The organism is Chryseobacterium sp. S0630 (genome assembly GCF_024158915.1).
Classification (GTDB): domain Bacteria; phylum Bacteroidota; class Bacteroidia; order Flavobacteriales; family Weeksellaceae; genus Chryseobacterium.
The window spans coordinates 57,672-100,448 of the sequence record NZ_JAMZGF010000013.1; the positions used below are offsets into that span (position 1 = coordinate 57,672).

Sequence of the window (42,777 nt, forward strand, 5' to 3'; positions counted from 1 at the left end):
TCTCGTGTTTTATACCTTTTGGAAAACTTTTCGAAGCTTTATCCATTGCTTCTTTTATGGCAATCTGTGTCTCGTTTGAATTGGCTCCCGACAATTGTAAAATACCAAGAACAACTCCTTTTTTACCACTTAATCGTGTTAAACTATTATAGGAAAAAGAGCCCAACTCTACTTTCGCTACATCTTTCAAACGAAGGACAGACCCATCGGAATTTGATCTTATGACAATATTCTCATATTGGTCAGGTTTTGTCAATTTTCCTTTATATTTAATCACATATTCGAAAACCTCTTTACTGTGCTGTCCAAATTTTCCCGGTGCAGCCTCAAGACTTTTATCCTGAATCGCCTTCATCACTTCGCTCGTCGATACTTTGTAACTACTCATTTTGGAAGGATTTAACCAGACTCTCATTGAGTAATCTTTTTGTCCACCATATAAACTTGCAGAACCGACACCCGGAATACGTTTAAGTTCTGGAAGAATATTAATTTCAGCGTAATTTCCTACGAAAGTCTGGTCGTATTTAGATTCATCTTCAGTATATAAACCAATCCCCATCATAAAGGTCACGTGTTGTTTTGAAGTGGTGATTCCCTGTTGAACCACTTCAGCCGGCAAACGACTCAACGCCTGTGAGACACGATTTTGTACATTGATCGCGGCTTGATCGGGATCTGTTCCGAGTTTAAAATAAACAGAGATTGATAGCGTCCCGTCATTACTTGCCGTAGAGCTCATATAAGTCATATCCTCTACACCATTAATCGATTCTTCCAATGAAGGAGCAACTGAACGGAGAACGGTTTCCGCGTTGGCTCCAGGATATAGGGCACTGACCATTACAGAAGGAGGTGCAATATCCGGAAATTGCTGTACCGGTAGTTTTATAAGACTTATGACTCCCATTATCACCATTATGACGGAAATAACAGTTGCCAAAACAGGTCTTTTTATAAATATTTTGAACATTTTTAAAACTTATTTTTTATTATTTAATTGAGCAATACGTGTTGTTTTCTGTGGATTAATGACTTGGCCTTCCTGTAATCTGTCGAGACCGCTCAATACAATTTGGTCACCCTGATTTAAGCCTTGTTTAATAAGATAATTTGTCCCGCTTTTTCCGACAACATCAAGAGGTGTTTTGGTAACTTTGTTACTTTTATCGACCAAAAAAACAAAGACTTTATCCTGCATTTCCACAGTTGCAGATTGCGGAACCAGAATGGCATTATTATGATTCAATCCTAAACGAAGTTTACCCGTATTTCCTGAGCGTAAGTTTCCGTTCGGATTCGGAAAACTTGCTCTGAAAGTAATGGCACCGGTGTTTTTATCAAACTGACCGTTTATCATATCAACTTTACCTTTGATAGGATAGACTGAATTATCACTTAATACCAATTCAACAAACGGTAGGTTTTTGATTCTTTCAGCGGGAGTTTTTCCTTCGTAATTCGTATTGAAAACAGTAAAATCTTTTTCAGCCAAAGCAAAGTAAACATGCACATCTCTGATATCTGAAAGCTGCGTTAAAGCTTCCTGGTCTGCTGGAGAAACCAGACTTCCCTGTTTTTTAGGAATCAAACCGATATATCCACTCACCGGCGCCTTTACATTCGTATATCCTAAATTAATCTGTGCTGAAGCAACGCTTGCTCTGGCCTGTTCTGCGTTAGCCTGTGCAATTTTGTAAGCTGTTTTGGCTGTTTTCAATTGAAAATCTGCAACCACTTTATTTTGAACCAATGGTGTTAATTTGTCGATTTCCAATTTGGCATTTAAAATAGCTGCCTCAGATGCGTGAAGATTAGCTTTGGCATTATTTAAAGCTTCAATAAAGGGCTGGGAATTAATTTGAAACAAAGTCTGACCCGCAGAAACGTAAGCCCCTTCGTTGACTAAAACTCTCTGGATATATCCGCTTACCTGTGGACGGATTTCTACATCAACCGAACCCTGGACTGAAGCCGGATATTCTACAAAGGTAGTTTCTGAGCTCTCTGAAACGCTTCCCACCGGAACATTTGGTGGTGCATCTGCTGTTGTTTTCTCTGATTTATTTTCACAGCTTACAAGAATTGCAGCCGTAAAAACTACAATCAAAAAATGTCTCGCACTATTAAATTTCTTAATAATGTCTGATGGACTAAAATGATGAATTGCATTCATAAAATTTAAATTTGTAATGTTTTTTATTGTGGTTTAATTACCTAACAGTGTTAAGTTTTCGGACAAAATTTTTTATTTTTTAATCGATTTTGTAATACTTTGAATAGCATCTCGTAGAATCTGCCTGTTGAGGTCATAACTGATTCTTCCGTTCAGATGAATTAAATTAATAGAGATTAAGCCATGAATCATAGACCAATAGGTGTAATATTTTATGCGGACCCGTTCTTCTGAAACATCTTTCTCATTAAAATAAAGTTTAATGATATCACTCAAAATATCGTACAAATTTTCAACCTCCGGCATTGCACATTCGCTTGTGAAACAGACCATATCAACACCGTACATCAACCGATACAATTCCTTATGCGTAAAAGCGAAATCCCAATAGGCGATCCACATTGCCTCGAGTTTATCCTCTGCATTTTCATTTTTATTTCGAGCTTCAATGATTACTTTTGTTAGGATGGCATATCCTCTTTTGGTTAATGCAAACAAAATAGCTTCTTTGTTGACAAAATATTCGTAAATAAAAGGTGCTGTGTATTCAATCTGATCTGCAATTTTCCGCATACTTAATGCTTGCCAGCCTTCATTTTTGGCAATATTTAAAGCTGCTGCCAGAATCTTTTCTCTGGAATCATCTTTAAAGCGCTGAATTCTTTCTTTACTTCCCATTTTTATTGATATTTAAATAGAACCTCTGGTTACGAAAGTCTGCCATCCCCGCAAATGATTAATAAAACGCTCACTCAATCCCCGTTGACGAAGATATTCAGCTGGAACAGGTGTTTTGGGACTCTCATAAAATGGATTGGCTTTTACCTGAAGCGGAAAATCCCGCTGAAGAATTCCTGCCCTTGCAATCAGAACAAAATCGCTACCTTCATCCAATAATTCTACGGCTCTTTGAGCGGTCATTATTTTTCCGGCAACACCAAGACGAACACCTTTTCGGGGAAGTTCCGTAAAGACACTCAGCATTGTTTTTCCTCTGAACTTTCCTTCCTGAACGATCTGTGCAGAATCCCATAACGCCAAATCCAGATAGTCAATCATTTCTTTATCCAGAATCTCAGCAGTGATTTCACGCAATTCTTCCAGAACCAAGCCGTAACGTTCAATCGACAAACGCCAACCGATTTGAAAATCAGGACCGCAGGCTTTTCGAATTCCTTCAATCACTTCAATCGTTAATCGGGCGCGGTTTTCTAAGCTTCCGCCATACTTATCGGTTCGGTCGTTTAAATAAGGCGACATAAATTCCGACAGAATCCAACCGAAAGCCCCGTGAACAGCAACACCATTAAATCCTGCCCGTTCAGCTCTTTTTGCAGCGGCGATAAAACTATCTCGGATTCTTTCGACTTCTTCGGTAGAAATGGCATTAACACCCGGAATAGTAAAACTTGAGGCAGGAGAAGGAATTCCTCCCAATAAAGGATTGGCGCGATGTCCTGCGTGATGCAGTTGTACTGCGGATAAAGCTCCGCCCTCACGAATCGTTGCTGCCATTTGACTCAGACCCGGCAAATGGTCATCGCTAAAAATTCCCAATTGACGTGCAAAAGCGATACCTTCAGCTTCTACGTGGGTGGCACAGGTCTGGATTAATGAATAACCTCCCTGCGAAAGTTGCTGCATCCAAAACTGGTCGTATTCAGATGCTTTACCATTAAATTCACTTTGTTGATTGGTTAACGGAGCCAGCATAAAACGGTTTCTCATCGCAGGACCGTGCAACAAAGTGAGTGGTTTAAATAAATCAGAAACAGACATATCTAATTTTTTTTATTAATATTATTGAGTTAAAAACAGAGCAAAATTAGCTTTGAGCGGTGAGAATTAATTTCATCAGAAGTTCAAAAAACATTCTGTAAAGTTCAATTTTCAAATCACTTAATATCTGTTACAGAATGTTTTAAAGCCTAATTTTAAGCATAAGAAATCTTCACTCTGCAATTTTGCAAAGCTGATTTTTATTGAAAGAGTTTGGAAAAAGGATTATATTAATCTTCTTTAATTGATAGATTATTATTCAGAATAAATAACAGTTCAAGAATTATTTTGGCGGTTGCTCCCCAAACTTTATAACCACTCACTTCATAATAAGGTGTTGTCACCAAATCGCCGGGAATACTGATTTCACTGCAGCCGACAATACTTGGGTCTGAAAAATAATCCAGTTTTAATTCAAAAATTTGCTGAACTTCACGGCAATCCTGAATAAAATCCGGTCGATACGGAAGATATCCGACCACAGGTAAAACATTGAAATCACTCGGACCAATATAAATTTCCGTTAATAATCCTAAAATCTTGACCTCATCAGGATTAATTCCGATTTCTTCTTGCGCTTCACGAAGTGCGGTTTGCACAAGATTTTCATCTGAAATTTCAAATCTTCCTCCCGGAAAACCAATCTCATTGGAATGAAAACCATCGTAAGAATTTCTTAGAATCAAAGGAAAATAAACTTCATTATCGATTGGATATAAAAGAATCAGTACAGCACTTTTCCGAGTTTTCTCTGTAGGCTTTAAAGTCAGATATTTTGCAGAAAGAGCTTCCATTATTTGATGTGCTTTCTCTCCTGGAAGTTCTTTTCTAAGTTTTTTCTGAATCTTTCCAATTGATAGAGAAAAATTTTGCTTTTTCATAATTTCAATTTTAACCGATTAAAAAAGTCGGCTAAATCCACTATTAGTAGATAATAGCCGGCTCGTCATCTCAGAATCCACAGGAAACATCCGAACAGGATTCTCCGTTGGCAGATTTAGGGATGAACATTGTTGTCAAACTTTCCTCAACAATTTCTTTTAAACTTTCAAAAGGCTGAAAACCGTGGGTAAGAATTTTAACTGCTCCATTTTCCAAAGTCAGTAAAGTTGGAAATCCTTTTACACCTAACTGTTTGCTGAATTGAAAGCCTTGGTTAGTTTTCAATTTCATCTCTTCCGAATGGTAACTTTCCAGAAAAACGTTCTTTTGAACTCCTATTTCTTGTGCTAGTTGTGCTAAAACCTCATCATTCGTAATGTCTTTTCCTTCCACATAGAATGCTTTCTGCATCAAACTCAAAAATTCGAAATCTTTCTTCGGTAAAAATCCTTGAACGACAAGTAATGCTCTGCTTGAAGGCTCTGTATCATAATGAAAGCTGTCAGAGACAAATTTCATCGAATGGTCGAAATACTGACCGCTGCGAAGGTTTACATTTCTCCAGTGATATTCAAGGAAATCTTTATACTCCTTAGTCACTTTTTGTTTGCTTCCAGGTGCAAAACCACCTGAAATAATTTGTAAATCAATATTTGGATAACTTTCTTTCAGTTTTTTCATCACCGGACTAAAACCGTAACACCACGAACACATCGGGTCTGTAAAATAATACAATTTCATAATTTTAAATTTTAATTGTTTTAAATTTCTTAGACAAAGTTCGCTTTGTTTCGAATGAATTGATTTCTCAAAAAGTTCAAAAACTATCGTGAAAAGTTTAGTGTTATTTTGTGCTAAAGTTGTTGCTGCAACTGTTTCGGTGTATTTCTGTATTTCTGTTTGAAAGATGCTATAAAATGGGCAGGAGTTTCAAAGCCAACTTCGTACGCTATTTCGGTAACGTTCTTTTCTGAGTTCTTTAATAATTCATAAGACTCTTCCAATCGGCGTTGCATAATCCATTTTCCGGGATTTGTTTTGAAGGTCTGCACAAATTTTCGTTTAAACGTTGATAAACTACAGTTTGCAAGAAAAGCATATTGCTCCAAGGAAATATTTTCTTTGTAATTGTTCTGCATCAAAACCACCAAATCAGGATTTTGATGGGTATCAAGACTACGCAATCTTTTTTCAAAATGATATCCATTGGGAGCCGAAATCAGAACTTGAAATAATTCTCTGATTTTAAATGGTAATAGAACCTGTAACCGTTCTTTATCCTCATTTGATTCAAAATAAGATTTAAATTGAGTAATGACAGAATTCATTAATACATCTTCCTCCAGCAATGCAATATCTCCGTTTAGACAGTCTTCAACTTGTATCTCAGCAGTATTTTTACAATCAAAAATTGTATCGATTTGAGATTGGAGCCAAGTATCAGAAAAGAAAATAATAATCGATTCATACCCTTTTTCTTCATCTTCAATTTTGTCGGAAACCAGATAAGAACCTTTTTTCATAAAAAATCCGGAACCTGCCGGAACAATTCTCTTCATTCCACAACCCAAAATCTCTTTTGTACCGTGCAGAACAATGCTGATCATATTCATATGAACGCACATATTAGCTCTGATGATTTCCTGACGTGTCTGATAATGCATCATCTGAATATCGTCATTCCACGATAAAACCTTGGGATTTTCTTTGATAATCTTACTGCAATTGAGATTGTTCATTGTTCAATAATTTTCTTGCTGTGACCGGTAAAATTGATAAATTTAAAACTGATATAAAATGGACAATTTTTACTTCGTAATGGACAAATTTTTATTAAACTTGAAAAGAGATGCATTGATATACATCTCTTTTTTATTAATTTTAATTACCGCTTATTTCAATTCAGTGCTTAATTGGGCAACATTTGAATCTTCTTTCTCAGCATTAAAACGATCCAGAAAATCAAGATATAAGGGTACACTTCTTTCTACCCATTCTTCTGATGGCTCGAATGTCATTCCGTAGTAAGCAAAATGTGGTTGGTAATCTGCTTTTATCCAATCAAACATTGCTTCAAAAGGATGGGTAAGATCCTCAAGATTAAATTTCAAGGGTGTTCCGCGTTGTAAATGTTCTTCTTTTAAACCTAATGAAATCGCCAAAGCCACTTTCTTCCCTCCAAATTTAAAACCGCTTGAGCTTCCGTATGCCCAACCGTGTGTAAGAACTTCGTCAAGCCACTTTTTTAATAATGCAGGAGCGTAATACCAATAGTATGGGAATTGGAAGATAATATGGTCGTGTTCTTCAATTAGTTTTTGTTCTGCAGCAATATCAAGCTTCTGATCAGGATAAACTTTGTGTAATTGGTGTATGTGGAATTTCTCTGGATATTTTTCCAGTTCTGTAAGCCATCGTTTGTTAATTACTGAATTATCCATATTTGGATGCGTGATGATAATCAATGTCTTTTTCATTTTAAAATTAAGTATTTAATTAAGTTTTGATGAGACAAAATTAGGTCAGGATTTGATGCTACTATTTCATCAGAAGTTCAAAAACTATCGTGAAAAGTTCAGAGTTATTGATTATTGAAATCTATAACTGCTATTGTAAAAAATTCTCTTGCAACCTTTAAAATTCAGAAATTTTAATTTGACCTAAAATGGACAATTTTCACATTAGAATGGATGAAATTTCATTGAGTTTGAACCGATTTTCATTAAAAATATTAACTAAGTTTACTACTCACAATAATGCTATGCGACTACGTTTTATAATACTTATATTTCTCTGTCTGATTTTTAAAACTTCAGCTCAAACTCATACCAATCTTTATCAAAAAATTATCGATTCGGTTTATGAAAAGAATCCTGAAATGATTGGTGTTTTGGTACACATTGAATCTCCTAAAATTTCCTGGAGCTATGCTAAAGGCTTCGACGGGAAAAACTTAAAACAAAATTTGAATGTACGACAGCCGTTACTGATTGCGAGTACCACCAAAACATTTATGGCGGCAACGATACTTCGATTGGCAGAAAAAGGTAAGTTAAATATTAATCAAAATATAAAAAACCTAATTACTGAAACATCAAGAATGCAATTGACGAAGGCAGGATACAATTTAGATTCTATAACCATCCGTCATTTGCTTTCTCATACTTCTGGAATCAGAGATTATGTTGATGAGGGTTATTTCACTTATATCAATGAAAATAAACAACATCAATGGACAAGAGAAGAACAGATTGAAAGAGCAGCAAAATTGGGACATCCTTTAGGAAAACCTGGAACAATATTTCATTATGCAGACATCAATTATGTTTTGCTTTCTAAAATTATTGAGCATTTTACGAATGAACCGTTTTACACATCAGTTCGGAAATTATTAATGTTCAAAAAGAATCATTTAAACAATACCTGGTTTATCCAGCTGGAAAAACAGCATAAAAATACTTTACCATTAGTTAATCAATACTGGAGTCATTTTAACTGGAATATTAAAGATCTGAATCCTTCGTGGGATTTGTATGGCGGTGGCGGATTGGCTTCTAATGTAGAAGATATGGCTCGGTTTTATCAATTACTTTTTACCGAAAAAATTATTAAAAACAAAGATATTTTAAAGCTAATGTCTACGAATGTTCCGCCAGATTTTACAACTAATTATTGTTTGGGAATTCGTAAAATTAAAGTCGGGAATATTATGGGATACAATCACGGAGGTGGTTTGGGCACCGATGCAACTTATTTTCCTGAACTGAATACAACTATTTCGATTGCTTCTGTTGAAGCTGATAAAAGAAATGTTGCTTTGCAGATGAGGGATGTTTTGGTTAAGAGGCTAAAGAAAGAAATGTAAATAAACTATAAAAACTTGACACAAAAAAACTAAGACAGTTATACATTTAAATATATAGAATCAATTAAATACAAATTAAGGATGTTGTTTCTTAGCTTACTCTATTTAAAATATAGATTTATTTTTCAGGTAAAATATAGTCTAATACATTAGTGTTTGTTACGAAAGAGAAAAAACTGGACCCCAAACGTACAGTTTTCGAACACTTTTATAGAAGATTTAATAAAACTTGCAGAACTTGAGCACCTATAATTATTAGGTATATTCAGAGTTTATCTTTCTAACAAAATCTTGTAAATAATGCTCGTTTTCACAAGCTATGATTTGTCTGCTGTAATCATAATTTGCTTTATTAAGGAAGTAAACGTGATTACTGGTAACGCGATGAATTCCGGGAGGTCTTGGCAGGGATTTCAGTTTAGAAGAACTAAAATGGAGGTATAACTTACTGGTTAATGGCAAACCAATATAGACTCTATCTAGTGCATCAGGGTTGAAATAATTATTGATGCGGCCGCGCATGGTGGCCGCTCCAAAGTCCGGTAAAATGAAATAATCATTTTCATTTTCTGGTATATCAACAGAAAGAATGAGATCACCCATTGCATTGATTACATCGTGAGCAAATTTAATATAGTCAAGGTTGTTGCTATATTTTACCTCATCATTGAAATCAAAGTGTCTTTTATATGCCGATTTTAATTCCTCGGTTCCCATCTCCATTATAATCTTCATTCCATTTTTGAGTGCATTATCTGTTTCTCGCTTGCGGTCAGGAGTTCTTAATTCTGCAATAAGGCCATAGCCTGCCAGATAAAGAAGAGCTTCATGGGAATCATCATCCAGCTTATCCGTTTCTACCAATTTCTTTACAATTTCTACACAACTCGGAAAATCCTTTTCAAAATTTTGATTCAACTCTTCTTCAATTGTGGAGTAATCATATTCATCACTTATTGTACGTTTTGTGTTCAGATTCTTTTCACTAAAAATACTTTTTGTAGTGTTCTTTTTAAAGTGACGGTTTTGGTTTTTATCAAAAAGATAAATCTCCTTCTTTTCTTTATTGAAGAAATTTTTTATGTGCGCTTGCGAAATATAATGGTGGTTCTTTGGTATACTCATAAATAGTTTAGTCTTTTCTTTACACCGATTTTTATTAGGTTGTTATGTTTTGGGAGACTTCCCTTTTATAGGAGTTAATAATTATCTCACTTACATCTTCTTCTCCTTCTAATCAATAAATTATACTGCTTTGTTGTTCAATAATAAGTAGAATTGCCAACCAAAAATATACTTATTTTTCGTAATATAGTGGCACAAACTAATAAATGATGAGCACATCAGAGCAACATGTACTTAATTTTTGGAGAAATGTAGAGGTTTTCGATCTTCCTCAATTTAATAAAGATAGTTACCCACTAATAGAAAATAGCCCTTTGCCTTGGCTACAAGGAGAACGACCTGCAAAGAAAAATTACGTTTGGCAATACACTTTACTTTTTGGAAAATTAGAGAAGAAAAAAGTGATAGAAAAGATTGATGCCTTATTAGAGGTGAAAAATGTTCAGGCAGATTGGGAGCAACAGGTAAGCGGGGATACTTGTCTTGCTGCGATTCTTCTTGATGCCGAAGGCAGACCTGATGAAAGAAGCTATGTGCTTGCATCCTATATCGCCGGGATGCAAGCGCTGGCACAAAACAAAAATTGCGAGCTGGTTTCATCATTGCTTAACACAGTGCAAGCAGATTTTGAACTCCGTTACAACATTCCTCCTATTCCTGAAAAGATAACTGATGAAGATGAAAAGGCTGCAAGAAAAGGAAAGGTTGTAACAAGGGAACTGTTGCATCATGAACTGGATTACTTGCAAAAACAAATACGGACTTGGAATGAGGAACCTATTAAAATATTTTTATTAGCAAAAGAAGTTCACAAGAAAAGTAAACCGGAAGTCAATTTTCTAAACAGTTTTTATTTAGATGATCTTAATTACTTGTGTTCTTTAGACCCAGAAAATTACAATGGATCATTACAGGAATACCTGAATTCCCAAAATAACGAAAGCCAAAGAAAAGATGTTTTAGCTGATCGCAAATATTTTTTCGATTGTATTCATCCTAAAAATATGTCTGCCGGGAAATGGCCTTCCTCACCGTCTTATAGTCTTTACACTGCGCAAGTTGCTGCGGTAAACAATTTGTTTTCTTCTATTGAAGAACATGGCGGAATAAAAGGTATCAATGGCCCTCCAGGAACAGGAAAAACAACTTTATTGCTTGATGTTGTGGCCGAAGTGATTGTCAAAAGAGCCAGACAAATGATGAAATTAGGATGTGATAATATTTTTCATAAGAAGTATGAGAAAATAGAAAAAGATGAGGGCTTTGCCGGCTATTTTCATCTTCACAAGAGCCTGCTTAATAGGTATGGTATTGTAGTAGTCAGTAATAATAATGCGGCAGTGGAAAATATTACCAAAGAACTACCTTCTCTGAAGAAGATAGACAGCGAGGCTTTTCCCCAAGCAGCATATTTTACGGAGCAGGCACAGAATTTAACAGAAAACCCTAATTGGGGAACGTTAAGCGCTGCGTTGGGAAATGCAGAAAACAGAAAGAATTTCAGAGATGCTTTCTGGAAATCTGACGCAAACAAAAACTTTATTGGCTTTCATGATTTACTTTACAACGTTTATCAAAATAAAGAAGATAATCAGAGCGGAATACATCTTGCAAATTTTGAAGCAACCAAAGAGAAGTTGACTGTTCTTTTGAAAGACTTTGCGGTATTTCAACAAAGAGCAACAGCATTTCATGATGGTTTGATGAAGTATCAAAAAGATGTAAAAGAAAAAACCGGCCTGGAACGGGAAGTAATTTCATTGGATGCTCAAAAAAAAGTGTTGTCAGAAAAAAGCACTGCATTTGGACAACAAATAACGGAGCGAGAATCGGCTATCCAGAATTTGCAAACCAACCTTCAATTATTGCAAAACACAAAACCTTCATTATTCTTTTTCCAAAAATTATTTAAAACGTCATCTTATCAGCAATGGAATATGAAGGTTGAACAGTATCTTGATCAGTATGACCAGTTGCAATCACAATACAAAACCCTTCGCATAGAACAGCAAGAATGTGAGACAGAATTATCAATAGTGCAAAACAAACTACAACAAATCTCAAAACAATTAGATTCGTTAAAACATACTATCCAACTCTATCTTAATAAGCGGAAAGAGCTTCATACTTTTTACCGTATTGAATACAAAAATCTAGTAGATACTGATTTTAGTTTTCTGCCAATGAGTGAGCTGCAAAAAAGGATGCCCTATCACTCTGCGCAAATTGCACAATTGAGAAGCAAAATATTTCTATTAAGCATAGAGCTTCATCAACATGCAATTATGGCAAATGCCAAATATGTACGCAATAATCTAAATCTCTTTTTTGAAATGCTTTCTGGCTACACAAGTGTTCAAGAGAATATTGTTAGCAATTTATGGAGTACTTTCTTTTTATGCGTACCCGTTGTATCCACTACTCTCGCTTCAGTTAGCCGTTTATTCCCGAATAAAGAAAAAGATCAAATCGGATGGTTATTGATTGATGAAGCCGGACAGGCAACTCCACAATCGGCAGCAGGCATCATTTATCGTTCTAAGCGATGCGTGATTGTTGGTGATCCTTTACAGGTTGAACCGGTCGTAACCATTCCGAAAAACTTGGTCTATAAACTCATGCAACAAGAGAAGGTAGATCAAATATGGTCGCCCGTGCACACTTCTGTGCAACAATTAGCAGATCGAATCTCGGAAAAAGGAACCTATATGCCGCTTGCGAATTCGGATGAAAAAATATGGACAGGCTTTCCACTTCGTACCCACCGAAGATGCGATAACCCGATGTTTGATATTGCGAACAAAATAGCTTATGACGGGCAAATGGTAAAAGATACCGAAGATGATACCATAAATAAATTTATTGGAAACTCTACTTGGTTTCATGTGGAGGATACAACCTTGGTCAACAAACATACACTCAAAGGTGAGATTGAATTGCTGAAAATAAAAATACAGGAATTAAGAGGTGAAAAATACCAGGGTGAAATTTTTATTATTTCTCCTTTTGCTTTGGTCGCCGGCTTTTGTGAATGGGAGTTTAAAAATGATCCAAAAATATCTTGCGGAACCATTCATAGATTTCAGGGCAAGGAAGCGGATGTTGTATTCCTTGTTTTGGGTAGTGATCCAAAATCTCCGGGAGCCAGAAACTGGGCTTCCCAAAAACCCAATATGCTCAATGTGGCCCTCACCCGTGCAAAGAAACGAATCTATGTCATCGGCAATAAAAACTTATGGGGACAATGTGACTTCTATAAAGATATGCATAATGCCTTGTAAATTTGGAAAATACACTTTAAAGAAATTAATAAAACTAACCATAAATGTTAGGTAGTAACTTTAATCAATAACAATCCAAATTAATTACGGAAAACCACAACCTTAATAGCATTAACTTTTATAAATTGGTTTGAAGTATAATGTTAAAGAGACTTCTATCGATACTAAAAATGTGATAGATAAGAACAGAAAATAATCTAATAACTCGAAATATCATTATGAGAATATCATCAGTTACAATAAGGGGCTATAAATCATATGGTTCTAAAGGAGTAACCATTCCTTTACAGGATAAGCTGGCCGGCTTTATTGGTTTAAACAGTGCCGGAAAGACTTCCGCATTAGAAGCACTTAGAAAGCTTTTTGGATCATCTTTGATGGAACGGGAAATATTCGCATCAGACTTTCACATAGGAAAAGATGAAATGCCTAAAGATATTACAGAAAGAGAACTTTCTATTGAAGTAAGAATTGATTTTCCACCAGATGGAGATGATTCAGTTCCTCATTTCTTTTCAGATATGGTAGTGGACGATACGGATGAAGATCCTTATTTACGGATACGACTTGAATCAAGCTGGAGAAAATCAGAATTGATACCGCAAGGAGAAATAGATGTAAAGACTTATTTCATCAACGTAGCACAAGGCGAGCCGGAAGAGGCAGACACAAAGAAAATTTTTCCAAGTCGTCTCAGAGGTCTTATTCAAATACATTATGTCCCTGCAATCCGAAAGCCAGGTGAACAACTAAAGTACGCCTCCGGTAGTATACTGCACCGGCTATTAAAAAAAATCAATTGGAAGGATGATTTCAAAGAAAAATTTGACACCAAAATAAGCGAGATAAATGATGCCTTCAAGGGATTATCAGAGTTTAATACTATTCAAACTTCCATTGCTTCCTTTTGGCAAAAATTTCACAAAGATGAACGTTATAGCGAAACAACACTAAGCTTTGGAGGAAGTGACCTTGACTCCATTCTAAAAAAACTGGAAATATCCTTTAGTCCTACAGGTACGCACAAACCATTTGGTATTGATGAATTGGGTGAAGGTTACCGTTCCCTATTTTATCTGACTCTGGTATGTTCGTTACTGGATGTAGAAGAAGCGTTGTCCAAAGAAAAAGATGAAGAAACGATCGGAACAACAAGACCATTACTTACTATTTTAGCTATTGAAGAACCGGAAAACCACATTGCCCCACAGTTGTTAGGAAGGGTAATTAAAATTCTTAAATCGATTTCAGAAAAAGAAAATTCACAGGTATTACTATCATCTCATACGCCTGCAATAATAAAACGGCTTAAACCCGAACAAATCCTTCATTTCAGAATCACAGATGTTTATGAGACAGAAGTGAATCAAATCAAGCTTCCGGAAAAGACGGACGAAGCATACAAATATGTAAAAGAAGCCGTTCGTAACTATCCTGAAATTTATTTTGCCCGATTGGTCGTTATTGGTGAAGGTGATAGCGAAGAAGTGATATTCAACAGATTGATGAACGTTATGGATGTAGACTTCGACGACAATATCATCACTTTTGCACCATTAGGCCATCGGTTTGTGAATCATATTTGGAGATTGTTGGATGCTTTACGTATTCCTTATATAACGCTTCTGGATTTAGATAGTGAAAGAGAAGGCGGCGGCTGGGGACGAGTAAAATATGCACTTCAACAACTTTTACAAATTGGAGTTAAGAAGGAGAAGTTATTAAGTATAGAAGGGGGTGCCATAATGACGATACAGAAACTTAAACAAATGCACACTTGGGATTTAGTGCATGCTAAAGCTTTACAAGGATGGATCAGACGACTAAAAAAGTATAATGTTTTTTATTCTGCCCCGCTCGATTTAGATTTTTTAATGCTTATGCATTACCCTGAATTTTATAAAAAGGCTATTCCAAAAGGAGGTGGCCCTCAAATCCCTGATAAAGATGAAAAACCAGAAGAATTTGAAGAAAAATTAACAGGGTCAATACAAGCCACATTGAAATCAAAAAAAGCAACTGGTTACACCTATTCCGAAGAAGAAAAAGAATTAATGATTTGGTATAACTATCATTTTTTAGGAAGAGGAAAACCAACAACACATATTCAAGTACTATCATCAATGAGTAATGAGGAAATTGAAGAATGCTTACCGCCTGTATTTACTGAAATTTTTGAACGTATAGCTTCTATTCTAAATACACATTAAGAATATGAAACGAATTAAACCAGAGTTATGGGTACCTGCTGATGATATGCAGCTTGAACCAAGTGCCCTTGAAATTGCCAAGACTTCTGAAAACCATTTGGTCGTTGCAGGCCCGGGAGCGGGAAAAACAGAGTTGCTGGCTCAAAAAGCCTGTTATCTTCTGCAAACCAACACTTGTCCATTTCCTCATAAAATCTTAGCTATCAGTTTCAAAAAAGATGCAGCGCATAATCTAAAAGAACGGGTCCGCCACAGATGTGGAGACGAACTTTCAAAAAGATTTGATTCATTAACTTTTGATTCATTTGCCAAGCAGCTATTAGACAGGTTCAAACAAGCATTACCTAATAAATATAAAATTGTCAATGAATACAAAGTTGAACCCAAAGAGCAAATTATTTTGAACTATTATCAATCAGAAGATATCGATTATTTCAACAGTACCGATAGGAAATGGCTACTATCATTGCATACTGTTCAGTTACCACATATCATTACTAATTCTGCAGAGGCTATCAGAGATCGGGCATGGAATAAAATACTACAATCAAGTCCTGCGCCATTATCTTTTCCCATGATAATGCGAATGGCTGAACTCATTGTCAATTCAAATCCTAAGATTAAACAATACTTGCAACAAACCTACAAGTATATTTTCCTTGATGAATTTCAGGATACAACAGATATGCAGTACGAGTTATTTAAAAGTTGCTTTCTGGGAAGTGACAGCTTTTTTACCGCAGTTGGCGACGACAAACAAAGAATTATGATATGGGCAGGGGCAAGAAAAACGGTGTTTGATGATTTCATTAAAGATACTGGAGCAGCTCGCGTTCCACTTACCATGAATTTTCGATGTGCGCCACGATTAGTCCATCTGTTAAACTATCTTACTGAACATTTGCTTGGTAAAAAAGATTTTGCCAACCCATCACCCAAATGGCACCTTGATCAAGGTGAGTGTTTTGTTTGGGCATTTGAAAATCCTCATGTAGAAATGGAAGTGCTCTTCCAAGACGTATCAAGGTGGGTGAAGGATGATGGCTTAGATCCAAGAGATATCTGCATTCTTGTGAAGCAAAACCTGTCCGCCTATGCAGGGCAATTAATTGACTACTTTAACGAAAATGGAATAAATGCTCGGGATGAAAGTAGATTTCAAGACATTCTTACGCAGGAAGTCTGCCTGTACATCATAAATATGCTTTATATAATTTTTGACAGGAAAAACTTTACAGCAAAGCAAGATGTCTTCGATTTCTTAAGTAACCTTCGAAGTGAAATGGAAGATGAGCAATTGCTAAAATTAGAAAATGATGTATTTCAATTTCTAAAAGAATTAAGAAAAGAATACGCAAACTCTTCTTTAACGGAGGATAGTATTAAAACATTGGTCACCACAATTATCACATTTGCAAACAAAGACCGAATAATCGCCTACTACCCTAACTACGGTAATCTACACGAACTGGACACTTATATAGAAATAGTACAAGATGAATTAATTAATAATTATCTTGTTTCAAATGATATTATTTCCTCATTGAACAATCTTGTCGGGAAAGATACAATTTCGGTAATGACAATTCACAAAAGCAAAGGTTTAGAATACCACACAGTCATATTCATCGGTCTTGAAGATGGTGCTTTTTGGTCATTTCAACGTCAACCTGATGAAGATAAATGCACATTTTTTGTAGCTCTTTCAAGGGCGAAAGAACGAGTTGTGTTTACATTTAGTGGTATTAGGGAAAATGGTCGTTTTGGTATGCAGCCCCAAACATATAAAAACATAAGAGTTCTTTTTGATGGACTACAAAATTCTGGGATAGTAAAGATGAAAAAAAGAAAACTTTTATAGAAGGTAATAACCCTGAAGATTTGATTCTTGTTCTATAAAATAAACTTAGTATTGCATTAAAAAAGAACGTTTAAATTAAACGCTCTTTTTTATTTTTTATATGGCCCTTGCGAAACTATGGAGAAGAGAGATAGTGTCTAGCGCTTCTTATACCGTAATTACGAAAAAAAATTTGGGTACATATGCCGTCGAGTTTCATATCATTCTAAAAATCCCTTTTATGAAATAGAATAGTCCAAGATTTTCGCTCTAATGAGGTTAGAGCGAAAAGAGGTTTATTACTCAAAAATTTCGCAAACTTGCGCAGCTTAATCTTATAAAGTCGTATTAAAGTGACGCATTTATTCTTTCTTGCTGAACATAATCACATCTTAATTTCAGCCATTCAAAATGTTTCTTTTTAAATTGTCACTGTTGAGGTAGAGTCCAAATATTCTTTATCAGTCATATTTTGTTTTATAATGTATATTAAAATTCAATCTATTTTTCAATTTTAAACAATGGATTTAACAAATTAGATTGACCTACTCCCCATTCATAATATTTCTGTTGATTTTCTGTGTACAAATTGTTTTCAAGAAGGAATCTTTTTCTTTCATTTAGATAATTTAATATTCGTTGTGATTTTTCAAAGTTTTCTGCATCCATTATCAATTTTTCAATCTCCCTTTTTTCATCTTCAATCTTTTTTTGTTTCTCTTTCTCCTGCTCTCTGATAGTCGCTTGTTTTCTCCAACTTTCTTTTAGCTCCAAATGATATTCATGTGAATACTTCGCATAAAGTTCAATATATGCCACAACACGAATTAATTTTTCTTCAATGGCAGAATACGGTGTATCTTTCCATTCTTTACGGTTCCATGTATCTTCATACATTTGGACACACAAGAATTCTGTCATCACAAAATCTCTTGAACTATACTTACTATCATCATTCGTTACATACTTTCCCACATTTCGAATACTTAAATAAATTTCTCGATCTAAAATTTTAATAATGTTTTGATCATTAATGTCAAAACCGAAATTATGCCCTCTGAATTCAATTAGTTTTACCAGAAAATCCACAATAAGCAGTGTTCTAGCTAAATACTTCTTATCTACTGCTATGGGTACAATTAATTTCTTCCTTGCTTTTTTTTCCCAATAGTTCTCGGCGGACTCATACCAATCCTTAGTATTTGATGTAATCTCGTGAGGGTTCGATAACCTTTTTAAAAACTTTATTGGAGCACCTTTATAATTTTCGATCTCCTTTATTCTGTCTTCAATTTCTTGTCTAGGTATGGTTTTAAACATAATAAATTCTAAGTTTATATTAACAATATTATAGTTTTGAAATCGTGAGTTATTTTATCCCATTTTAAACAATTACTCTTTCTATCATTTTCACATAAGTCTAGATTTTTTTATCTTTTCAGTATCTTCTGTACGACGGTTATTTGATCTTGTCTATAGGTATAATTATTGTTAAACCTCTAAATGCAAAATACCCCGTCCTATGTCCTTTCGAGATTTTTCAGATTAAATATATTAATAGTTTCTAAAACAGAAATCATTTCAACTCATTTGCAGTTACCGATTAAAGCTATTGCGAATCAGTTCGTGAACATCAGATAGTTTATAATACAGTTTTCCGCTAATTGTATAATAAGGAAGTTTTTTCATAGACCGATATCGCTGTAAGGATCTTGAACTAATTTTAAGCAATTGTAATACATCCTGATTGTCGAGTAGCTGCTCTCCATCGATGGCTGTCAATTCATTCTGCTTTGTATTTAATTTCTCGTGAAGAATATCAAATCGACTCATGATTTTCTCCATCCATCTTATAAATTCTGCTCTTTCAATATTCATTTTTAAACTATTTAAAGGTTACAAAAAGTGGCTTTACCAAAAGCTAACATTCTCCGGTTCTAAATATTGCTTTACAAAATTGACATAGTTCATCGTAAAAAAGTCACTACTTTATCGTAATACCGATAAAAAAATTAAATATTTTCACTGTCAATAAAATACTGGTTGAGATTATCCGTTAGTAATTGAAGAAATTTAGTCGTTCCACTTTTTCGGCTTCTGATTTCAAATATCGTTTTATGGTAATTACCTAGATCAATTTTGAACGTCTTTTCAGTAAACTTCATAATTTCACTCAGTTCGACATTACCTCCGTTGAAACAACGCATTTTATGCAGTCCGTAGATCAATTCAATTAAGGAAACCTTTGTTGCAGACCATACGATATTTTGATTTTCTAATTGATTAGCAGCAATACTATCGACAGTCTTTGATGTCATACGCTTATAAAACATTTCCAGTTTCTCGTATGCCAAAATTTGTGCTACCTGATGATCATGCGAAGTGGTAAACGACTCATCGTAATTATAAAATGTCTGCGGCATTTTCATTTTTATATCGAAAGAATTCCTTACAAAATACTTATGATCCATATAAGTAGCTTTCCTTCGACAGTAGCTGTAAAACTCTGCATTTTCCTCATAAAATGCATTGAGTTTTTCAATTTCATTTTCGTAATATTTTCGTAATATCTTTTGGCCTGCTATTGGGCGACATGTTTCCACGTTTAGTACAGTTGAATGATAGATATAAAGAGAAATAAACTGTGGTTTCATTTGTTTAAAGAAATAGATCTCCTCAGCAATATTTCTAAAATTATATTTTGAAATCAATATTTTGAGATGCCTTGTTACTTCATCGATTTCCATTAAACTCAGTTCTGAAATTGCAATAGTCTCTTGTTCCTCTAATTCAATTTCACTGAGTCTCTGTTTAAGTTTCTCAAGCATTTCTGCGATCTGTTTAAAGATATCAATTTGTTCCATGTCCCTTTTTTAAAGGAAATTACAAACTTTCATTCAAACAGTAAAAAATTACAATTTTAAAAATCAAATATCTGAATTTGCTATTATGCCTGACTTAACAGCCAATTAATAAATCGCTAATTATATAGTATAACCGATTTCTTCCTTTCTTTTCTTAATATAATCTTTAGGGCGTATTCCGTTTATCTCATAAAACAGGGCTGAAAAGTTCTGCCTTGCTGCAATTCCGCATTCTTCCGCTAAAGCCTCTATCGTATAATTTAAGTATTTCTTATTGGTATTCAAAAGATTAGTAATGTAATTGATTCTGAGTTCTGCCATGTAACGTGTAAAGCTCATCCCTTTATTTTCATTGATTAAAATAGATAAATAATGAGAGTTCGTTCCCAGTTTTGTTGCTACACTTTTCTGAGTTAACCCTTTCTTGGTAAAATTTAAAGTCTCTTCGAAGACCTTTAGCTTTTCAAGTAATTCTTCAGTTAATTCAAGTGATAAAGATGTCTTTCGTATGGGAATATCATGAAAAGTTTCTTTATCATTTCCTAGTTTACTGCTATTAAGTTTTTGTTGTAACGTTTCATACTGAATCTTGATCTTACGATCATGATAGAAGCGAATACAGAAAATAATGATAATCACTGCCGAAATTCCAATGAGAACAAGCGCATTATGTAATTTCCTCTTTGCCTTTCTCTCCAGACTCTCTTTTTCTTTTTTCAAAGATTTTACATCGTATTCTTCAGAGATTTTCGAAGCAATGTATGAAAAGTCTTTATTGATCATACGATCAGCTTTTAAGAGCTGATTGGTATAATACAACTGCTTCTGAACATTATCTGTTTTTGAAGCATCATTGATAAGATAACTATAGCAATCCGCTGCCTCTGGCAAAATAAACTGTTGTTTGCTAAATATGGAATCGATTTTGATGAAATTTCTCATTGATTTTTCAATTTCATTTTCTGCAAAGTACATCTTTCCAAGATGAAGGTAAATAATTGAGCAGGTGGCAAAGTCATTTCTTTTCACTATTCCGGGTAATGCATTTGTAAAGTTTCTTTTTGAATTTTTGTAATCTTTCTTATTAAAATAAACGAGTCCTTTACATTTTAGAAAATAGCTATTTTCCAGAAAGTAATCCTGCTTATTCGCTGTATTTTTAAGTCCGAGGTTAGCTAAGCTATCAACCTTATCAAATTGATCCAGATATTGATAGGCAACAGCCAATTGATGTAAACTGTTATAATAGCCTTTTTTATAATTATATACTTCATTTTGATGCAGTTTTTTTTCTAACGAGGATTGGTAAAAGTGTGTACAATCTAAAAAATGCTGCAATGCTTTTTCGTAGTACCCAAGGTGGCTTTTAACAATTCCTATGTGATAGATTACTTTGTATTTATGATATTCGTCTTTAGAATTTTCAGCAAATTGGTATGCTTTAAGATATTGATCTAAAGCAGGTTTATATTTTCTTAAATTAAAATAAAATAGAATTCCTTTACTAAGATAAGCCCTACTTATTTCAGCAGAATCATTCAAAGCAATGGCTGCCTGAATCGTACTGTCGGCATATTTAAATTTTTTATCCAGTGATATGCAATATTGACGGGCGTCACGGTATCCCTGAACAAGTTTTTCCTGGTTATTCTCCTTTTTAGCTTTATTAATGTACAATTTAACGAAAGGAAGCGCTCTCCGATCGTCATTTAACATTTTTTCATAATTCTTTCGAATATCGCCGTATGTTTCAGCACTGTTTTTTTGAGAATATACCCACAGTGAAAACAGCGAAAATACAAATAGGAAATATTTAAACTTTTTCATAGCTCTTTATATTAACCACACCTTTCAAAAATAGCCATTTTACAACGTAATAATTCCAATTTTATAGAATTACAGCAAAGAAATGACCTTTAATCGCAGAACTGTTTACAGTAGCCATATTACTGTAAATTCTATATGTCTCAATTTTAAAATTAAGACGTCTCAATTTTAAAATCATACCCCCGGTAAATGTTTTCCCATCCTTAATCCGACTAATTTTGGATCAACAATTCAATTGAATCCGGCCGGGATCAAGTCACAAAACGTAAGAAAATGAAAAAACTAATCACACTGATGAGCACTACATTTTGCTCATTGATTATACAGCAATGTACAGAACGTCATCTTGATTTTGAAGAGGTCGAAATAGAAACGGCGACATCAATTGTAAAAAAAGGCGACAGTAAAAACTCCGCCAAAGATTCTGCAGGTTCAGGATCAGAAATAGTCATTGTAAAAGATCCCCCTGTTCGTGACGGAGACGACTGGCGGCAAAGTTCAACTAAATAAAAAATGGTGATGAATCCTCACACTTCTTTATCGATTGCCACAGGGTCACCATGTCCGACCAGTGGCATTTGGGAGAGTGTGGGGAATTTTAAAACCACCGTCGCTCTCATGGAGGGTGCTGTAATGCCACCTTACTGTGGAAGAAAGGTTATCTGGAAATTACTGATAGCCTGTTAAACTAAATAAAACTAATATATGAAACAATTTATTGAACGGTTGTATACTGTGGTCTGTTTCTTTTTCATTCTTTTATTTTGCTATGCTGCCATCAGCAAGATCATTGACTTTGAAACGTTTAAGGTTCAGATTACCCAATCGCCTTTATTGAACATTATTTCAGATTTGGTATCGTACGGAATTTTAGCCGTTGAACTTGTGGTCTGTGGACTTCTTATTTTTGAGCGCTCAAGGCTTTTGGGTTTATACTCATCATTTGCGCTAATGGTCCTATTCACCATTTACATTTATATCATTTTACATTACAGTGAGTTTGTTCCCTGTTCATGTGGTGGTATTCTGGAAAAGATGGACTGGAATACCCATCTGTTGTTCAACATCATCTGTGTGATTATCGCAGGCACTGTGCTTATTTTAAAAATAAAGATTTCGGGCCACCACATTATGAGACCTGTGATCCTGCTATCTCTAATTTCAGTTGTATGTGGAATTTCACTGGTACTACTCTACCAGAGATCTGAATATATGCTGATTAAAGAAAACAACTTCACACGCCGATTGCTGAAACATCCTTTCGACTTGGAAAAAAAGTACAATCTTGAACTCGATTCCTACTATTTTGCAGGTTCCAGCGGAGATTCAATTTACCTGGGGAGCAGTAAAACACCGTTTGTATACTACTGCATTGATGCGAAACTCAACTATCTAAAACAGCATACCGTTATTCCGGATCACTTTAACTTTGAGTTCAAGAGTCCACGTATAAAAGTTAACCATCCGAATTTCTATTTTTTCGATGGAACAGTACCCGTTATTTATCAGGGGATTGTGGGAAAAGAAAAGATGCGTACCATCAGTTTTCATCAGAGCTATTTTTTGCAACTTCAACCAATGATAGAAGATCATTTCGCAATGATCGGTTATTCTAAAAAAGAAGATATTCAGTCTTTAGGGCTGTTATCAACAGGCTCCTACCCTTCATCACTGTTGAAACCAAATCTTTTGGAGAAAATCAATGACGGAATCTTTGATACCGATGGAAAATTGTTATTTGATGAGACTGCGGAGAAGTTGGTCTATGTCTACAATTACAGGAATCAATTTGTCGTTGCAGACCAGCAGCTTGAACACAGCCATACTTTTCAAACCATTGACAAGCTCCAGATCCCAAAGATTGAGGTGACCCAGCTGTCCGACGGAACTAAAAAAATGAAAAATCCGTCAACGACTGTTAATAGAAACGCATTTGTGTATAAGGGTGTTCTTTTTATCGAATCACCCCGTATGGGAAAATCCGAAGATAAAAAGCAATGGAAAAAATCTTTTAGTATTGATATGTATGCTATCAGTGAGCAAAAATACCTGGGTAGTTTTTATCTGCCAAAAACCTCTGAGTCGTCGATGACGGGACTGATGGTCAGTAACAATACCCTATTTACAATTATTGGAAATGAGTTGATCAGATATCGTTTAGCGCAAAACATTACTCAACATTTCATTCAGGGGAAGCCGAAAACCTGATCCAAGAGTAGGCACCAAAACAAATTTTACATCATGAAAAAAATGAGAAAAATCGCGCTGCCTCTAGCTATTTTCGCTTTAGGAATCGGAAGTGCGTACGCTTCCACAGCGTCAGACAAAACAGAAAGTGCAATTCAAAACGGATTCCGTTATGATCCAATGGCTCCGGTAGGAGAAGAATGTGTCGAAACCACTAATTCTTGCAGCACAGAATTTAACGATGAAATCTGTACTTATACAGACTCTTCGGGACAGCACAATCTCTTTGATCAAGGTTGTGTCAATGTATTGTTCAAAATACCTTAACCATCAACCAATTAACGAAAGAAGGATGCTAAACAGCATCCTTCGTTTGTTTCAATATCCACGGAACATTTCTTTTACCTTTTAAAAAATACTGCCACCATTCTATTATTCTCGTTGTAAGATCTTTCTGAAGTTTGGAATCTATAATACCGTGATTTTCGTCAGTATAGAACAATGCGATGACCGGCTTTCTATATTTCCTAAGAGCACTGAATGTTGACTTATTTCCTTCGGGACTGACATTTGTATCCTTCAGACCTGACCATAGCAGCATAGGAGCTGTAACCTGCTCCATATAAAATAAAGGACTGTTTTTAATATACTTTTCCTTATTTTCTGAAAAATCTCCAAATGAATACTGTCCATGTTCCAAGCGTGCATAGTCAGGAGAATAGCTACCATAATTAAAAGCAAATGCGGAATGCATAGGGTCTGAAAAACCAGTTCCTGAAATATAGGCTGCAAATCGGTTCGATTGCGTTGCAATAAAATTGGTTTCGTACCCTCCAAATGACCTTCCCATCAGTCCTACCTTTGTCATGTCAGCCTGCTCAATTTTCGAAAGCTGATCCATTGCCTGATTCACACAATAGAGCGCTGAAATTCCCGGACCTTCAGATCCCTTTGTAATATCCGGCAACATCACCATAAAACCTGCTTCCAGCAATAGCCGAATGCTGAATCCATCCTGATTTCTGAAAGTGGGCTGCAAATAATCATTGTGATACTTTCTTTGAACTTCATAGATATATACTACTACAGGCAATTTTTCATTCTTCTTTATGTTCGGCGGTAAATACAACAAAGCAGTTAAGTCTTCATTATTAGGCCCTTTGTACTGTAATCGCTTCATCCCAATTTTTAACGTAGTATCCGGCTGTTTTGAGTCATACAGTTGCTCCGCTGTCTTTTTTGCAAAGCCTTTCTTCATGATCACCGGATTTTTATTGTAATTTTCAGCAATCCAATAGTGTGATTTGGAGGTATTATTCCCGGACAGTGAACTAATTTTATCATTCGTCTGATTAATAACCGTTTTGACAACTCCATTTTTCCAACTGATAACCGAATGTTTTACATCATCTTCAGCAATAACTTTTAACAGCAGTTCCTGATGCAAATCGACAACAAACCCTGAAATATTGCTATCATTAAAGATAGGATCCTTTCTCGCGTTCAGAACCTCCAGTTTCCCCTCAAAAGTCTTTAGCTTATGCATCTTTGAGCTCTTCATATCCTGAGACCACAATTCATTGTTTAAAGTCCATAATACTGTTTCACCTGCGAAGTACGGAGAAGCATCAATTCCAATAGACAGGGCTGTTTTTTTCCCTGTAGCTATTTCGTAGCTTATCCACTGACCCTCTTTTTTATACAGCAATATTTTACCTAAAGGATCAACCATTGTATATTTAAGAATTTCGTCAACATAAATATCTGATCCCGTTTTCGTATCATACAAAAAGGTCTTTTCAGGGACAGGACTAATTTCGGTATCCCTGTAATCTACCTGATCAAGATTCTTTTCAATTGACAGGTACATCCCTGATTTTCCTGCTGCAATACCGTCAATAAAACGGCTATCTATCTGTTGGATTTTATTTTCTTCGGGAAACCAGACCACACGATTAGGTTCATAAACCTTACGAAAGTGTCCTGTAAGATTGACTTCATTGCCATACCAAATATCGAGTCCGTCATTGTTCATTTTTTCGTAGTTCCCTAAAATCAAAAACAATCCATCTTCATTAGCAGACGGCTTATTACTGATTACATCAAAGTACTTTTGCCCATTCACTACCAGTTCTTTCGATTGATGATTGTGATCCACGTAGATGGCTTTCAAACCTTGCTTTTCCATTACAGTCATCAACCATCCGCCAGATGCCATTTTGGATTCGGCCAGTGAATACACCTCACTTTTTCCACTGTATATTTTTTCTGATTTTTTTTGAACACTGCTGAAAATTGAAATTTTCTTCAATTCATCAGTACTTGTGTAGAAAGCTAAATTCTGATCTAACGGCTTAACCCGGTCGACTTCAGACATTTTGTAAATCACTTTCAAATCTTTACTGTACACTTCAACCGCGTTAGCCTTTTTCGCATCATAATGGATCCAAAAAAGATCATTTGATTCAATGGATCCGAATGCTTTTACGTTTTGAAACTCTTTTGTCGTTCCTTTTACCGGGTCTTTAAACTCTACTGCACTTCCCTTTTGGATCAGCAGATTATGATCATGGATAAACAGTATATTTTTAGCATCAAACTTCATCATCTTTTCAGGATGTTTTGTATCTATGACCTTCATTTCCGAAGGTTTTGTTTCGTATACTCCCTGCCACATCATCCATCGTCCGTCTCTCGATACTTGCAACAAACGAATTTCTTCGGATTGCTGAACTATTTTCTCTAGTTTCTCAATATTACTTTGTGCGGGAAGCTTTTGTAACAACGCCATCACAATAATGATGAGCAGTTCTATAAGCCTATTCAATATTTTCATTGTTTTACTTCTTGTTAATTTTAATTATCTCATCCATACACTTTTCTTTAGTACCCTTCATTTTGAGGATTCAAATTAGGATTCAGCAGAAGTTCTTTCTGAGGAAGAGGCCACTGACGATGGTAAGATTTCCAGTTTGCTTTTACAGAAAGCAGCTGATCCAATTGCCCCCATCTCTTTAAATCAAAAAAGCGGATCCCATGTTCAGAGAAAAACTCCTTTCTTTTCTCCTGCTTTAATTCTTCTTTAGCGGAAGTGGGATTCAATCCTGTTAAAAGGGCTGACAGACCAGCTCTTTGCCGGGTTCTATTGATATAAGGAATTGCTTCTGCAACTTTATTTTGCTGAATGAGAACCTCGGCATACAAAAGGTAAACTTCCTCCAACCTGAAAATCACGGAGTCTTCAGAAGTGTTGGCTCCGGCAAGGTTTTTATATTTTACCGCTCTGTAATTAGTCTGTCCTTGGGACGTCACGGTAGCAATATAATTCTGCTTACGCAGATCATTTGCCGAAAAACTATTCACCAGATCTACATTGAGCATATAGGTTGTCGGAATTCCTGAGAAATTATAGAGGGCCGCTTCCTTTGTGGCATCACCGCTGTTTTTGGGTTTCAGCTGCCAGATGATGTGCGTACCCGTTTTCTGAAAAACCTTTGTGATATCATTTTGAAAAGCATAATCCGAGGACTGCAATACCAATTGCAGAAGATTTTCAGCCTCAGGCCATTGTTTACGCAGTATTTTCAATTTTGCCCTAAGCAGATTTGCGATGTTCTTATTCACATAAATCCGTTCGGCATTCCGGTATGCAGAAGGTAAAAGATTCACTGCCTGCTCCAAATCAGCATCTATACGGCTTAGCAAATCATCGGCTGAAAGCTTGGAAAGTTTGCTGTTAATCTGATAATCTGTCGTATCGGTGTATGGTATCTCTCCATAGATCTGCTGTAAATAGAAATACAGTAAAGATCGGATGAAGAGAGTTTCTCCGGTGATACGGTTTCTGGCGCTTTGAGAAAGGGTTTTGGAATTCTTTACCCCTTCAATGATGCTGTTTGCTGCATAGATATGTTGATAAGCATTTGTCCACACATTGGATACAATCAGGTTGCTTGATATTTGCTGATTGTAATACAAATCAATAATGCTGTTGCTTCCCGGTGAAGACACTGAAGCAGTATCATCGGTATACAGACCTAATAGAAGCCCCATTCCGTCTGATCCTCCGGAGATCAAAGAATTATTCCATAAGTTAGCATAGAGCCCGGCTAAAGCAGCCTCGGCGGTCTGTTCATCTTCAAATACCAGTTCTGTGGGTAATTGATTGGAAGGAAAATCTGTTTCTATCCACTGCTCACAGGAAACAGTGGTCAATGCTGCAGAAACAGCAATTATGATCATATATGGTTTTACTATTGTTTTCATTGTAATAGAACATAGAGGTTAAAAAGTGAGTTGAAATCCTAATGAGTAGGTCTTCAGAGGAGGAAGGTATCCTACCACTGTAAACTCGGGATCAATTCCAAAATAGTTGGTCAGCGTTAGAAGATTCTGTCCCTGCACATAAATCATGGCTTCCTTGATTCCCATCTTCTGAACAGGAATACTGTAGTTGATCTGTACATTTTTAAGACGTATAAAAGAAGCATCACTGATGGCTGCCGTGGAATTCTGGAAATAAGAATGTAAAGAATTTTTCTGTGCATTTGTTCCTGCACTGTACTGCATATACGTTCCATTCGGATTTGACGGCGACCATGCATTTAATACTTCCACAGGCTGATTGCTCATCATTCCCGGAATCAGCATACTTTTATTGTAGTTCCAGTTTCTTTGTTTGACAAACTGGAAAAGAAATGATGCTGACCACCTTTTATATTTCATAGAAGCGGTCCATCCTCCAAAAAACTCCACACCTATTTTCTCGACCACTTTATTATCATCGGGTGAACTGATCTTTCCGTCACCATTAAAATCCGTAAAACTGTAGAGCCCCGTCTGAGGGTTGACTCCTTCAAACTGATATACTTTAACCAGGGTCATGGGATATCCGATGACATATTGGTTCGCATAGGTTGAACCTTCAAGATTCGGAAATTCTAACAACGTATTTCGGGGTATGGACAGGTTCAAAGATGATTCCAGGCGCAGCTCTCCAGCTCTCAGTATCTGTGCTGACAGATCAAATTCCCATCCTGTATTTCTGACTTTTGCAGGAAGATTCGACTGAATCGTTGGAAATCCCGTTGTTGCCGGCAGCGGAATACCTACCAATTGATTGGATGAGGTATTGCTGTAGTAAGCGGTTGACAGATTAATTCTGTTCTTCAGAAACCCCAATTCAAGGGCAATCTCTTTTTTGGTTGTCTTTTCCCAGCTAAAATCACGGTTGTACAACCTTGAGGGAGACAATCCGGTAATGCCATTGTAGATATTGGTGGTTACCGAATAAGTATTCAGATACTGATAATCTCCGATTTTATCATTCCCTGTTGTTCCGATGCTTCCCCTAAGCTTTCCAAAACTCAGCCATGATAATTTCTTCATCCATGGCTCATCTGAAAATATCCATGCTGCACCCAAAGCACCGAAATTTCCGAAACGATTTTCAGGACTGAACCTGCTGGATCCGTCTCTCCTACCCGTAAGATTCAGAATATACCTTTTCCTGAACTGATAATTGAACCGGGCAAAAGCAGCGGTATAATAATACTGGTTGACCACCTGATCCGATACCGTCTTTGTCTTGGCAGCTCCCAGGTTCTGAATCAGTGCATTGCTTTCGAAGCCCACTCCCTGTATGGAGCCCTGCTTTGTTTCGGTCTGCTGTAAAGTTGTTCCCATCAGAATATCAAAATGATGATCCTTCCATTTAAAATCTGCATTGATCTGCGGTTCCAACAGAGAAGAAAACACGGTCTGACGATTAAGAGATGAAATGGAATTTGCGCTGGTCAATCCGGATGCGGGATTATACATAGTATGAGGTTTCAAACTTCTTTCTTCAAAATCCTGATACGTTACCCCTCCGTTTAATTTCAGAGATAAGAACGGAAACAGGCGGTATGAAATATTTGTCCCGTTATTGATGAATGTTGTAGAATTCAGATATTGACTGTTAAAGGAAGCGACGGGATTGGTAAACGTATTGTTTTCCCAATTCAGATTTCCATTAGCATCATATAAAGCCGGAGCATTGGGGCTTAACTGAAGACTTTTTTTGGTTATATCATCATTCTGAACATTATTTTTCTGAAATGAAAATGTATTGCTCATGTTAGCCTCCAGTTTTTTATCAGGCGATCTGAAGGTAAAATTACCCGTCAGGTTATTCGTTTTATACTTAAAATCTGCCGGAAAGACTGTACTCTGCTCTTGATGTCCGTAACTGATCAGGTATGATGAATTCCCTGCTCCGCCACTGAGAGACAACTGTACAACCGAAGCATCGGCAGTATTTCCGATCAGTGTTTTCTGCCAGTCTGTGTATCGATTCTGATCCCATGCTTTAAGATCATATGCAGAAGCAGGAATCGTTGTCACTCCATCATTGGCATAACCTTCACGTCTCATATTGAGATACTGCTCGGTGTTCATCATCTCCATATGGTTGGCTACTCTACTTAAAGAATAGGCGGTGTTCAATTTCAGTTCCGTTCTTCCTTTCCTACCCTTTTTGGTTGTCACAATTACAACCCCATTGGCTCCGCGCGAACCATAGATAGCCGTTGCATCGGCATCTTTTAAAATTTCAAAACTTTCGATATCATTGGGATTAATTGCATTCAGCGGATTAATTGAGGCTGAAGGCAGAATCGTTACAGCATATAAAGAGGGCGTCTCAGCACTTAAGGGTACCCCATCAATAATGTAAAGCGGCTCATTTCCTTCCCTTCGCAGACTGTTCTTACCGCGAATCTGAATATCAAATCCACCTCCTGGAACTCCTGAGTTCTGTGTAATGCTTACCCCTGCCATACGTCCCTGTGCCGCAGAAAGCACATTGGTGACAGGTTGGTTCTCAATATCTTTAGCCGATACCTTGGCAATACTTCCCGTTCTCTCTTTATCTTTTACTTTATAATACCCTGCATTGATGATCACTTCTTGAATTCCTTTGATCTTAGTATCCTGATCAGCATTACGATCAATACTATCACCATCCACATTATCACGCAACAGGTCAACATCAATGACCATTTGTCCTAATCCTGCTGTACCAGTATTACTAGCCTTCTCATCCAAAATAACAGGAATCGCTCTCTCTTTATATTGCGGATGCTTAAACAAAAGAACAGGCTTTTGTTTGTTGTTACTACGATTACTCATCTTCAAAGTGAGCATAAAAACACCTTTGGAATTGGTAAGGGTGGTTTGATTGGAATTCTTCTCTGAAACAGTCGCCCCGGAAAGAGGCTTATTTCCTGCAGTGACCGTACCTGAGATAACTTGAGTCTGAGCACTGACATGCGTACACACTACCGTTAACATTAGGGTAAGACCAATGCCTCCTATGTTGATATAGGATTTTTTCATAGCTTTGTAAAGGTTTTTAATTAACTTTAAATTCTCACGCTCTTTCCCGATGTCGTCAAACTGTAAGGGAAAGGGCTTTTTTTATATTTTCATTTATATTTCGTTTATCAGTATTTCTTTCCAGTCATTATATATGATAGGGTTCCTATAAAACAATAGCGTAAATTTTCGTCGTTTAAGATTCTATTTAATCAGGATAAATTAAAACTTTCCAGGTGCCCATGGTATAAACAAAGGGTGTGTGGTCCAAAAGAGCTCAGTGACCTCAGACACCGGAAAGCATATGAATGAAAAATTTGTCCCATGTAAGCTTAAAAAGCCACAATAGGCTGTACCTTCCTATTGTATCGTACACTCTGATACTATATTTTTAAGCGGGCTTAGATTTTAATGTAGAGATAAAGCGAACAGCATGAAATAAAATGGCATGGAACTCTACATTATCCAATTCGGGGTACTGGTATACCTTGTATACAGATAAGAGAGCCCACGCCTAGGTCGTGAGCTTCCTGCTTATCGTCTCGTATACTTAAATTACCAGTTTTCGAATTGAGATTCTAAGCAATAGCTTCTAATATTTCGTTGAAGTATCGCAAAATTACATTTATTATGTAATTAAAGCAAATATAACAAAATACCGACATATAAGTCGTTGAATTTGCAAATTTTTATAAATTATTTTACAGTAATGCAATATCAGAGGAAAATTTTTAGATATAAAGTTGCTGTAGGACTTGTAAACAAAAGGTTAAGAGAGGGAATTTTAATCAATGGTAAACCTATGACTCAAATGTATTTAAATAATGATATCAAAGAAAAGTACAATATTGATTGGAATTGCGCAAGAGAAGAATCACTACCTAATACAACTCTTCAGAACCTTTATCTAATTTGTGAATATTTCAAAATAGATATTGGCCAATATTTTGAGATCGTTAGGAATGTAACTAACGAAGAAATTGATATTACTATAAATTCGAAAAAAAAAACTTACTAGACTTTATTCAATATATTTAAAATACTAAAGCTACTAAATTCTAGTTTAGATAAATAATAAGAATTTTTATATTATGAATATTTAGACATTCTTTCAAAGGATCTTCTACATCCTTGAATTTTTATATTTTGGAATACTGCCAATCCTAAAAAGGATATTTTTTTTGTATTTTTGATTACTGATAATAATAGTCATATATAACTAATGACAAAAGAAAACAATATTGAAGCCGATCTTATTCAACAACTTCAAGATCAAAAATATAACTATCGCCAAGATATTCATAGTCGAGAAAGTTTAGAAAAGAACTTTCGCGACAAATTCGAAATTTTAAATCGGGTGAGGTTAAGTGATAATGAGTTTGAGCGATTAAAAGAAGAAATTATAACTTCTGATGAATTTGCTGCGGCTAAATTATTAAGAACCCGTAATACTTTCTTTCGAGAAGATGGAACCCCATTGCAATACACTTTAGTTAACATTAATGATTGGTGCAAAAATGACTTCGAAGTTATTAGCCAATTGAGAATGAATACTGAAATGAGTAATCATCGTTATGATGTAATCTTATTATTGAATGGTTTACCACTAGTACAAATCGAGTTAAAGACCTTAGAAATTAGTCCAAGAGTAGCAATGCAGCAAATCATTAATTACAAAAATGATTTAGGTAATGGCTACAAAAATTCATTGATGTGTTTTGTTCAGTTATTTATTGTAAGTAACAATACTAATACCTATTATTTTGCCAACAATAGAGATCAGCATTTTATTTTTAATGCTGAAGAACAATTCTTACCAATTTATCAGTATGCGGATATTAGTAATAACAAAATAACACGCTTAGATCTATTTACAACTAAGTTTTTATCAAAATGTACTCTTGGCGAATTAATCAGTCGCTATATGGTTTTAGTAGAAACTGAGCAAAAGATTTTAGTAATGCGACCTTACCAGATTTATGCAGTTGAGGCCATTATTAATTCAATTGAAGAGAATAGAGGAAATGGATATATATGGCATACCACTGGATCTGGTAAGACCTTAACATCATTTAAGGCTTCAACCTTACTAAAAAGCAATCCAAACATCGAAAAATGTCTATTCGTTGTTGACCGTAAAGATCTAGATAGACAAACACGAATGGAATTTAACAAATTCCAAGAAGGAAGTGTAGAAGAAAATACTAACACAGAAAGTTTAGTGCGGCGATTATTGTCATCGGATTATTCGGATAAAGTTATTGTAACAACTATTCAAAAATTGGGGATAGCTTTAGATCCAAAAAATAAAAATAATTACAACGAACGTTTAGCTTCGCTGAGAGAGAAAAGAATGGTATTTATTTTCGACGAATGCCACCGATCACAGTTTGGAGATAATCATAAAGCTATAAAAGAGTTTTTCCCTAAAGCTCAATTATTTGGATTTACTGGTACGCCAATTTTTGATGAAAATGCTGCCTATAAAAAAATTAACGGGCAAGAAGCACGCTATCAAACTACAATAGATATTTTCGAAAAACAATTACATGCTTACACCATTACTCATGCAATTGATGACAAAAACGTACTTCGTTTTCATATCGACTATTTTAAACCTGATGCAGATCAAGCTAAATTAAATAATAATGATATAGCTCGTAAAGCAATAGCCGAATCCATTTTAGAAAAGCATTCTACAGCGACAAGTGATCGAAAGTTCAATGCTATTTTTGCAACAGGATCTATTAATAATGCTATCGAGTACTTTGAATTATTCAAATCAATTCAAGATAAAAAACACTCTGAAGATTCTGACTATCAAAAACTAAACATTGCTTGTGTCTTTTCACCTCCGGCACAAACTTTGGCTCGAAATGGAGATTCTAATGCTCAAAAAAATGCAGCTGATATACGTCAGCTACAGGAAGATTTGCAGCAGGAAGCTGAAGATAATAAAATTAATCCTGAGGAGAAAAAAGAGGCTTTAATCAAAATCATTACTGAATATAACATTCAATATCAAACCAATCATACAATTAATGAGTTTGATTTATACTATCAAGATTTACAGCAACGTATTAAAGATCAGCAATACAGCAATAGCGATTATCCACAAAAGAATAAAATTGATATTACAATCGTGGTCGATATGCTTTTAACAGGTTTTGACTCAAAATATCTTAATACCTTGTATGTAGATAAGAACTTAAAGTATCATGGATTAATTCAGGCCTTTTCTCGTACTAATAGGGTTTTAAATGACACTAAACCATATGGACAAATAATGGACTTTAGAAACCAAAAAGATGCTGTTGACATGGCTATTTCAAGATTTGCTGATACCCAAATTGAAAAAGCTCGTGAAATCTGGTTGGTAGATGAAGCTCAAGAAGTAATAAAAAAGTATGAAAACGCTTTTACAGAGTTAAGTGATTTTATGGCTTCCCAAAATTTGGAATGTAATCCTGAAGAGGTAAGCAATTTACGTGGAGACGCTGCTCGTATAGAGTTCATTAAAAAATTTAAGGAAGTACAACGTTTTAAAACACATTTGGAACAATATACTGATTTAGATGAAACACAGCATAATCAAATTGAAAGAATTCTACCTCAAGATAACTTACGAGCCTTTAGAGGAATGTATCTTGAAACAGCACAACAATTAAAACAAGGACATAAACAAAAAGAAGAACCCGAAAATTCAATTCAACAGTTAGATTTCGAGTTTGTATTATTCTCTTCGTCTTTAATTGATTATGATTATATAATGAGTTTGATTGCTGAATATACCCAACATGACCCTAAAAAGCAAAAAATGAACAAAGAGAAACTGATACGTTTGCTTAGTTCAAGTGCTAATTTGATGGAAGAGCGGGAAATGATGGTAGCTTATATTGAAAGTTTACCTCTGGAAGAAGCATTAGATGAAAAAGCAATTCGTGAGGGCTATATAATTTTTAAAAATCAACAGCAATATAAACAATTACTAAATATCGCTACTAAGCATCAGATTGCATTAGAGCTATTACAACCATTCGTGGAAAATATAGTTGATCGTATGGTTTTCGATGGCGAAAAATTAAATGACTTGACTGATTCTCTAGATTTAGGCTGGAAAGCACGTGCACAAAAAGAATTAGCTCTTATGGAAGACGTCGTTCCTTATTTAAAACAACTCGCTCAAGGGCGTGAAATAGCAGGTTTAAGCGCTTATGAATAATAATAAACTACAACCCAAATTACGTTTTCCTGAGTTTGTTAAAGACGGAGAATGGAGTACAGATATTTTAGAAAATTTATCAAATGTTGTAAGAGGAGGTTCACCAAGACCAATCGAAGATTTTTTAACAAATAGAGAGGATGGCTTAAATTGGCTGAAAATTGGCGATGTAAATTCGGAATCAAAATATATTGTATCTACTACAGAAAAAATTTTGAAACAAGCTGAATCAAAGACTAGAATCGTTAAGCCAGGTGATTTAATTCTTTCGAATTCCATGAGTTTTGGCCGTCCATTTATTCTTGATGTGGAATGTGGTATTCACGATGGTTGGATTGCAATTAGTCAAATAAATAAAGAAAAGACAAATGAAGAGTATTTATACTACTTTATTAGTTCAGATTTTGCTCAAAAATATTTTAACGTTTATGCAGCTGGTGCAGCAGTCAAAAATTTAAATGCTGAAATCATTAAAAAATTACCAATTTTTTATCCTTCAGACAAAAAAGAACAACAAAAAATAGCCGATTGTTTAAGTTCTTTAGATGAACTAATTAGTTTACAAGAAGAAAAAATTTTAGCATTAGAAGAGCATAAAAAAGGCTTAATACAGAATCTTTTTCCTCAACAAGGCGAAACTGTTCCTAAAATACGTTTCAGAGAATTTAAAAATGATGGTGATTGGCAGAAGAAAAAGATAATTGATACTGCAGATAAAAAAATTAAATGGAGTTTTACTGGTGGACCATTTGGTTCAAATTTGAAAGCTTCAGATTATACTTCAGATGGATATAGAATTATTCAACTTCAAAATATTGGCGATGGCGAATTTAATGATACTTCTAAAATTTACACTTCGTTAGAAAAAGCAGACGAATTAATTAGCTGTAATATTTACAGTGGTGAAATTATCTTCTCAAAAATGGGAGATCCTGTTGGTAGAACATGTATTATTCCAGAAAATTTAGAAAGATCTGTTATGGCTTCTGATGGTATTAGATTAGTGGTAGATGAGCACAAGTTTTCAAAATATTTCATATTCTATTTAATTAATTCTCAACCCATAAGAGAAAAAATTGAAAAAAAATCAACCGGCTCTACAAGAAAAAGAATTGGGTTAGATGAATTGAAAAATATTGAAATATTAGTTCCGAAAAATATTAAGGAACAAGAAAAAATTGCTAATTGCCTTTCATCAATTAATGATTCGATTGCAGAAGAGTCCAACAAAATATTACAATTCAAAACACATAAAAAAGGATTACTAGATGGCTTATTTCCTAAAATTGAAAGCTAAATTATGAACGATATTGCTAAACAACTTATTGCTAATAAGAAAAACATCAATCTTGTATATGCCTTCAATGGTACCGGAAAAACAAGATTGTCAGTTGCATTTAAAGATGAATCAAAATCAAAAAATAAAGGAAATCATGCAGGAGTTTATTATAATGCTTACAGTGAAGACTTATTCATTTGGGATAATGATATACTGAATGGAGAGCTAGATCAAAAAATAGAATTAACTTCGAGTAGCTTAAATGACTATCATTCAGGTATTGACGAGATAAAAATTCATGAAAAATTAAAACCTTTTAAGCCACAATTTGATTTTAGGTTTGAATATTTTCCAAATAGACTAGCTGGTATAAAATATATACGATTTTATGGAAAGGATGAATTAAGTAATATAAAAGAAGAAGAAGATCCTCTACCGAAACCTAGAAAGATATCTCGTGGAGAACAACAAGCATTTATTTGGTGTTTTTTTTTAGCACTTTATGATGTTGAAGATTTAACAGGTGAAGGCAAACAAGAAGGGCATTTCTTTATTGATGACCCGGTTTCTAGTTTAGATGACCATAATATATTTGTAACAATATCTAGCCTAATGGATATGGTCGACAAGTACTATAAAACTAGAAAGATTATAGTAACAACTCACCATATAGGTTTCTTTTCAATTTTTGCTGACTGGTTAACTCGCGGTGAGAAATCTGCCAAATATAAAGATTTTATAGAAATTTTCAAACTAAAAAATAGTAGTGGTGCTGTAGAATTATTAGGACCTCGCAGGGAAGTTTTTCTTTACCATTTAGAATTGTTGAGAACTATAAAAGAAGCAATTGATAGTGATTCAATATTAGTTTATCATTTTGCACTACTACGACAAATTTTAGAAAATATAGCTTCTTTTTTGGGTGTCCGAAACTTTTCGTTTGTGCTAAAAGAAATTGGTATTAACGATGAAGAGAAAGTGGCTCAGATTGTAAATATCATGTCGCATAAAACAGTTTTCAGATATGAATTTACAGAGCCGGTACCTGATAATAAGCAGGATATAATACAAATATTTGAGGGTTTAATGAAGAAGTACAATTTTGTACTACATGTTTAAAAGAAAATTATGACACAAAAAGAACAACAAGAGTTAGGTAGAACCCTTTGGAATATAGCTGATAATTTACGCGGTGCAATGAATGCAGATGATTTTAGAGATTATATGCTTTCATTTTTATTCTTGCGATATTTATCAAGTAACTACGAACAAGCTGCCGCAAAAGAATTGGGGCGAGACTATCCTCAATTAGATGAGAATGACAACCGAACTTCGCTATCTATATGGTATGAAGAAAATCCAAATGATGTAGATTTTTTCGAGAAGACTATTCGTAAAAAAGTACATTACGTTATTCAACCTAAATACTTATGGAAAAGTATTTATGAATTAGCTAGGACGCAAAATGAAAAACTTTTAGAAACACTCCATGATGGCTTTAAATACATAGAAAACGAAAGCTTTGAAGGTAATTTTCAAGGTTTATTCTCAGAAATCAACTTAAATTCTGAAAAACTTGGCAAAAATTATGATGAGCGCAATAAAAAATTATGTATAATAATTACAAAAATAGGTGATGGTATAGCAGATTTTAGTACTAATTCTGATGCATTAGGTGATGCTTATGAGTATTTAATTGGCCAATTTGCTGCTGGCTCAGGTAAAAAAGCAGGTGAATTTTATACACCTCAAAAGTTATCTGATATTTTATCTGAAATCGTAACATTAGATAGTCAAGATCCAACCTTAGGACGTAAAAAGAAACTAGAACGAATAATCGATTTTGCATGTGGTTCTGGTTCCTTATTATTAAATGTTAGACATAACATTGTTAATGAAGGAGGTACAGTTGGACAAATCTATGGCCAGGAAAAAAACATTACAACTTATAATTTAGCTCGTATGAATATGCTTCTACATGGAGTAAAAGACACAGAGTTCGAAATTTTCCATGGTGATACATTAAGTAATGATTGGCCGATCTTAAACGAGCGTAATCCAGCCAAGAAAGTAGAATTTGACGCAATTGTTGCCAATCCACCTTTTAGTTTAAAATGGGAAGTTTCTGAAGCTATGGGAGAGGACTTTCGATTTAAGAATTATGGATTAGCTCCTAAATCGGCAGCTGATTTTGCATTTTTATTACATGGATTTCATTTCTTGAAGAAAGAAGGTACCATGGCCATCATTTTACCTCATGGTGTCTTATTTCGTGGAGGAGCCGAAGAGCGTATTCGTACTAAGTTATTAAAAGATAACAATATCGATGCAATTATAGGATTGCCAAATAATTTATTTTATTCTACAGGAATTCCAGTATCTATAATTGTTTTAAAAAAATGTAAAAAACATGATGATGTTTTAATTATTAATGCGAGTGAAAATTACACGAAAGGAAAGCGCCAAAATTTATTAGAACAAGAGCATATTGATAAAATTGTAAAAACCTACCAATATCGTCTGAATGAGGAACGTTATTCACGTCGTGTATCATTAGAAGAAATTGCTAATAATGATTACAACTTAAATATAACTCGCTACGTCAGCACCGCAATTGCAGTAAAGACAGTAAATCTTGAAGAAGTCAACCAAAAATTAAACGCACCAAACGGAATTAATGCAAAAATTAGGCACGCAACAGATTTACATAACTCATTCCTACGTCAGTTAGGTTTAAAAGAAATATAAGATAAAGAGGCAGTTTTAAAAACTTATGAAAACTGCCTCTTTTACAAAATTTCTTACATTAATTTACGAAAATTGTTTTTATTCAAAAGCTTTTCAATACATATTATTAGAATTGAGATTGACTCTTATCATTAATGTAGTGATTAAATAATTCACCTGCTATCTTTTGTAGTCTTATCTCTTTCCAGGGTTTAGGTTTATTCATATCCGAATCAATAAAAATCTGCAGTTTCTCAGTAATTGAAATATCGTGAAAACTAAATTGTAACTCGTCAACTTCTATATACGCACATTTTTTACTTTTATCAATGTAAAAATCACATTTCAAATCGGTTAATTCAACATCTAACATGTAATTTAGTAATGTAGAAACCTTCGGCTTTAACATTCCATAGTATATAAGTGCACCTTTTTCTTTGCTTTTAAATTCCTTTCTTTTTAGGGCTGCATTAATCAAATTCATAGCAACTAAGATCTTTAGTAAATCACTCTTATTTGTTGGAATTTTATCTAATTTATTTTTTGCACAGATAACATTTTCTAATGTTATTTCTGTATTATGATTTTCATCTAGTGATAATTTTATAATATCTTTTAGTTTTAACATTGTATATTCAATTCTAAATTATTTTTTTCATCTGCTTATTACTTCAAATTCTCAATCTTCTCAACAACATCATATTCCTTCTTATGAATCTTCTTACTCGTTAAATCAATCTTAACTGTTTCAATAAAGTCCTTAAAATCATTATTCATAGCAAGTTTATTCATTGTTTCAAAGTCCAAATCCTTTTTGTACTTAGCTGGTAGAATCACGTCTGAAGAATGTGGATCTTCAAGATCAAGTTCTATCACACCAATACCAAATGAAGCAGCTAACCTAGACAATTCATTCATAAAATCTTCATCTTCTGATATTCTAGCAGCCACCAAATAAGACTCATTTGCCCAAGAAGAGTTAGAAACACATTGAAAGAAACTTTCTCTTAAGTTAGCAAAACTCAACTCTCTTTTAATCTCAAATGAATACAAAACGACTGAATTTACACCAACAGCCCTGCTAAATTCATTGATCTCTTGTTTCCAGTCTTCCATACGATAGTAACACCCTACCATATCAGGATGTACCCATTCTCCAAACTCCTTCTTACTAGAAATATGATGCCTTATTGTTTTGGTATAACAATTCAAATGATAATAAACGAAGTAGCTTAGGTACTTATGAAGATCCTTTTCTAAAAAATCAAATTTCTTTTTTTTCAATGGTGGCAGATCTTCTGGAATTGTATTTTCATAATCTTCCAACACCCCTTCCATTGATTTTAAATAAAATCTTTTAGGTCTTGAATCTGTTTTAGCAAAAACTGATTTCGGATTATCTTTGCTATTCACATAGATCTGAGCTCCTAATGTTGACCATGGAGTCTTTCCCTGTGAATTTAATTTTTTATTATATCCTTTTTCGACAGCAAGGTTCCAAATTTCAGTGGCTGTCAATGGTTTCTTTTCTTCTTTTAATATGGATTGAGCTAGCTCTAGAAAGGTCATGGTAGTTTGTCTTTATTTCCTAAATTACATAGATCTCACTATGTAACATTATAATTTTATGCTAAAATAAGAAAAGAATAAAAATCAGTGAGAACTACAACATAAAAAACTTACAACAGGAATTTTAATTTTAAAGCACCGTGAAAAAAATTCTTTACCCTTGCAAATACAAATTGTATACGTAACTTTACTATCTACATATATAAAAATCACTTAAACTGATGATTCCCGCTAAAATTTTTATTGACGAATTTGGTAATACACACCTTGATCTATCCCAAAAAGGTACATTTTCACATTTTATCTACACATCTGTCATCATCAAAGAAACTGACACAGAAAAAGCAAGAAAAATTCTAAAAGAAATATGCTTCAAATATAGATTAGGTGATGATTTAAAATCAAAGAATATTAAAAGTAAAAACTTTAAAAAGAGAAAAGATATTTTAATAGAATTTCTTGAAAAGTTAGATTTTGTAGTGGACGTAATGGTCGTTGATAAGTCTAATTTATCTGGTGATGGACTGAAGATTAAAAAAACATTTTACAAATATTTCCAGTCTTTATTTGTTGAAAAATATAATAATATATATGAGAGCTATTCAATTAATGCAGATAAGGTTGGAGAAGAATTTAAAATTGAACTCCAAGATTATGTGAGAAAGAAAAGCATAAGTCGTGATTTATTTAACCCTGACAGGAATTTTGAGATATTTGATGACAAAGATGAAAAACTGATACAAATTGCTGATTTTATCTCTGGCTGTTTAGGAAAAGTATTTTGCACAAGCCACTTTGATAAACAATACATTGAACTGTTTAATCTGCTGCATGCAAGAACGTCAATTTCTTACTTCCCTTTTGAGAGCTATATTACGAAAGAAATAGAGAATAAACCTGAACTTGATAGGCAAATTATGAAAATGAACTATCAGTTGATAGAAAAGTTTTTTGACTCTTCAAAAAGTGAGAAAAGCAAGGAAAAAGCAAGGCTATTAGAATATCTTAGATTTCAGTCTGAGTTAAACCCTAACCGCTTAGTATCAACAAGAGAATTACTAATCTATCTCAATAATTTCTTTCCAAACATAAAAAATGAAAGAATAAGAACCTTAATAAGAGATCTTAGATATGAAGGATTATTTATTGTAAGTCATTCAGGAAAGCCAGGCTACAAACTTGCTACGAAATATTCCGATGTTTCTGAGCACTTTAATCACTTTTTAAAATATGTTGTACCTATGCTTCAAAAGGTAAAAATTTTGAATCAGACATTGTCACAAAATTCTTTCAATGATATTAATCCTATCGAAAAAGATCCTAACATGCAAAAACTTAAGGAATTGGTAGCTGGCATCTAGCATTTTGGAAGATCATTAATTACTGTGTGAGAGCCAACTGTTGATCTCATTGTCAGGACAATGATTAATTCAATAGTTATTATTTAATGTCTACTATATTGTAAAGGAATCTTTATTAAGTTTGTCCCAATTTGAAAGAAATAGAGGATTATTTGTAATAGCCACGACTTAATCTGACAGTTAGGGTTTAAAAATAATTGTCAGTTATCCAATACTGTCCTTACTTC

Annotated in this window: 30 protein-coding genes (1 of these 30 cut by a window edge); 12 read left to right on the forward strand and 18 right to left on the reverse strand. The window is 34.6% G+C overall.

Going from position 1 to position 42,777, the window contains the following annotated elements; translation table 11 throughout:
- The 8 genes from NK356_RS08380 to NK356_RS08415 all read right to left on the reverse strand — a co-directional run.
- Window positions 1-973 carry the 5' portion of an efflux RND transporter permease subunit gene (locus NK356_RS08380; protein WP_253316695.1) on the reverse strand. The gene continues 2,210 nt to the left of window position 1, outside the view, so 973 of the gene's 3,183 nt are visible here — the first part of the coding sequence; the start codon lies at window positions 971-973; its stop codon lies off the left edge, out of view.
- Window positions 974-982: 9 nt separating this feature from the next.
- On the reverse strand, window positions 983-2,176 hold the full coding sequence (locus NK356_RS08385; protein ID WP_253316696.1) for an efflux RND transporter periplasmic adaptor subunit: 1,194 nt from the start codon (window positions 2,174-2,176) through the stop codon (window positions 983-985).
- Window positions 2,177-2,248: 72 nt separating this feature from the next.
- Entirely contained in the window at window positions 2,249-2,854 is a 606-nt protein-coding gene (locus NK356_RS08390; protein ID WP_253316697.1) for a TetR/AcrR family transcriptional regulator, read from the reverse strand.
- 12 nt (window positions 2,855-2,866) lie between these two features.
- On the reverse strand, window positions 2,867-3,955 hold the full coding sequence (locus NK356_RS08395; protein ID WP_301287948.1) for an NADH:flavin oxidoreductase: 1,089 nt from the start codon (window positions 3,953-3,955) through the stop codon (window positions 2,867-2,869).
- Window positions 3,956-4,185: 230 nt separating this feature from the next.
- Window positions 4,186-4,836 carry a CoA pyrophosphatase gene (locus tag NK356_RS08400; protein ID WP_253316699.1) on the reverse strand — a complete coding sequence of 217 codons (651 nt, stop codon included), beginning with the start codon at window positions 4,834-4,836 and terminating at the stop codon, window positions 4,186-4,188.
- A 70-nt stretch (window positions 4,837-4,906) separates the two neighbouring features.
- Entirely contained in the window at window positions 4,907-5,578 is a 672-nt protein-coding gene (locus NK356_RS08405) for a DsbA family protein (RefSeq protein WP_253316700.1), read from the reverse strand.
- A 113-nt stretch (window positions 5,579-5,691) separates the two neighbouring features.
- Complete coding sequence (locus NK356_RS08410; protein ID WP_253316701.1) at window positions 5,692-6,576, reverse strand: AraC family transcriptional regulator; 885 nt, start codon at window positions 6,574-6,576, stop codon at window positions 5,692-5,694.
- 153 nt (window positions 6,577-6,729) lie between these two features.
- The gene (locus NK356_RS08415; RefSeq protein ID WP_253316702.1) at window positions 6,730-7,314 is read right to left on the reverse strand and encodes an NAD(P)H-dependent oxidoreductase; all 585 of its coding nucleotides are present in this window, start codon (window positions 7,312-7,314) and stop codon (window positions 6,730-6,732) included.
- 284 nt (window positions 7,315-7,598) lie between these two features.
- Between NK356_RS08415 and NK356_RS08420 the strand changes: the two genes are divergently transcribed.
- Window positions 7,599-8,702 (forward strand): serine hydrolase, encoded by a 1,104-nt coding sequence (locus NK356_RS08420; RefSeq protein ID WP_253316703.1) that lies wholly within the window; start codon window positions 7,599-7,601, stop codon window positions 8,700-8,702.
- Window positions 8,703-8,957: 255 nt separating this feature from the next.
- Here NK356_RS08420 and NK356_RS08425 read toward each other — a convergent pair whose 3' ends face one another.
- Complete coding sequence (locus NK356_RS08425; RefSeq protein ID WP_159478975.1) at window positions 8,958-9,827, reverse strand: DUF4238 domain-containing protein; 870 nt, start codon at window positions 9,825-9,827, stop codon at window positions 8,958-8,960.
- 209 nt (window positions 9,828-10,036) lie between these two features.
- Here NK356_RS08425 and NK356_RS08430 point away from each other — a divergent pair, with 209 nt between their 5' ends.
- From NK356_RS08430 to NK356_RS08440, 3 genes are all read left to right on the forward strand, one after another.
- Window positions 10,037-13,108: an ATP-binding protein gene (locus NK356_RS08430; protein WP_253316704.1), complete on the forward strand. Its 3,072-nt coding sequence runs from the start codon at window positions 10,037-10,039 to the stop codon at window positions 13,106-13,108.
- Between the two features lie 218 nt (window positions 13,109-13,326).
- Window positions 13,327-15,318 (forward strand): ATP-dependent endonuclease, encoded by a 1,992-nt coding sequence (locus tag NK356_RS08435; protein ID WP_253316705.1) that lies wholly within the window; start codon window positions 13,327-13,329, stop codon window positions 15,316-15,318.
- Window positions 15,319-15,322: 4 nt separating this feature from the next.
- Window positions 15,323-17,179, forward strand: coding sequence for a UvrD-helicase domain-containing protein (locus tag NK356_RS08440; RefSeq protein WP_253316706.1), 1,857 nt, complete (start codon window positions 15,323-15,325; stop codon window positions 17,177-17,179).
- A 480-nt stretch (window positions 17,180-17,659) separates the two neighbouring features.
- On the opposite strand, the gene NK356_RS08445 is transcribed toward NK356_RS08440, so the two are convergent.
- From NK356_RS08445 to NK356_RS08460, 4 genes are all read right to left on the reverse strand, one after another.
- Window positions 17,660-18,478 carry a hypothetical protein gene (locus NK356_RS08445; RefSeq protein ID WP_253316707.1) on the reverse strand — a complete coding sequence of 273 codons (819 nt, stop codon included), beginning with the start codon at window positions 18,476-18,478 and terminating at the stop codon, window positions 17,660-17,662.
- A gap of 276 nt (window positions 18,479-18,754) precedes the next feature.
- Complete coding sequence (locus NK356_RS08450) at window positions 18,755-19,036, reverse strand: helix-turn-helix domain-containing protein (RefSeq protein WP_253316708.1); 282 nt, start codon at window positions 19,034-19,036, stop codon at window positions 18,755-18,757.
- Window positions 19,037-19,170: 134 nt separating this feature from the next.
- Window positions 19,171-20,022 (reverse strand): RteC domain-containing protein, encoded by an 852-nt coding sequence (locus tag NK356_RS08455; RefSeq protein ID WP_253316709.1) that lies wholly within the window; start codon window positions 20,020-20,022, stop codon window positions 19,171-19,173.
- A 120-nt stretch (window positions 20,023-20,142) separates the two neighbouring features.
- Complete coding sequence (locus NK356_RS08460; protein WP_253316710.1) at window positions 20,143-21,738, reverse strand: AraC family transcriptional regulator; 1,596 nt, start codon at window positions 21,736-21,738, stop codon at window positions 20,143-20,145.
- A 384-nt stretch (window positions 21,739-22,122) separates the two neighbouring features.
- Between NK356_RS08460 and NK356_RS08465 the strand changes: the two genes are divergently transcribed.
- The 3 genes from NK356_RS08465 to NK356_RS08475 all read left to right on the forward strand — a co-directional run bounded on the left by NK356_RS08465 (window position 22,123) and on the right by NK356_RS08475 (window position 24,363).
- Window positions 22,123-22,359 carry a hypothetical protein gene (locus NK356_RS08465; protein ID WP_253316711.1) on the forward strand — a complete coding sequence of 79 codons (237 nt, stop codon included), beginning with the start codon at window positions 22,123-22,125 and terminating at the stop codon, window positions 22,357-22,359.
- Between the two features lie 195 nt (window positions 22,360-22,554).
- Window positions 22,555-24,057, forward strand: coding sequence for a MauE/DoxX family redox-associated membrane protein (locus NK356_RS08470; protein ID WP_253316712.1), 1,503 nt, complete (start codon window positions 22,555-22,557; stop codon window positions 24,055-24,057).
- A gap of 33 nt (window positions 24,058-24,090) precedes the next feature.
- A complete protein-coding gene (locus tag NK356_RS08475) occupies window positions 24,091-24,363 on the forward strand; it encodes a DUF6520 family protein (protein ID WP_115928344.1) in 273 nt (90 codons plus the stop codon).
- Between the two features lie 28 nt (window positions 24,364-24,391).
- Here NK356_RS08475 and NK356_RS08480 read toward each other — a convergent pair whose 3' ends face one another.
- Genes NK356_RS08480 through NK356_RS08490 form a run of 3 tightly spaced genes read right to left on the reverse strand, consistent with a single transcriptional unit; the run spans window position 24,392 to window position 31,413 of the window.
- Window positions 24,392-26,872, reverse strand: a complete 2,481-nt coding sequence (locus tag NK356_RS08480) for a S9 family peptidase (RefSeq protein WP_253316713.1) — start codon at window positions 26,870-26,872, stop codon at window positions 24,392-24,394.
- Window positions 26,873-26,919: 47 nt separating this feature from the next.
- Window positions 26,920-28,302 (reverse strand): RagB/SusD family nutrient uptake outer membrane protein, encoded by a 1,383-nt coding sequence (locus tag NK356_RS08485; protein WP_253316714.1) that lies wholly within the window; start codon window positions 28,300-28,302, stop codon window positions 26,920-26,922.
- Window positions 28,303-28,320: 18 nt separating this feature from the next.
- Complete coding sequence (locus NK356_RS08490; RefSeq protein ID WP_253316715.1) at window positions 28,321-31,413, reverse strand: SusC/RagA family TonB-linked outer membrane protein; 3,093 nt, start codon at window positions 31,411-31,413, stop codon at window positions 28,321-28,323.
- Between the two features lie 1,201 nt (window positions 31,414-32,614).
- Between NK356_RS08490 and NK356_RS08495 the strand changes: the two genes are divergently transcribed.
- Genes NK356_RS08495 through NK356_RS08510 form a run of 4 tightly spaced genes read left to right on the forward strand, consistent with a single transcriptional unit; the run spans window position 32,615 to window position 39,641 of the window.
- Entirely contained in the window at window positions 32,615-35,614 is a 3,000-nt protein-coding gene (locus NK356_RS08495) for a type I restriction endonuclease subunit R (RefSeq protein WP_253316716.1), read from the forward strand.
- Window positions 35,607-36,911, forward strand: coding sequence for a restriction endonuclease subunit S (locus tag NK356_RS08500; protein ID WP_253316717.1), 1,305 nt, complete (start codon window positions 35,607-35,609; stop codon window positions 36,909-36,911). The genes NK356_RS08495 and NK356_RS08500 overlap by 8 nt, the downstream gene beginning before the upstream one ends.
- Before the next feature lie 3 nt (window positions 36,912-36,914).
- Window positions 36,915-38,012 carry an AAA family ATPase gene (locus tag NK356_RS08505; protein ID WP_253316718.1) on the forward strand — a complete coding sequence of 366 codons (1,098 nt, stop codon included), beginning with the start codon at window positions 36,915-36,917 and terminating at the stop codon, window positions 38,010-38,012.
- Between the two features lie 9 nt (window positions 38,013-38,021).
- On the forward strand, window positions 38,022-39,641 hold the full coding sequence (locus NK356_RS08510; protein WP_253316719.1) for a type I restriction-modification system subunit M: 1,620 nt from the start codon (window positions 38,022-38,024) through the stop codon (window positions 39,639-39,641).
- Between the two features lie 106 nt (window positions 39,642-39,747).
- Here the strand turns inward: NK356_RS08510 and NK356_RS08515 are convergent, their stop codons facing one another.
- Both NK356_RS08515 and NK356_RS08520 read right to left on the reverse strand, forming a co-directional pair.
- Complete coding sequence (locus tag NK356_RS08515; protein ID WP_253316720.1) at window positions 39,748-40,248, reverse strand: hypothetical protein; 501 nt, start codon at window positions 40,246-40,248, stop codon at window positions 39,748-39,750.
- A gap of 38 nt (window positions 40,249-40,286) precedes the next feature.
- Window positions 40,287-41,189, reverse strand: coding sequence for a COG2958 family protein (locus NK356_RS08520; RefSeq protein ID WP_253316721.1), 903 nt, complete (start codon window positions 41,187-41,189; stop codon window positions 40,287-40,289).
- Between the two features lie 221 nt (window positions 41,190-41,410).
- Between NK356_RS08520 and NK356_RS08525 the strand changes: the two genes are divergently transcribed.
- On the forward strand, window positions 41,411-42,550 hold the full coding sequence (locus NK356_RS08525) for a DUF3800 domain-containing protein (protein WP_253316722.1): 1,140 nt from the start codon (window positions 41,411-41,413) through the stop codon (window positions 42,548-42,550).
- Window positions 42,551-42,777 lie beyond the last annotated feature (227 nt).

Coding starts and splice junctions, on each gene's coding strand:
- NK356_RS08385 (WP_253316696.1), bottom strand. CDS start 2,176: ATGAATGCAATTCATCATTTTAGTCCATCAGACATTATTAAGAAATTT.
- NK356_RS08390 (WP_253316697.1), bottom strand. CDS start 2,854: ATGGGAAGTAAAGAAAGAATTCAGCGCTTTAAAGATGATTCCAGAGAA.
- NK356_RS08395 (WP_301287948.1), bottom strand. CDS start 3,955: ATGTCTGTTTCTGATTTATTTAAACCACTCACTTTGTTGCACGGTCCT.
- NK356_RS08400 (WP_253316699.1), bottom strand. CDS start 4,836: ATGAAAAAGCAAAATTTTTCTCTATCAATTGGAAAGATTCAGAAAAAA.
- NK356_RS08405 (WP_253316700.1), bottom strand. CDS start 5,578: ATGAAATTGTATTATTTTACAGACCCGATGTGTTCGTGGTGTTACGGT.
- NK356_RS08410 (WP_253316701.1), bottom strand. CDS start 6,576: ATGAACAATCTCAATTGCAGTAAGATTATCAAAGAAAATCCCAAGGTT.
- NK356_RS08415 (WP_253316702.1), bottom strand. CDS start 7,314: ATGAAAAAGACATTGATTATCATCACGCATCCAAATATGGATAATTCA.
- NK356_RS08420 (WP_253316703.1), top strand. CDS start 7,599: ATGCGACTACGTTTTATAATACTTATATTTCTCTGTCTGATTTTTAAA.
- NK356_RS08425 (WP_159478975.1), bottom strand. CDS start 9,827: ATGAGTATACCAAAGAACCACCATTATATTTCGCAAGCGCACATAAAA.
- NK356_RS08430 (WP_253316704.1), top strand. CDS start 10,037: ATGAGCACATCAGAGCAACATGTACTTAATTTTTGGAGAAATGTAGAG.
- NK356_RS08435 (WP_253316705.1), top strand. CDS start 13,327: ATGAGAATATCATCAGTTACAATAAGGGGCTATAAATCATATGGTTCT.
- NK356_RS08440 (WP_253316706.1), top strand. CDS start 15,323: ATGAAACGAATTAAACCAGAGTTATGGGTACCTGCTGATGATATGCAG.
- NK356_RS08445 (WP_253316707.1), bottom strand. CDS start 18,478: ATGTTTAAAACCATACCTAGACAAGAAATTGAAGACAGAATAAAGGAG.
- NK356_RS08450 (WP_253316708.1), bottom strand. CDS start 19,036: ATGAATATTGAAAGAGCAGAATTTATAAGATGGATGGAGAAAATCATG.
- NK356_RS08455 (WP_253316709.1), bottom strand. CDS start 20,022: ATGGAACAAATTGATATCTTTAAACAGATCGCAGAAATGCTTGAGAAA.
- NK356_RS08460 (WP_253316710.1), bottom strand. CDS start 21,738: ATGTTAAATGACGATCGGAGAGCGCTTCCTTTCGTTAAATTGTACATT.
- NK356_RS08465 (WP_253316711.1), top strand. CDS start 22,123: ATGAAAAAACTAATCACACTGATGAGCACTACATTTTGCTCATTGATT.
- NK356_RS08470 (WP_253316712.1), top strand. CDS start 22,555: ATGAAACAATTTATTGAACGGTTGTATACTGTGGTCTGTTTCTTTTTC.
- NK356_RS08475 (WP_115928344.1), top strand. CDS start 24,091: ATGAAAAAAATGAGAAAAATCGCGCTGCCTCTAGCTATTTTCGCTTTA.
- NK356_RS08480 (WP_253316713.1), bottom strand. CDS start 26,872: ATGAAAATATTGAATAGGCTTATAGAACTGCTCATCATTATTGTGATG.
- NK356_RS08485 (WP_253316714.1), bottom strand. CDS start 28,302: ATGAAAACAATAGTAAAACCATATATGATCATAATTGCTGTTTCTGCA.
- NK356_RS08490 (WP_253316715.1), bottom strand. CDS start 31,413: ATGAAAAAATCCTATATCAACATAGGAGGCATTGGTCTTACCCTAATG.
- NK356_RS08495 (WP_253316716.1), top strand. CDS start 32,615: ATGACAAAAGAAAACAATATTGAAGCCGATCTTATTCAACAACTTCAA.
- NK356_RS08500 (WP_253316717.1), top strand. CDS start 35,607: ATGAATAATAATAAACTACAACCCAAATTACGTTTTCCTGAGTTTGTT.
- NK356_RS08505 (WP_253316718.1), top strand. CDS start 36,915: ATGAACGATATTGCTAAACAACTTATTGCTAATAAGAAAAACATCAAT.
- NK356_RS08510 (WP_253316719.1), top strand. CDS start 38,022: ATGACACAAAAAGAACAACAAGAGTTAGGTAGAACCCTTTGGAATATA.
- NK356_RS08515 (WP_253316720.1), bottom strand. CDS start 40,248: ATGTTAAAACTAAAAGATATTATAAAATTATCACTAGATGAAAATCAT.
- NK356_RS08520 (WP_253316721.1), bottom strand. CDS start 41,189: ATGACCTTTCTAGAGCTAGCTCAATCCATATTAAAAGAAGAAAAGAAA.
- NK356_RS08525 (WP_253316722.1), top strand. CDS start 41,411: ATGATTCCCGCTAAAATTTTTATTGACGAATTTGGTAATACACACCTT.